This window comes from Nocardioides stalactiti, assembly GCF_014180715.1.
GTDB classification, from domain to species: Bacteria; Actinomycetota; Actinomycetes; order Propionibacteriales; family Nocardioidaceae; genus Nocardioides; species Nocardioides stalactiti.
In genome coordinates this window covers 1-54,889 of sequence record NZ_JACEFC010000013.1, presented here as the reverse complement: position 1 = coordinate 54,889, position 54,889 = coordinate 1, and the positions used below count along the sequence as shown (strand labels likewise).

The following is a 54,889-nucleotide window of genomic DNA, read 5'->3' as shown; positions in this document are numbered from 1 at the left end:
CCGCGGCGCCCGCCGCGCCCGCCACGGCGAACCGGCGGGACCACGGCCAGGGTGTCCGCAGGCGCGACACCTTCGGCAGGCTCGCTGTGCGCGTCGCTGGCGGAGCCACCGGGGCGGGGAACGCCGGTTGTCCGGCCCCGCCCAGTGCGCCGAGCCGTGCCGCCGCCTCGGCCGCAGCGGGGCGCTCGGCCGGGTCGGTCGCCGTCATCGCGTCGAGGAGTCGGACCCAGCCGCTGCCCAGCGAGACGGGGATGAGCGGGCGCCGGTGGAGCCGGGCCATCGCGGCCTCGACGGGCGTCCCGTCGTACGCGCGCCGACCGGTCAGGGCCTCGAGCAGCACCAGCCCGAGCGCATAGACGTCACTGGCTCCGGTGACGGTGCCGCCGGAGACCTGCTCGGGGGAGAGGTACAGCGCGGTGCCGATGGTGTGCCCGGTGCCCGTGAGCCCCGCGGCGTCACCGATGGCACGCGCGATGCCGAAGTCGGCCAGCTTCGGCTGACCGGTGCTCGTGAGCAGGATGTTGGCCGGCTTGACGTCGCGGTGGACGATGCCGCTCGCATGGACATGGGCGAGCGCCCCCGCGATGCCGGCCCCGATCAGGGCCACCTCGCCGGGCGCCATCGGGCCCCCGTCGAGTCGACCGGAGAGCGACGGCCCGTCCACCAGCTCCATCACGAGCCAGCGGACGCGCGCCGGGCTGCCCTCGCCGGTGCCGTCCGCCGGGGAGCGGTCGAGCCCCGCGTCGAGGAGGGTCACGAGGCCGGGGTGGTTGAGACCGGCGAGCAGCCGCATCTCCGAGGCGAAGCGCTGGTGGTCCACGTCGCTGCCGAGCGCGGGGTGCATGATCTTGATCGCGACGTCCCGGTCCAGCTGGCGGTCGTAGCCGCGGTGGACCTCAGCCATCCCGCCCCGGCCGATGAGACCGCGCAGCTCGTAGCGGCCGCCCAGGATCTGCGTGCTGATGGTGGTGCTCCTCGGTCCGGACCGGATCGTCCGGTCGCCCACGGGACGGTACCCCGTCGTCCGGGTCGCTAACCTGCCGCCATGAGTGACGACGCCCACGTGGCCGACCTGTTGGCCGACTACCCGGTGGTGGTGGAGATCCCGGTGGCCTGGGGTGACATGGACGCCATGGGTCACGTCAACAACACCGTGTACTTCCGGTACTTCGAGACCGCGCGGATCCGGTGCTTCGAGGCACTTTCGGACGGCGCGGCGGGAGACCCCTCCGCCGAGGGCTCCGGCGTCGGCCCGATCGTCCACACGGCGAGCTGTCGTTTCCGGATCCCGCTCACCTATCCCGACACCGTCACCGTCGGCGTCCGCATCGGCGAGATCTCCGAGGACCGCTACGTGATGCACTCCCGCGCCGTCAGCCACCGCCACGGCGCCGTCGCCGCCGAGGGCGAGACGCTCGTCGTCGCGTTCGACTACGCCACCGGCACCAAGACGCCCATCCCCGACGGGCTCCGCACGCAGCTCCTGGGGCTGCGCGGCGGTGTGTGAGGACGGGTCGCATGGGAGGGACCTCGCGACCGCTGACGCTGGTGACGGGCGGTACCCGCGGCATCGGTCGGGCGACGGCGATGCGGCTCGCGGCAGACGGTCACGACCTGGTGCTCGGCTACGCGCGTGACGCGGCGGCTGCAGCGGAGACCAGTGCGGCCGTCGCTGAGCGGGGTGTGCGGTGAGTGACGGTCCGGGCTGACGTCACCGATCCCGCCGAGGTCGAGTGAGCCCGGTCGGACGGAACGGGTCGGCCCGCTGGTGCCGATGGGTCGGGTCGGCGAGCCGGAGGAGGTCGCCGAGGCGATCGCCTGGGCGCTCAGCGAACAGGCGTCCTACGTCACCGGAACCACGATCCGGGTCGCCGGTGGCCGATGATCGGCGAACGCCGACTCAGAGGTCGAGGAGCGCCCGCTGCTGGTGGGGTGCGCCGAAGAGCCGGCCGAGCGCGTGGGCGCGCTTGAAGAGCAGGTGGGCGTCGTGCTCCCAGGTGATGGCGATGCCGCCGTGGAGCTGGATGCACTCGCCGGCGAGGTGGGCGGCCGCCTCCAGGCAGTACGACGACGCGGTGCGGACGAGCTGCTCGGCGTCGGCGCCGTCGGTGGCGAGCGCGTAGGACGCCGCCCAGGAGGCGGAGCGACCGATCTCGAGCTGCGCCAGCATGTCGGCCATGCGGTGCTTGAGGGCCTGGAACGAGCCGATCGGGCGGCCGAACTGGACCCGTTCCTTGCTGTAGTCGACGGTCATCTGCAGCGCGCGGGCGGAGAGCCCCACGGCGAGGGCAGCCACTGCGGCCGGCCCGACGAGCGCGACCCGCGCGCGGGCGGCGGCACCGTCACCGATCACGGTGGTCGAGGCGGACGTGCGGTCGAGGACGGCCAGCCGGATCGTCTGGTCCATCGACTCGGTCCAGGTCGCGCTCGCTCCGGTGACCTCCACGAGGGAGTCGCCGTCGATGGCGATCACGATCGCCGCGTGGTCGGCATCGAGCACCGGGCCGTCACCGTCGACGAGGGTCGCGACCTCACCGGCGGCGATCCGGGGGAGCAGGCGGGCCTTCGCGTCGTCGGTCCCGCCGGCCATCAGCGCCTCGGCGGCGAGGACCGAGGCGAGGAGGGGAGCAGGCGCCAGCGCGCGGCCGAGCTCCTCGAGGACGACGGCAGTCTCGAAGAAGGTTGCGCCGAAGCCGTCGTGCTCCTCGGGGATCGCGAGGGCGGCGACGCCGACCTGCTCGCAGAGGGTCGACCACAGGGCGGCGTCGTACCCGGTCTCGGACGAGCTGGCCGCGCGTACCGCCGCGGAGTCGGCCTGCTTGGCCAGCACTGCCCGGACGGTCGTGGCGAGCTCGGTCTGCTCCTCGCTGAGCGCGAACTCCATGTCAGGCCCCGACCAGCGACTGGAGGATCCGGGCCCGGTGGAAGGCAGGCGTGCCCCACGCGGTGACGAGCGCTCGGATCTTGGTGATCCAGATGCTGAGGTCGAACTCCTGGGTGTAGCCGATCGCGCCGTGGACCTGCAGCGCCGTGCGCGACGCGAGGTACGCCGCGTCGCCGGCCATGACCTTGGCTGCCGACACCGCGCGCGGGGTGGGCTCGACGGCTGCCCCCAGCACGAGGGGTCGCGCGAAGTCGAGGGCGATCCGGACGTCGGCCAGCTGGTGCTTGATCGCCTGGTAGGAGCCGATCTCGCGTCCGAACTGACGACGCTGCTTCGCATAGGTGACAGCCTCGGCGAGAACCCGCTCGCCTGCGCCGAGCAGCTGCGCGGCCGTCGCGAGCGCCGCGAGGTCGAACGCCTCCGCGGCCCGGTCGGCGGTGTCGTGGACGCCGCCGGCCTCGACGCGGAACAGGTGGCGTGCCAGGTCGACGGAGCCGACCTGCTCGCCGACCGTGGCGGTCCGGACCCCGTCGGACGCCGCGACGTACACCTGCGCGGCCACGTCGGCGTCGAGGGCGTACGGCGTGTGCGGCGGCACAGCGACCGTCGCGACCGCGCCCTCGGCGATCGCCTCACGAGCAGCGCCGGCGAGCTCGGTGGCGAGGTAGGCGGCGGTCTCGACCCACGGGCCCGGGACGGCGTGCCGGCCGAGGGCCTCGAACGCCACGACCAGCTCGACCGGGGTGGCGTCCATGCCGCCGGCCTCCTCGGGCACGAGCAGCGCGGTGACGCCCTGCTCGGCGAGGCGGCTCCAGAGCGCGAGACCGGGGCCGGTGTCGCCCTCGGCCCAGGCGCGGGCCACGGCGACCGTGTCGGCGGAGACGAGCAGCTTGTCGAGGGCGTCCCCGAACGCGCGCTGCTCGTCGGTGAGCTCGAAGTTCATCGCTGGGCTCCCTTGGGCTCGCGAGGCAGGCCGAGGATGCGCTCGGCGATGATGTTGCGCTGGATCTCGTTGGTGCCGGCGTAGATCGGGCCCGACAGGGCGAACGTGTAGCCGTCGAGCCAGCGCGACTCGACCTCGGCCTCGGGGCCGAGCAGGTCGAGGGCGGTCTCGTGGAGCGCGATGTCGAGCTCGCTCCACCAGACCTTGTTGACGGAGCCGGCCGCACCCATCTCGCCACCGTCGGCGAGCCGGGTCACGGTCCCCCAGGTGTAGAGGCGGTAGGCCTCGGCCTTGATCCACGCGTCGACGACGGCGTCGCCCATCCGGACGTCGGGGCGCTCGCGGTAGAGGTCGACGAGGCGGTCGGCGGCGGCGCAGAAGCGGCCGGGGGAGCGCAGCGAGAGTCCTCGCTCGTTGCCCGCGGTGCTCATCGCGACCCGCCAGCCGTCGCCGGGCGCACCGAGCACGTCGGAGTCGGGCACGAAGACGTCGTCGTAGAAGACCTCGGCGAATCCGGCCTCGCCGTCGAGCTGGGCGATCGGGCGGACCGTGATGCCCTCGGCGTCCATCGGGAACAGGAAGTAGGTCAGCCCGGCGTGCTTCTGGGCGCTGGGGTCGCTCCGGAAGAGCCCGAAGCCCCAGTGGGCGTAGGAGGCGCGGGAGCACCAGATCTTCTGGCCGTTGAGCACCCAGCCGCCGCGCTCGTCGTCGCGGCGCGCGGTGGACTTCAGCGACGCCAGGTCGGAGCCCGCCTCGGGCTCGGACCAGCACTGCGCCCAGATCTTCTCCCCGGAGGCCATCGTCGGCAGGAACCGGTCCTGCTGCTCCTGGGTGCCGTGGTCGAAGATGATCGGCGCGAGCAGGAAGATCCCGTTCTGGGAGACCCGGCCGGGGGCGCCGGCGCGGTAGTACTCCTCCTCGAAGATCACCCACTCGACGAGGGAGGCCTCGCGGCCGTGGTAGCTCTTCGGCCACGACACGACCGACCAGCGGTCGGCGGTGAGCCTGGCCTCCCACTCCTGGTGGAGGCGCCAGCCCTCCTCGGTGTCCATCGAGGGCAGCGGCTCGTTCGGGACGTTGGCGGCCAGCCAGGCGCGGGCCTCGGCCTGGAAGGCGAGCTCGCTCTCGGTCAGTTGCAGATCCACGGTTGACTCAGTTCCTCAGCTCGTTCTTCAGGACCTTGCCGGAGAGGTTCCGGGGGAGGACGTCGATGCGCTCGACCAGGCGCGGGGCCTTGAAGTTGGCCAGCCGCTCCTTGGCGAACGCGATGACGTCCTCGGCGGTGAGGTCGACGCCCTCGGCCAGGACCACGTAGGCCTTGCCGATCTCGCCCATCCGCTCGTCGGGCACGCCGACCACGGCGACGTCGTTGATGCCGTCCATCCGGAGCAGGGCCTGCTCGACCTCGGCGGGATAGACGTTGAAGCCGCCGGAGATGTACATGTCCTTGAGGCGGTCGGTGATCCGGAGGTTGCCGTGCTCGTCGAGGGTGCCGACGTCGCCAGTGTGCAGCCAGCCGTCCTCGTCGATCGCCTCGGCCGTGGCGGCCGGGTCGTCGAGGTAGCCCAGCATCACGTTGTCGCCCCTGACGAGCAGCTCGCCCTCCTCGCCGGCGGGTGCGTCGATCCGCGTCTCCATGCCGGGGACGGCGCGGCCGCAGGTGGTGGCGACGGTCTCGGCCGAGTCGTCCTCGCGGCACATCGTCACGACGACGGCCTCGGTCATGCCGAACGCGGTGACGACGTGCTCGATCGCCAGGCCCTCGGGGGCGGCGGCCCGCATCCGCTCGATGAGCACCACGGGTACGACGGCGGCCCCCGTCACGGCCAGCCGGACCGAGGAGAGGTCGTGGTCGCTGCGTCCGGGGGCGGCGAGCAGCGACTGGAAGATCGTGGGTGCACCGGGGAGCAGCGTGATCCGCTCGTTCTCGATGATCCGCATGGTCTCGTCGAGGTCGAACGTCGCGACGGGGTACAGGGTGGCGCCGGTGAGCAGGCCGACGATGATCCCGATCTTGTAGCCGAAGGAGTGGAAGAACGGGTTGATCACCAGGTAGCGGTCGTCCGCGGTGACGCCACCGAGGTCGGCCCAGGCCCGGGCGACGCCGATGCTCTGCCGATGGGCGCTCATCGCGCCCTTGGGCCGGCCGGTGGTGCCGGAGGTGAAGAGGATGTCGGCGACGTCGTCGGGGGAGACCGCGTCGGCGCGTGCCTCGACCTCCTCCGCCGTCGCCTCGCGGACGTGGCGCTCCTCGCCGCGGTGGTCCAGCGTGAGGTCCGCGAGGTTGCCGAGCACCCGGACCGACACGATCTCGCTGGCGGCGCGGAGCTCCTCGAACTGCTGCCGCCCGAGGAACCCGTCGGCGACCATCACGGTCGTGGCGCCGGTGCGGTCGACGAGCTCGGCGACCTCGTGGCCGGTGTAGCGGGAGTTGGCGGGGATCAGGGTCGCTCCGGCGTACGTCGTCGCGAGGGCGGCGAGCACCCACTCGATGCTGTTGGGGCCCCACACGACGACCCGCTCGCCAGCGGCCAGGCCGTGGCCGACGTAGCGGCGCGCCAGCTCGCGGACCTCGGTGAGCAGGCCGGCGTAGCTGAGGGTGCGCCCGTCCTGGACGTAGGCGGGGTGGTCGCCGTACCGCTCCGCGGCAGCGCGCAGGATCGCCGGAATCGTGTCCACGAGAACACCCTACCAAGCATTTGCTTGGTATGGTGACGTCATGGACCTGACCGAGAGCCCCGAGGACCTCGCCTTCCGCGAGGAGGTGCGCACCTGGCTGGGCGAGCACCTGGTCGGCGAGTGGCGCGACCTGCAGGGCCTGGGCGGCCCCGGCCGCGACCACGAGGCCTTCGAGGAGCGGCGCGCCTGGAACCAGCTGCTCGCCGAGCATCGCTGGACCTGCGTCGGCTGGCCCGAGGAGCACGGCGGCCGCGGCCTGTCGCTGTGGCAGCAGGTGATCTTCCACGAGGAGTACGCGCGCGCCGACGCGCCCCACGACATCAACCACCTCGGCGAGACGCTGCTCGGGCCCACCCTGATCGCGTTCGGCAGCGACGAGCAGAAGCAGCGCTTCCTGCCGCCGATCCGCGAGGTGACCGAGCTGTGGGCGCAGGGCTACTCCGAGCCCAACGCCGGCTCCGACCTGGCCAACGTCCAGACCAAGGCCCGCCTCGACGACTCGACCGGCGAGTGGGTCATCGACGGGCAGAAGGTGTGGACGTCCAACGCCCACCTGTCCGACTGGTGCTTCGTGATCGCGCGCACGGAGGCCGGATCGCAGCGCCACCACGGGCTCTCCTTCCTCCTCGTCCCGCTGGACCAGGAGGGAGTCGAGATCCGGCCCATCGAGCAGCTCACCAGCGGCTCGGAGTTCAACGAGGTCTTCTTCACCGGCGCCCGGACCGCCGGCGACCTGGTCGTCGGCGAGCCCGGCAAGGGCTGGGGGGTCGCGATGGGCCTCCTCGGCTTCGAGCGCGGCGTCTCCACGCTCGGCCAGACCGTCGGCTTCGCCCGCGAGCTCGACACGGTGATCGCCCGGGCCAAGGCCAACGGCTCGATCGACGACCCGGTGGTCCGCGACCGGCTCGCGCAGCTCAAGGTCGAGCTCAGCGCGACCCGCAGCTTCGCGCTGCGCGCGCTCGCGCTCGTCGAGGGCGGCCAGGACTCCGCCGCAGGAGGCGGAGCAGGCTCGATCTTCAAGCTGGCCTGGGCCAACTGGCACCGCAAGCTCGGCGAGGTGGCGATGGACGTCGCCGGTGCCGAGGGCCTGCTCACCCGAGGGACCAGCACCCCCTACGAGCTCGACGAGCACCAGCGACTCTTCCTCTTCTCCCGCTCCGACACGATCTACGGCGGCAGCGACGAGGTCCAGAAGAACATCCTCGCCGAGCGCGTGCTCGGCTTGCCGCGTGAACCCAAGGGAGCCTGAATGACCACGATGCGCGCTGAGCAGCCGACCCCCGACTACGTGCCGGGCCACGGCCTGCTCAAGGACAAGGTCGTCGTCGTGACCGCCGCGGCGGGCGCCGGCATCGGCGCCTCCGTCGTACGACGTGTGCTCGAGGAGGGCGCCAAGGCGGTCGTGTTCAGCGACACCCACGCACGCCGGCTCGCCGAGGCCGAGGAGGCGCTGGGTGCGGAGTTCGGCGCGGACCGGGTGCGGCAGCTGGTCTGTGACGTGACCGACGAAGCGCAGGTCGGCGCGCTGCTCGACGCCGCGGAGGAGTTCGGAGGCGTCGACGTCATGATCAACAACGCCGGTCTGGGTGGCACCGCCAGCATCCTCGACATGACCGACGAGGAGTGGTCCAAGGTCCTCGACATCAGCCTGACCGGCACGTTCCGCTGCGTGCGTGCCGCCGGCCAGCGGATGGTGGCCGCGGGGAAGAAGGGCGTCATCATCAACAACGCGTCGGTGCTCGGCTGGCGTGCCCAGGAGGGCCAGGCGCACTACGCCGCGGCCAAGGCCGGTGTGATGGCATTGACCCGCTGCTCCGCGATCGACCTCGCGCCCCACGGGATCCGGGTCAACGCCGTGGCCCCGAGCTTCGCGACCCACCCGTTCCTGGAGAAGGTGACCTCCCCCGAGCTCCTCGACGAGCTCAAGCAGCGAGAGGCGTTCGGTCGCGGAGCCGCGCCGTGGGAGGTTGCGAACGTGATGGTGTTCCTCGCGAGCGGCTACTCGTCGTACCTGACCGGTGAGGTGATCAGTGTCAGCAGCCAGCACGCCTGAGCCCAGCCGTCGCGACGAGCTGCTCGCGATCGCGGCCCGGCTGTTCGCCGAGAAGGGCTTCAAGAACACGACCGTCCGCGACATCGCGGACGCGGCCGGCATCCTGTCCGGCAGCCTCTATCACCACTTCGACTCCAAGGAGTCGATGGTCGACGAGATCCTCATCCCGTTCCAGGACCGTCTCTTCGGTCAGTACGACGAGATCCTGGCGAGCGACGACGACGCCCGGACGAAGCTCGAGCGGGCGGTCCGGGTGTCGTTCGAGGCGATCGAGCAGCACGGCCCCGAGGTCGCGATCTTCCAGAACGACGCCGACTACCTCGGCACGTTCGAGCGGTTCGGCTACCTCGCCGACCGCAACACCCAGTCCCGGCAGGTGTGGGTCACCCTGATCGAGGAGGGTGTGCGCACCGGCGTGCTCCGCCCGGACCTCGACGTGACCCTGACCTACCGCTTCATCCGCGACACCGTGTGGGTGGCCGTCCGCTGGTACCAGCCCGGCAAGGGCCACACGCACACCGAGGTCGCCGACCAGTACGTCCGCATTCTCCTCGATGGGATCTCCTCATGACCGAAGCATTCATCGTCGACGCCGTCCGCACCCCGGTCGGCAAGCGCCGCGGCTCGCTGGCCTCGATGCACTCCGCCGACCTCGGCGCGCACGTCCTCTCCGCGCTGATGGACCGCACGGGCGTCGACCCGGGCGCCGTCGACGACGTGATCATGGGCTGCTGCGACACCATCGGCTCGCAGGCCGGCGACGTCGCGCGCACCGCGTGGCTGGTGGCGGGTCTGCCCGACCACGTCCCCGGGGTCACCATCGACCGTCAGTGCGGCTCCTCGCAGCAGGCGGTGCACTTCGCCGCCCAGGGCGTCATGTCCGGCACCCAGGACCTCGTCGTCGCCGGCGGTCTGCAGAACATGTCGGCCATCCCGATCTCGGCGGCCATGCTCGTGGCCGACCAGTACGGCTTCACCACGCCGTTCGCCGAGTCGCCCGGATGGGTGAAGCGGTACGGCGACGTGGAGGTCTCGCAGTTCAACTCTGCGGAGATGATCGCGGAGAAGTGGGACATCAGCCGGGAGCGGATGGAGGAGTTCGCGCTGGCGTCCCACACCCGTGCCAAGGCGGCCATCGCCGAGGGTCGGTTCGACAACGAGATCGCCCCGGTGACCCTGGCCGACGGCACCGTCTTCACCACCGACGAGTGCCCGCGCGAGACCTCGCTGGAGAAGATGGCCGAGCTGCAGACGCTCGCTCCGGGTGGCCGGATCACCGCCGGTGTCGCCTCGCAGATCTGCGACGGCTCCTCGGCGATGCTGATCGCCTCGGAGGCGGCTGTGAAGACCCACGGGCTCACCCCACGTGCTCGGATCCACCACCTCTCGGTGCGCGGCGACGACCCGATCTGGATGCTGACGGGCCCGATCCGGGCCACCCGCCACGCGCTGGAGAAGACCGGAATGTCGGTCGACGACATCGACCTGTTCGAGTGCAACGAGGCGTTCGCGTCGGTCGTCCTCGCCTGGTCCGACGAGCTCGGCATCCCGCTGGACAAGGTGAACGTCAACGGCGGCGGTATCGCACTGGGCCACCCCATCGGTGCGACCGGCACCCGGATCATGGCGACGATGCTCAACGAGCTCGAGCGCACCGGTGGCCGTTACGCCCTGCAGACCATGTGCGAAGGCGGCGGCCAGGCCAACGTGACGATCATCGAGCGCCTCTGAGCCGCAGAATCACCGCGCCGACAGGCCGACGACGGAGATGTCGACGGACGCGGTGACCTTGCCGTAGGTGCCGTCCAACGATCGTCCGGGGGCGTTCAGCTTGCACTGCACGCCGACCACCTGGCGGCCGGCCGGGTAGACGTCGGACACCGCCGTCAACGTCGCGTTCTGCCCGGCGCCCTCGACGGCGTCGAAGAGCGGGGTGACCTCGCCCTCGTCGTCGTACTTGAAGACGGTCGTGGACGCGTCGATCGCCGCGCCGTTGACCTGCAGGCGGCACGACCCCTCGACGTACTGGACGAAGTAGGAGGTGTACGTGTTCACGGCAGCGATGATCAGCAGTCGCCCGGGCTTGACGAGGTCGATCGTCGTGGAGCCGCAGCCGAGGTAGAGGGGAGATTCCCCGCACGAGCTGGGACGGCCCGCCCGGCCGGTGCCGGCCTGGCCGGCCTCGGGGACGACGTCGAGGCTCGACTCGCTGACCTGGCCGGTGCCCAGGGCGTCCCTCGCCAGGTCGGCGGCCGCGACGGAGCGGACGTCCCGCCCGGTGAGGGAGCCGTCGGCCACGTCGGCGGAGCTGACCTGGCCGTCGACGATGTCGTCGCTGAAGACCGTGTCGACGCCGTCCAGGGCGTAGGCGCTGCCCGCGCTCAGGAGCAGGAAGAGGGTCAGGAAGGCCGCCCACTGGGTGCCGAGCAGGCGGCCGAGCCGCCGGAGGGTCGCTCTCATGTCACTGCCCCGAGAGGGTGACGGTGGAGATGCGGGCCAACGGATAGGTGGTCGCACCGGTCTGGTCGAAGCAGTCGATGGCGACCGCGCGGGTGCCGGCGGGCAGGACGTTGGTCACCGCGGTCATCGTGATGTGGTTCCGGCCCTCCTCGACGTCCTCCTCGTCCCAGTTCACGTAGGTGACGGAGGCGTCGATCACCGCAGTGCCGTCGTGCAGCCGGCAGCCGCCGTCACCCCACTCGTTCGCCGACTCCACCATCGCCGTCACCTGGCCGATGATCAGGACGCGTCCCGGCCGGTCCAGGGTCAGGACGACGGTCGAGCACCGCAGCCAGGTGGTCGACTCGGGGTTGCAGGCACCGTCATAGCCGTACCGGCCGGTGCCGCCCTGCGCCGCGAGCGGCACGGTGGACAGCGACGACTCGTTGACCCGGATGCCGGTGACCGAGTCGCTGGCGAAGTCCGCGCCGCTGAGGGAGCCGTTGAGGACGTCGATCCCGCGCAGGGCGCGGAAGGTGTCGTCGTCGGCGACGTCCGCGCTGCTGACCTGGCCGTCGACGATGTCGTCGCTGAAGACGGTGTTGGACTCGGCCAGCGCGTAGGCCGTGCCGCTGGTGAGGACGAGGAACAGGGCCAGGAGGCCCGCCCATTGCTGTGCCAAGGACCTGCCGAGATTCGTGAGCATCGTTTCCTCCGAGAGTGCTGGGGTCTTCGATCTGAGCCTCGGCCGGTCCGCAGCGCCCGGCCAGTCCACGATCGTGACCTCGCTGGTCCTGGTTCTGGACCGACGCCGAGGGCGTGGTGGCGATCATCGAAGGACTCTGACCCCATCGGACTACGCCGGATTGTCTGACAACAGGTTCTTTTCGCGCCCTCGCGTGCCGATAGTGGAAGGCACAGCCATCGTCGATCTCTCGACGACCGGAGAGGGGGCAGCCATGAGCAACCACGCCAACATCCACAAGGTCCACCGCGACCTTCCGATCGTGCTCGTCGGCAGCTTCGCCGTCGGTTACGTCGCCGGGAAGTCGTTCGCGGTCGTCTACCTCACCGGGCAGACGACCAAGAAGGGCGTCGAGCGGGTCGCGGACGGCGCCGCCGCCCTGGTCGCGCGCCGGATCCACTGGAGCCAGCCGGTCAAGCACGCGGCCTGACAGGATCGGGGCGTGCCCTGGTCCGTCACCGCCGATGTCGCTGAGCTGCTCGGTGCCGCGGGTGAGTTCCTGGGGTCCGAGCCGGTCCTGCACTCGCCCTTGCTGACCGAGGCCGACCACCTGTCGCGGCGGCCAGACCCGCCCGCGGACCAGGCCCACGGGTGGTGGACCGACGACGCCGGGGTCGTGCGGGGCGCGTTCGTGCGCGCACCTCGGCACCCGACGCTGCTGGCACCGATGCCGCCCGAGGCGGTCGAAACCCTCGTCGAGCTCCTCGGTCCCCTCGGGCCGGAGGTCGGGATCGGCTGCGACATCACCACCGCGGACGACGTGATCGGCGCCTTCGAGCGGACCGGCGTACTGCTGCGGCCGCGAGGTCGGTTCGTCCTCCACCGGCTCGACGCCGTACGACCCTCGGCGGTGCTGCCCGGCGTGGCCCGGGCCGCCGGACCGGACGACCACGCGCTGGTCGACGGGTGGTTCGACCTGCTCCTGGAAGCGCACCCGGGCGACCCGAGTGACCGGTCCTACGTCGTCGACGACCCGCTCGCCGACGGCCGGATCACGCTGTGGGAGGTCGACGGCGAACCGGTGGCGATGGCGGGCCGGACCCCGACGCTCGCGGGGATGACCCGGATCAGCGCGGTCTTCGCACCGTCCGGCGACGAGCGAGCCGAGGCCGCCGTCCTCGCCGCGGCGACCAACGCCGCTGCGGAGGTCGCCGACGACGTGGTCGTGCTGGCGGCGACGGGGGACCGCGACGGGATCGCCCGGTTGGCCGCGCTGGGCTACCGAGCGGTGCGCGAACGGGTGCTGCTCGCGCGCGCCACTAGCGGAGGATGACCCACCAGACGCCGAGCGCGACGGGGACCAGCCCGGTCAGCATCCACCAGGTGGGGATCGGCTTGCGGTTGATACCGCGGACGGCCGCGACGCCGACGACGTGGAACGCCGAGCCGAGCAGGATCAGCCCGAGCTGGGCACCGCGCTTGTCGTCGCTGATGGCGTCGGCCGCGAGGATCAGGCCGATGGTCAGGTGGATGAGCGTGGTGATGATGAGGACCGACACCACGCGGCGCTGCACGCGGTGGAGCCGCTCGAGGTCCTTCGGGTCGGCGACCTTGCGCGGCGCGTCGGGGTCCATCAGGTGCCGTCGACGGGGCGCGGAGGACTGCTGGCTCACGCTCGCCAGGCTAGTCCGCCGATAATCCGGTGGCGTCATCGTCGCGCGCCGTCGATGCTTGATCGTCATGGAGATCACACGCTTCGGCCCCGACGACGTGGCCGCGCTCAAGGAGTGGGTCGCGCTGACGGAGGCGGTCCAGTCCGAGGACTCGCCGTGGGAGTCCAGCCCGACGCTGGTCCGCACGGAGGCCCGCTTCCGGCACGGTTGGGACGGCGAGCCGTCCGTGCCCTACCTGGCCACGATCGACGGCGTCGTCGTCGGCGGCGGCACGATCGCCACCAGCGACTACGACAACCTCCACCTCGCGTGGATCTCCGTCGTCGTCCACCCCGACCACCGCCGGCAGGGCTACGGGTCCGCGATCCTGGCCTTCGTCGAGGACGAGGTACGGCGGATCGGGCGCACCAGCGTCGGGATCGATGCCTGGGAGGCCGACGCCGCCACCGCCTTCGCCGCCAAGCACGGCTTCGAGAAGAAGCACCAGGCGATCAACCGCCGGCAGTACCTCGCCGACGTCGACCGGACTGCACTCGACGAGCAGTTCGCCGCAGCGCTCGCGGCGGCCCCGGACTACGCCTTGGAGCGGCGGCTGCTGCCGACCCCGGACGAGGAGCTCGCCGACATCGCCGACATGGCCTCGGCCATCAACGACGCCCCCACCGACGACCTCGACATCGAGGACGAGGTGTTCAGCGCCGAGCGGATGAAGGCCTACGAGGACGCCTGTGCAGCCCGCCAGGAGCGGGCCTACCGCGTGGTCGCCCGGCACCTTCCGTCCGGTCGGCTCGCCGGCCAGACGGTGGTCGTGGTGGAGGGGGAGCGGCCGACGCTCGGCCACCAGCACGACACCTCCGTCGTCGGCGCGCACCGCGGGCACCGGCTCGGGCTGCTGCTCAAGACCGAGATGCTGCACTGGCTGGCCGAGGAGGAGCCCCAGCTCGAGCAGGTCGACACGTTCAACGCCGAGTCCAACGACCACATGATCGGCGTCAACGAGCTGATGGGCTACCGGATCATGGGCCGGGAGCTGGCGTACCAGAAGACGCTCTAAGGAGCCGTCGGCCCCGCCGGTTCCTCCGGTTCAGGCGCGGGCTGGTGGAACGGTCCGCGGACGTTGTCGCGCAGCTCGTTCTCGCCCAACGTGTTGGTGCGGGCCCCGGTCCCCGAGAAGGAGACGCCCCGGATCCCGCTGTGGGCGATGAGGTTCGCGTCGGCGGGGTCGTCGCTCCCGACGTGGTTGTCCTTGCTGTGCCGGACGAACACCCCGTGCCGGCCGTTGCCCGCAGGCCGGCCGGACTTCGTCACCCCGATCCGGTTGCGGACGATCCGGTTGCCGGAGGAGACCACGTCCGGGTTGGAGTCGTCCTCCGGCCCGAGCACCAGGATGCCGTCCTGGCCGTTGCCGGCGATCAGGTTCTCGGTGACCAGGTTGTTCTGGGTGTGGTTGACGAGCACGCCGCGCAGCTCGTTGCCGAGGGGACGCTCGCCGGTCGCGTCGAGGCCGATGATGTTGCCCTGGACCAGGTTGCTGTGGGCCTCGCCCACGCCGGTCCACGGGTAGCCCTCGCGGACCGAGCCGTCCAGGTTGATCCCGGCGCGGGAGCCCCCGGAGATGACGTTGCCGTCACCCGAGCCCGGTCCGCCGATGCGGGCGAAGGCCGCGTTGTAGATGAGGATCCCCGACCGACCGTTGGGGAGCGGGCTGTCACCGGCGGCGCTCACGCCGACGTAGTTGCCGACGATGACGGCACCGCGCGCGTCCGGCGCGATGATCTCCAGCCCGTAGAGGTTGTTCCCCGAGATCACGTTGCGCTCGGAGGAGGTGGGGCCGCCGATCCGCACGTTGGGCGAGCTGTGCACGACCAGGCCGTCGCGGTTGTTCGGCAACGGGTTGCTTCCGGTCACGTCGCAGCCGATCAAGTTGCCGATGATCACGGCGTCGGCTGACCCGATGCCGCCGATCTCGACCCCGTACCGGAGGTTGCCCGACACCAGGTTGCCGCTGCCGGGCCGGTCGCCGCCGATCACGGCCGCGTGCGACTCGTAGAGCTTGATGCCGCTACCGCGATTGGGCAAGGCCGCCAGGCCGTCAGGCGTCGTACCAAGACGACAGGCCTCGAGCCGGAGGTCGGCGCTCGTCTGGACGAGGATCCCGTGCTCGCCGTTGCCGGAGACGACGAGACCGATCAGTCGGGTGCGGTCGCTCTGGCGGACGAGGACCCCGTTCTCGGACCACCCGGTGACCACGAGATCGCGGATCGTCAGGTCGCCGCCGTGGACGTCGAGCCCGTGGCCCGATCCGGCGAGGACGCCGCTGAGCTCGGCTCCCCGTCCGTCGAGGATCCCGGCGAAGGTGAGCGGGGGAAGCGGTGACGTCGGTCGCAGCAGGACCTGATCGGTCGGCAGGTCGATCGAGATCGTGACCGGACCGTCATCGAGGTTGGCGCTGAGGATGGCCGCCCGCAGCGATCCGGGACCGTCGTCCTCCGGGTGGGTGACCGTGATGAGGTCGCCCGGGAGGAGCGGCTGGCCGTCGTCCGCGGCGGTCATCGGTTCGTCCTCTCCCGCTCGTCCCTCAAGCGCGTGGTTGGTGGAAGTCGCCGAGATCGTTGGCGCCCAGGTCATTGTCCGGACCCAGCACGTTGTCCCGCGCACCGGTCCCGGAGAACATCACGCCGCGGCCGCGGTTGTGGCGCACCACGTTGGCGTCCGCACCCGGACCGCCGACGATGTTGTCGCGGCCGTGACGGACGAAGACGCCGTGCCGGCCGTTGCCGCAGGCAGCGCCCGAGGTGGTGACGCCGATGAGGTTGCCGACGACGCGGTTGCCGGACGGCACGAGATGCCGGTCGGAGTCGTCCTCCGGGCCCAGGACGAGGACGCCGTCCTCGCCGTTGCCGCTGATGACGTTGCCGACGACGGTGTTGTCCTGCGCGTAGTTGATGAGGACGCCGCGCTGCCGGTTGCCCAGAGGCCGTTCCCCCGACGCGTCGACTCCGATGAGGTTGCCCTGCACGAGGTTGCCGCGCGCGTGTCCCTTGCCGGTGTAGTCGTAGCCATCGAGCACCGTCACCGAGCCATCGAGGTTGATGCCGCCGCGGGCGCCACCGGAGATCAGGTTGCCCTCGCCGGCGAGCGGGCCGCCGATCCGGGTGTCGGGTGCGTTGTAGACGACGATGCCGGACCGTCCGTTAGCCACGGAGACGGCGCCGGCGACGTCGGTGCCGACACGGTTGCCGACGACCACGGCCCCACGGGAGTCCGGGCCGCCGATCTCGATTCCGTACAGCCCGTTGCCGGAGATGACGTTGCCTTCGCCGACCCGTCCGATGTGCACCTGGCCGGCCTGCTCGACCTTGATCCCGCTCCTGGCGTTGGGGCGGGCGGTGGTCCCGTCGAGGTCGACACCGACGAAGCACTGGAGCGCCCGGAAGCCGGTGCACCCGTGCACGTGGATCCCGGCGCCGTCCCAGCCCACGATCGCGAGGCCACGAACGGTCAGGGCGTCCCCGACGATCTCGAGGCCCGCGGCGGTCCCGGCTGATGCGCCGCTCAGGACGACGGTGGGGAAACCTCCTGCGGAGAGCGGACCCTCGATCGAGCCCGAGAACGTGACCGGTGGCAGCGCGGTGGTGGGCTCGATCGACGCGGGTCCGCCGTCCAGCATGATCCGGACCGTGACGGGTCCGGTCGCGTCGTTCGCCCGCTCGATCGCGTCGCGGAGGGAGCCGGGACCGCTGTCAGCCGTCGTGGTGACCGTGATCTCCTGCACCGCTGTCCTTCATTTCCGCCGGCTGGTGGAACCTCCCCAGCGAGTTGTCGACGATCTCGTTGTGGGGGCTGAGCCTATTGGTGCGGGCGCCGAGACCGGTGAACATCACGCCGACGGATCCGTTGTGGGCGATCAGGTTCGCGTCGTCGGGATCATGGCTGCCGACAACGTTGTCGCGCCCGTTGAGGACCAAGATCCCCGCACGTGCGTTGCCCGCAGCCGCGCCCTTGCGGGTGATGCCGATCCGGTTGCGGACTATCCGGTTGCCGCGGGGGACCTCGTGAGGATTGGTGTCGTCGTCGGGACCGAGGACCCAGATGCCGTCCTGCCGGTTCCCGCTGATGACGTTGTCGGCGACCGTGGCGGCCTGCGCATAGTTGATGGTCACTCCTCGCATCCCGTTGCCGAGGGGACGCTCTCCGGACCGGTCGAGTCCGATCAGGTTCCCTCGGAGCTGCGTGCCCTGACAGTGGCCCTGGCCGACGTACGGGTACTCGCCCCGCTCGATGTCCATGCCGTCGACGGTGACTCCGGACCGACCGTTGCCCGAGATCACATTGCCGTCGCCGGGACCGGTGCCGCCCACGGTCGTCGACGGGACGTTGAACACCAGCACCCCGGTCCGTTGGTTGCCGACGGCCGACGTCCCCGCGGCATCGAGGCCGACATAGTTGCCGCGGACGACCGCGCCGCTCGCGAGCGGGCCGACGATCTCGACTCCGTAGAGCACGTTTCCCGACAGCACGTTGCGCTCGCCCGGAGAGTTCCCACCGATCACAGCGTCCTTGGCCTGGATCACCCGGATCCCGCTCTTCTGGTTGGGCGCGGCTGACGTGCCAGTCGGGTCGGTGCCGAGCCGACAGCCCTCGATCCGCGCATGGTCGGCCCCCTCGTCGATGAGGATCCCGTAGTCACCGTTGCCCGACGCCACGACACCGCGGATGGTGCAGTGCCGACCCGTCACCCGGATCCCCGACCCGGCCCAGCCCGTCACCTCGAGCCCACGAAGAGTGAGGTCGTCCGCTGCCGCCTCCAGGCCGCAGCCCGGTGCCGACCTCGTCCCGTCGAGGCGTCCAGGACCTTCGAGATGACCGGAGAACTGCAAGGCGGGGAGCGGCGTCGATGGACAGATGGTCATCGGTCCCGCCGGCGCGATCCTGATCCGGACCGGCCCCGCGGCCCTGTTGGCGCGTTCGATCGCGTCGCGGAGGGATCCGGGACCACGATCAGCGGCGACCGTGACGATGAGCTCCAGCACGTCCGCGCTCATCCACCGCTCTGGTGGAAGCGGCCCAGGGTGTTGTCGTCGATCTGCTCATGGGGGCTCAGCCGGTTGGTGCGAGCACCGAGTCCGTGGAACAGGACGCCCACCGATGCGTTGTGGGCGATCACGTTGGCCTCGGAGGGGTCGTCGCCCCCGACCCGATTGTCCCTGCCGTGGTAGATCAGGACTCCGCAGCGGCCATTGCCGGCGGCGGAACCGGTGGCGCTCACCCCGATCCTGTTGCGGACGATGACGTTGCCGGTCGGGACCAGGTGTGCGTCGTCGGCGTAGCCCGGCCCCAGCACCAGCACCCCGTCCTCTCCGTTTCCGCCGATGAGGTTGTCGCACACCGTGTTGCCCTGCGCGTAGTTGATGAGGACGCCGCGTTGGGCGTTCGCGAGAGGTCGCTCCCCGGTCCGGTCGAGACCGATCGTGTTGCCCTGCACCAGGTTGGAGTGGGCGTGCCCCTTGCCCTCGTAGTCCAACCCGTGCATGACGGACCCGTCGAGGTTGACCCCTGCGCGCGCTCCGCCGGAGATCAAGTTGCCCTCGGTCGGGTCGGCGCCGCCGATGACCGTCTCCATAGCGTTGAAGACCAAGATGCCCGAGCGGATGTTGGGGATCGACGTCGTGCCGGTGAGGTCGGTCCCGATGTGATTTCCAACGATGGCCGCGCCCCGTGATAGCGGCCCGGCGACCTGGATGCCGTAGAGACCGTTGCCCGCGATCACGTTGCGCTGGTTGGCAGTGGCGCCTCCGATCCGTGCTCGCGGTGCTTGGTAGACGGAAACTCCGGCGCCGCCGTTCGGTACCGCGCGGGCGCCCCCGTGGTCGGTGCCGATCCGATTGCCGGCCACCCTGACGTCAGCAGCCTCTTCCCCGATGACGGCGATGCCGGAGGTGAGGTTGCCCGAGATCAGGTTGCCTGCAGCCAGGTCGCCCGACCCGACCGGGGCTCCCGCCGCGTGGGCACCGTGGTCGCGGTTGTCCGTGCTTCCGACGAGCACCCGCGGTGCGGTGACGGTGACCCCCGTCGTGTTGGGGATCGAGCGGAGCCCGTCAGCATCCGTGCCGATGTGGCTGCCCGTCAGGACAGCGGCCTCGGAGCCGTCGTGGAGGACCACCCCGGGGCCGTTGTTGCCGGAGATGACGTTCAGGCCGCCAGGGTGCCCGATCATCACCCGCGGAGATCGTTCGACTCTCACCCCACCTCGACCGTTGCCGATTGCTCGGCGTCCGTCGGCGTCCGTCCCGATCCTCAGACCGTCGAGGCGCGCACCCGGAGAGTCCTGGATCCGGATCCCCCAGGCGCCGTTCCCGGAGCAGGCGACGAGTGGCTCGGCGGGACCACCGATGTGGATGCCCACGGAGCGGAGGACGTGGATGCCAGTGCCGCCGTTTCCCATTGCGCGGCCACACTGACGGACGCCGACGTGGGCCCCGAGGACGGTGACGTCCTCGGCGTCATGGATGAGGATCCCGTCGTCGGGCCAGTCGGTCACGGTGATGCCCCGGAGCTCGAGCGGGCCACCGACGATCTCCAACCCGATGCCGGCTTCGGCGGCCGTGCCGCAGACCTCGACTCCGGGGCTCTGGACCGCGTCCGGAGCCGTCCCGCCGTCGATCACGCCGACAAACCTCAGCGCGGGCAGCGGGGCCGACGGGCGAATCACCCGATCGAGACCGAGGTCGAACTCGATCAGCACCTCGCCGACGGTGGCGTTCGCCCGGTCGATGACGTCTCGGAAGGTTCCTGGTCCGCTGCTCCCGGTGGAGGTCACGGTGAGGACCGTCGTCGAGGTGCTCGGCACAGGCGACATCGTGATGGATCGGATTCTCGCCCGTGGGTGATTTCCTCGAATTGTCCCGACGCGGGTGGCGACGATTCGCCCGGTCTCTCAGAGGACGTACGACGACGCCCGACGCAGCTCGGCTGCCGCCTGGGTCACCACCCGGTCGATGAGCTCCTCGCAGGTGGGCAGGTCGTCGATGACGCCGACGACCTGTCCGCTCGCGAGCACGCCGGCCGACGGGTCGCCCTCGACCAGGCCGGCCTTGAGCATCATCGGGGTGTTCGCCGCGAGGATCATCTGGGTCCAGGTGCGGTCCTGGCCGTGCTTCATGGCCTGGCCGTCCTTGACGAGCTCGCGCCAGGACATGCCGCTCATCTTCTTGAAGGCGAGGGTGCGCTTCGTGGTCGGTCCGAGACGCTTGACGAAGCTCGACTCCTCGACGGACTCCACCAGGTCGGTGCGCAGCATCCGGTGCGGCATGCCGTCGACCTTCGCGCTGACGACGGTGCCGTTGAGGTCGGCCTCGAGGTAACGCTGCTTGACCGCGTCGGGGACCCGGCTGTCCTGCGTGAGCAGGAAGCGCGTGCCCATGCCGACACCGGCGGCGCCGTAGGACAGCGCGGCCGCCAGGCCGCGGCCGTCGAAGAAACCACCGGCCGCGATGACCGGGATGTCGACGGCGTCGAGGACCGTCGGCAGCAGCAGCGTCGTGGGGACGTTGCCGGTGTGGCCACCGCCCTCGCCGCCCTGGATCATCACCGCGTCGGCGCCCCAGGAAGCGACCTTCTTGGCGTGCTTGGGTGCCCCGATGCTCGGGATCACGACGATGTCGTGCTCCTTGAGCTTCGCGATCAGCTCCGGCTTGGGCGCCAGGGCGAAGGACGCGACCTTCACGCCGTGGTCGATGAGCAGCTGACAGCGGTCGGGTGCGTCGCCGGCGTCGGCGCGCAGGTTGACGCCGAACGGCTTGTCGGTGCGTCCCTTGGTCTCGACGATCGCCTCCTCCAGTTCGGCCAGCGTCATCGTCGCGGAGGCCAGGATCCCGAGGCCACCGGCGTTCGCCGTACCGGAGACCAGGCGGGGGCCGGCGACCCAGCCCATGCCGGTCTGGACGACCGGGTGCTGGACCCCGGTGAGCTCGGTCAGCGGGGTCTTGAGGAGCTGCGCGATCACTTGCTGGCTCCTGCGTCGGTGCTGGCCACGGGCGGGACCTCGCGGTCGCGGAGGTTCTTGGGGTCGAGCACGTTGCGGATGATCATCAGCTCCGACTCGGTGGGCTCACGCGTCACCGGCACGTCAGTCGGGATCTCGAGCGCGAAGCCGGTGTTCTCGACGACCTCGTCGACCGTCACGCCCGGGTGGACCGACAGCAGCCGCACCGTGTCGTCAGCGCCCTTGACGTCGAAGACGCCCAGGTTGGTGACGATCCGGTGGATGTCGTTGTACTTCGAGGCGCCCGGGCCGGCCGCCTTGGCACGGGCCGGTCCGACACCGGAGACGATGTCGACCTGCTCGACGAAGACGCGGGTGTTGTGCTTCGGGACCCAGTACGACGTGCGGTTGTTCACCGTGTTGCCCGGCGCGCCGCGCGAGCCCAGCAGCTGGCGCTTGGGCTGGGCGAAGTCGCCGATCGCGGAGATGTTCTGGTTGCCGTGCTTGTCGACCTGGGTCGCGCCCATCATCACGTGCCGCTTGCCGTAGGCGACCACGTCGAAGACGCGGCGGAACGGGATCCAGCCCTCGACGACGTCGGCCTTGGCGAACAGGGGCGGCACGCCGCCGAGGAACAGGGACTCGCCGTCGGAGATCACCAGGTCCGGGTTGGACGTCAGCTTGGCGAGCCGGACCCCCAGCATCGGCAGCATGCCCATCGGGCTGGCGAAGATCTCGCCGTCGTCCTTGAAGGCGTCGGCGATGGCGGCGGCGCAGACCTCTGCGCGGGAGAACTCGGTCACTTGGCGGCCTCCTCGGCTGCGAATGCGGCGACGGCGGACTGGTAGGCGGCCTCGTCGCCGGAGAGGAATCGCTCCTCGAACGCGGCCCAGTCCTCGTCCGACCCGCCGGCAGCGACGGCGTACGCCTTCTGGAACTTCTCGTCACGCTCGTAGTCGGGCGTGCAGGTGGTGAAGTGCGCGCCGTTCGGCGTCTCGACGACACCGGTGACGGCCATCCGGCTGATCAGCAGCCGCTGCACCGCGGTGTCGACCGTGAGGCCGGCGGTGTCGACGATCTGCTCGCAGGTCACGAACGCCTGGTCGGCGGCCTGCACGAACAGGTCGTCGAAGTACGGGTCCGGGCCGAGGTAGGTCGCGTTGCCGTGCGCGTCCGCGCGGTTCATGTGCACGAGTGCCACGTCCAGTGTGAGCGCCGGGACCGCGGTGAGCTCCTCGACGTCGCCGTTCTCGTCGGCGTACGGGCTGGTGACCGTCTTGATCCAGGTGTTGTTGACCAGGACGTCGGAGCCGAGCCCGGCCCGCATCGGGAGGAACGGCAGGCGCTGCGCTGCGGCGTACAGGCCCGTCTGGAACATGCCCTCGTCGAGCTCGACGACCTCGGGGATGGTGCCGTTCTGGCGGGCACGCTGGAAGTTCGGCTCGAGCGGGATCGAGTCGAGCGACACGAAGGCGTAGACGAGCTTCTTGATCTTGCCGGCGCGGGCGAGCAGGCCGACGTCGGCGCCGCCCCAGCTGACGATGGTCAGGTCCTTGAGGTCCGACCGGAGGATCGCGCGGACCAGGGCCATCGGCTTGCGCCGCGGGCCCCACCCGCCGATCCCGATGGTCATCCCGTCGGAGAGCTGGGCGACGACCTCGTCGATCGTCATGACCTTGGTGCGGGGCTTGCTCACGCCTTCTTACCTGCCTTGTCGGTACCCGCGAAGTCGTCGCGGAGCTCGTCACTGACACCGGCGAGGTTGAGCTCGAAGGTGAACCCCTGCTCGAACCGGTAGCTCTTGTTCACGTCGACGGGCTCGATCCCGTTGAGCGCCTCCTTGGCGGCGCGGATGACGCGGGTGTCCTTGTCGGCGATGTTCGCCGCGACCTCGAGGGCGACGTCCAGCAGCTGGTCGCGCGGGGCGAGCCGAAAGACCGAGCCGAAGCGGTGCAGGTCGGTCGCGGGGATCGTCGCGGCGGTGAAGTAGAGCGCGCGCATCATCTGCTGGGGGACCAGCCGGGCCATGTGGGTCGCGGCGCCGAGCGCGCCCTGCTTGACCTCGGGCACGCCGAAGTAGGCGTCCTCGCTGGCCACCACGATGTCGGCGTTGCCGACCAGGCCGACTCCGCCGCCGACGCAGAAGCCGTTGACCGCCGCGATCACCGGTACCGCGCACTCGTAGACGGCCTTGAAGGCGGCGTAGCAGCCCTTGTTCGCGCCGATGAGGGCGTCGAACCCGGTGGTGTTCTGCATCTCCTTGATGTCGACGCCGGCGTTGTAGCCCTTGCCCTCGGCGCGCAGGATGACGACCTTCGTGCTCAGGTCGGCGCTCGCCTCGTCGAGGGCGGCGGCCACGTCGTACCAGCCCTGGACCGTGAGCGCGTTGACCGGGGGAGCGTTCATCGTGATGACGCGGATGCCGTCGTCGCGCAGCTCACTGGTGACTGTCATGGAATGCACCCTACCAAGCATTTGCTTGGTAGGGTGTGCCCATGGCGTTGAACATCGACCTGACCGGCCGGGTCGCCCTCGTGACCGGCGGGGCGAGGGGCATCGGCCGCGGCATCTCCGAGGTCCTCCTCGAGGCGGGCGCGACCGTGGTGACCTGCGGTCGCTCCGAGGCCGAGCCGCCGGCCGGCGCGACGCACCGCCTCTGCGACGTGCGCGACGCCGAGTCCGTGGACGCGTTGGTCGCCGTGATCGTGGCCGACCACGGCCGCCTCGACCTGGTGGTCAACAACGCCGGGGGAGCGCCGTACGCGATGGCCGCCGACGCCTCACCGCGCTTCCACGACAAGATCATCGGCCTCAACCTGACGGCGAGCCTGCTCGTGAGCCAGGCGGCCCACCGGGTCATGCGGGACCAGGAGGGCGGCGGCTCGATCGTCAACATCTCCTCGGTGTCCGCCAACCGGCCCTCGCCCGGCACCGCGGCGTACGGCGCCGCGAAGGCCGGCCTCGACGCCCTGACGACCTCGCTCGCCCAGGAGTGGGGACCGCAGGTCCGGGTCAACGCGATCGACGTCGGGCTGGTCCGGACCCCCGACTCCGCCGACCACTACGGCGGTGACGCGACGGTCGCAGAGATCGAGCGCACCATCCCGCTCGGCCGGATGGCCGACGTCCGGGAGATCGGCCAGGTGGCCGCGTTCCTGGCGAGCGACCTCGCCTCCTACGTCTCCGGTGCGACCGTCGCCTGCCACGGCGGCGGCGAGCAGCCGGTGTTCCTCTACGTCGCGCAGAACCACCCCAAGGGAGAGACCAAGTGAGCAAGCTGTTGGAGGGTCGCATCGCGATCGTGACCGGTGCCGGACGAGGGATCGGCCGCGCGCACGCGCTGGAGCTCGCCCGCCACGGCGCCAAGGTCGTCGTCAACGACTTCGGCGTCTCGAACAACGGGGAGAAGACCGACTCGCCGGCGCACGAGGTCGTCGCCGAGATCGAGGCGATGGGCGGTGCGGCGGTCGTCAACGGCGCCGACGTCGCCGACTTCGAGCAGGCCGCCGCGATGGTCCAGCAGGCGATCGACACGTTCGGCGGGCTCGACATCCTCGTCAACAACGCCGGGTTCGTCCGCGACCGGATGCTCGTCAACGCCTCCGAGGAGGAGTTCGACGCCGTCATGCGGGTCCACCTCAAGGGCCACTTCGCTCCGTTGCGGCACGCGGCCGCCTACTGGCGAGCGGAGTCGAAGGAGGGTCGGCAGCGGGTCGCCCGGGTCATCAACACGACGTCCGGTGCAGGGCTCCAGGGCTCCATCGGCCAGGTCGTCTACTCGGCCGCCAAGGGCGGCATCGCCACGATGACCCTGGTGGCCGCGGCCGAGCTCGGTCGGGTCGGCGTGACCGTCAACGCGATCGCGCCGGTGGCGAAGACCCGGATGACCGAGGGTGCCTTCGACACCTCGGAGATGGCCCTGCCCGAGGACAACTCGCCGCTCGTCGCCTGGCTCGCCTCCGAGGAGGCCGGCGACGTCACCGGCCGCGTCATCGAGGTCGACGGCTCGCTGATGACGCTCGAGAACGCCTGGTCCCACGGCCCTGCAGCCAAGGCCGACGGACGCTGGGTCGCCGGCGACGTGGGCGCCGCCCTCCGCGGGCTGATCGCGGGGGCTCCCGCTCCGGAGCCGGTCTACGGCGCCTGACGCGAGACAGTTTCACCGTCCGGACGGTGAAACTGTTGCTGGGACGACGCTATTGCGTCGTCCCAGCAACAGATTCGTCGTCCAACATCCAGTTGCGGGTCGATCAGGCAGCCCGTTCGAAGACGCGGACGATGCGGCGCGCCGTCGCCTCGGGTACGTCGAGGTCGGCCCAGACAAGGCGGATCATGAGCCATCCCGTGAGCTCCCGCAGGAGGTCCTCGCGGGCTTTCTCCCTGAGCACCGTTTGCTCGATGGTCTCGCTAGGGCGGCGAAGGCGGAGGTACTTCTGCCGGCCGTCGAACTCCAGCATCGTTCGTCGTTCGGGCCACGCGAAGTCGACCCGGCCCGCAAGGCGGCCGGAAGGGTGGAAGATCTCGAACTGAGGAGTCGGCGCAGGCAGCCCCATGTCGAGGCACAGAAGGCGGGTCCGTGTCTCCCCGACGGACTCGGCAATCCCGTCCGACAGCTGAAGGACTCGGAGCAGTCCCAGGGTGTCCGGCCACCACTTCATGGCGCTGAAGACCCGCTCCAGCTCTTCTCTGGTGGTGAGCCCGCGTTGCTGGAAGTAGTCCAGGACGGCGATGCCCGGGTCGCGAGCAGAGATGCTGGCCGTGTCCATCGCCGTTCGCGCGGGCGCGGTCATCCAGTGCCCGTCGCTTCTGGTGATGTCTTTGACTCGGCAGACGCCCCGATGGTGGACCAACTTGGCGCTCGTGCGATCGCCGGTCGCGTTTAGGTGGGTCAGGTGGACGGCCTCGAGATCGAGACCCCACGACGGCCCGCCCTGCTCGATGCTGGCGCTGGTGTGGGAGAGCGCAACGGGGGACGCAGGGTCGTCGTACAGCCGGAGGACTGCTGCGACGAGGGTGCGATACCTACCGAGCCGGTCGAGGGATTCCCACACTCCCCGCAGCACGTAGGCGCCCTGCCGCACCCTGACCAGCCGGCCCTGCAGAACGGCTCGTCGCAAGGCGCCGTCGTCGACGCCGCACGCGACGGCGTCGCGGCGCAGCACGATGCCGTTGGCGTCTGCGAGCAGCTCGAGCATGTGCAGCACCCTGCCCGCGGATCGGTGCGCATGCATGCCGCCGGAACACGAACTGTGGATAACCGCATCGACCGAGTCATGCCCGAGGGGGCTGGGACGATGGAACTGTTCCTTGGACGCTGCAATTGCGTCGTCCAAGCACCAGTTTCACCGTCCGGACGGTGAAACTGGTGCCGACGTCAGATGCGCTCGATGACCGTTCCGGTCGCCATCGCGCCGCCCGCGCACATGGAGATGAGAGCGGTGGAGGCGTCGCGGCGCTCGAGCTCGTGCAGAGCGGTCGTGATGAGCCGTACGCCGGTGGCGCCGACGGGGTGACCGAGGGCGATCGCGCCACCGTTCACGTTCACCTTGTCCATGTCGACCTTGTGCACGCCGGCCCAGGAGAGGACGACCGAGGCGAACGCCTCGTTGACCTCGAACAGGTCGAAGTCGCTGATCGACATCCGCGTCTTCTCCAGGACCCGGTGGGTCGCGTTGATCGGGCCGTCGAGGTGGTAGTAGGGGTTCGAGCCGACGAGGCAGTGGTACTTGATGCGGGCGCGCGGCTTGAGGCCGAGCTCGCGGGCGCGGTCCTCGTCCATGATGAGCAGCGACGCGGCGCCGTCGGTGATCTGCGAGGAGGTGCCGGCGGTGTGGAACCCGTCGGGCATCACGGTCCTGAGGTTGGCGAGGCCCTCGAGGGTGGTCTCGCGCAGGCCCTGGTCGGTGTCGACGACACGGGTCTCGCCGGTCGGCTTGCCCTCCTCGTCGAGGACGGGAGCGGTGATCGGGGCGATCTCGCGCTTGAAGCGTCCCTCGTCGACGGCGACGCGGGCCTTCTGCTGGGACGCGAGGCCGAACGCCTCGAGGTCGGCGCGGGTGATGCCGTGGTCCTTCGCGATCCGGTCGGCTCCCTCGAACTGGTTGGGCATGTCGATCGCCCAGTCATCGGGGCGCGGGTCGCCGAGCCCGGGCGGCACGTTGCCGCCGAGCGGGATCCGCGACATCGCCTCGACGCCGCACGCGATGCCGGCGTCGATGCTGCCTGCGGCGACCATGTCGTTGACGAGGTGCGCGGCCTGCTGGCCGGACCCGCACTGCGCGTCGATGATGGTGCCGCCCGTGTGCTGGGCGAGGCCCTGGTAGAGCCAGGCGCGGCGGACCATGTCGTTCGACTGCTCACCGGCCTGGGTGACGCAGCCGCCGACGACCTGCTCGATCACCTCGGGGTCGACGCCGGCCCGACGGAGCACCTCCTCCTGCACGAAACCCAGCATCTGCGCGGGGTGCAGGCCGGCGAGCCAGCCCTTGCGCTTGCCGAGGGGAGTGCGGACGGCGTCGATGATCACGGGGTTGCCCATGGGGACATGATAGCGCGAAACTAGAACACGTTCTTGTTGAGTTCCACGGTTCGCAGAATCGCCGATACGAAACCCTTTCGTATTTGGCCGATGGTCTGTAGTGTCTCGCTAGAACGTGTTCCAGCTGGGCTGCCCCATGCGCCCGAGCGACTGAAAGGTTCCACTGACGTGACCGCTGTCGACATCCCCGCCGGCTTCGACGCCACCAATCCGGACATTAACGCCGTCGGGCTGCCCCACGACGAGTGGAAGGCGATGCGCGCCACCTCGCCCGTCCACTGGGTCGAGCAGCCGCCGGAGGCCCGCGCGGGCTTCCTCGACACGGGCTACTGGGCCGCGACCCGCCACGCCGAGGTGCGCGAGGTCTCCAAGAACAACGAGAACTGGTCCACCCACGAGAACGGCGTCATCATCCGGTTCGCCGAGGACATGACCCGCGACCAGGTCGAGATCCAGCGCGCGATGCTGATCCACAACGACCCGCCGACGCACACCAAGATGCGCGGCATCGTGTCCCGCGGTTTCACCCCGCGCGTGATCGCCTCGCTCAAGGACGGACTGAAGGAGCGCGCGTACGCGATCGTCGAGGAGAACGCGGCCAAGGGGTCCGGCGACTTCGTCGAGGACCTCGCCGCCGAGCTGCCGCTCCAGGCGATCGCCGAGCTCCTCGGGGTGCCGCAGGAGGACCGCAAGAAGATCTTCGAGTGGTCGAACCAGATGATGGCGTACGACGACCCCGACTTCGATGTCGACCCGGCCGTCGCGTCGATGGAGATCCTCGGCTACTTCGACGCGCTGGCGACCGACCGTCGCGAGAACCCCCGTGACGACATCGTCTCCAAGCTGGTCCACGCCGGCGACGACGGCCACGGCGCGCTGACGAACGACGAATTCGGCTTCTTCGTCATCCTGCTGGCGGTCGCCGGCAACGAGACGACCCGCAACGCCACGAGCCACGGCATGCACGCCTACTTCCAGAACCCCGACCAGTGGAACCTCTGGAAGTCGGACCGCCCGGACACCGCCGTCGACGAGATCGTCCGGTGGGCGACGCCGGTGACCGTGTTCCAGCGCACTGCCCTCAGGGACAACGTCCTGGGCGGGCAGGCGATCGCGAAGGGCGACCGCGTCGGCATCTTCTACGCGTCGGCGAACTTCGACGAGACCGTCTTCGACGACCCGTTCACCTTCAACATCCTGCGGGACCCCAACCCGCACGTCGGGTTCGGCGGCCACGGTGCGCACTACTGCCTCGGTGCGAACCTGGCCCGTCTGCAGATCAACCTGATCTTCAACGCGCTGGCCGACATCGCTCCTAACATCAGCCTGGCCGGCGATCCCAAGCGGCTCCGCTCCGGATGGCTCAACGGCATCAAGGAGATGCAGGTCAACTACAAGTGATCGTGGAGGAAGCGCGTGACCGCTGACCAGTCAACGACCTGGCAGTTCGACTTCACCGACCCGGACATCAACTGGTCGGCGGTTCCGCACGACCAGTTCCGCGAGCTCAGGGGACGCAGCGAGGTCACCTGGGTGCAGCAGCAGCCCGGCTCGTACGACGGGTTCTCCCCCGAGTCCGGCACCGGCTACTGGGCGCTGACCCGGCATGCCGACGTCGCTGCGGTCTCCAAGGACAGCAAGCGCTTCTCGTCGGCCGAGAACGGCGCCATCATCCGGTTCCCCGCCGGGATGGACCGGGCGTCGGTCGAGATGCAGCGGGTGATGATCCTCAACCAGGACGCCCCCGAGCACTCGACGATGCGGCACATCGTGTCCCGCGCCTTCACGCCGCGTTCGATCGCGCAGCTCGAGCAGATCATGCGCGACCGCTCGCAGAAGATCGTGCGCGACGCCGTCGCCCGCGGTACGGGGGAGTTCGTCGAGGAGGTCGCGGCCGAGCTCCCGCTCCAGGCGATCGCCGACCTCATCGGCGTACCGCAGGAGGACCGGAAGAAGCTCTTCCACTGGTCGAACCAGATGCTGGCCGGCGACGACCCGGACTACCAGGACGTCGACGGGGCAGAGGCTGCGGCCGAGGTGCTGATGTACGCGATGGCGATGGCCGCCGACCGCAAGGCCGCACCGCGGGACGACATCGTCACCAAGCTGCTCGAGGCCGACAAGGAGGGTCGCGGGCTCACCGACGACGAGTTCGGCTACTTCGTCATCATCCTCACCGTCGCAGGCAACGAGACGACCCGCAACGCGATCACGCACGGGATGAACGCGTTCTTCGACAACCCCGACCAGTGGGAGCTGTGGAAGCGCGAACGTCCCGAGACGATGGTCGACGAGGTCGTCCGATGGGCGACGCCCGTGACCGTCTTCCAGCGCACCGCCCTCACCGATGTCGAGGTCGGGGGAGTCGAGGTGAAGAAGGGGCAGCGTGTGGGCCTCTTCTACGCGTCGGCCAACTTCGACGAGGACGTCTTCGAGGACCCGTTCCGCTTCGACATCACCCGCGACCCCAATCCGCACGTGGGTTTCGGCGGTCACGGGGCGCACTACTGCCTGGGCGCCAACCTGGCCCGGCAGGAGATCAGCATGATGTTCAACGCGCTGGCCGACATCGCTCCCGACATCTCCAGGGCCGCCGAGGCACGACGTCTGCGCCACGGCTGGATCAACGGCATCAAGGAGCTCCAGGTCCGCTACCGTTGAGACCATGCAGAACGCCGACCTCAACACGGAGCACTTCGCCGGGTTCTCGGAGAACCACTACCAGCACGGCATGCACACCCTAGCCTGGATCTCCCTCTGGCTGATCGTCGGGATCGGCGTCGCCTTCGGGTTGTACGGCTTCTTCGTCGGCCTGTAGCCGACGCCTCCCGACGGGCTCCTGCGCCGTGGGAGCTCAGCGGTGCGGCTCGGTGATCCAGGTCGCCAGCACGTCGGCCACCCTGTCCCAGCCGTCGTCGAGCATCAGGTCGTGCCCGACGCCCTCGAGCACGCCCGGCTCGGTGCTCCACGCGGCAGCGGTCGCCGCGACGTCGTCGCGGGTGAAGATCGCGTCGTCGCCGGCGCCGAGGACGAGCAGCGGGACGTCGACCGGGCGCGGCCTCGGGCGGTCGAGCAGGAGCATGTCGAGGAACGCGCGGTAGGACTCGGCCTGCACCCGCGCGGTTGCGTCGGCGACGATCGCAGCGGGGGTGGCCTCCCGGAAGAACAGTGCGCGCACCTGCTCCGGCGTACGGACGAGCAGGCCGAGGTCCCGCCGCGCGTTCATCCGCAGGAACTGCAGCGGTGCGTGGCGCGCGACGTCGAGCGTGACGCCGACGCACCCGCGCGGGGGCAACGACGCGAGCAGCGCCGCTCCCGAGATCGGTGGTCGTCCGTCGAGCGCGAGGAGGCCCTGGACGACCCCGCCGCCCATCGAGTGCCCGACGACGTACGGCGCATCCAGCGACCCGACGACGTCAGCGACCGCTGCGACGTAGTCCCGGATCCGGAGTCGGTTGAGCCGGTGCCCGGCCGCTGACCCGGCGTGCCCAGGCAGGCTCGGCGCCACGCTCGAGATCCCGTGGTCCGCGAGCCGCTGGGCGAACCCGTCCTGCCAGCACCACGCGCCGTGCCACGCGCCGTGGACGAGCACGACCGTCGCGCGTGGGTCCGCGGCGTCGACGCTGATGATCTCGGCAGGCCGCACGATCGTGGAGCGTAGTCCCGGTTCGTCCTTGACGGGCGAGACCGGCGACGGCCCGCCGCTCGAGGGGCCACCTCAGGCGTCGAGCGAATCCGCCGGCAGCCAGTCGGCACCGAGGAGTCGAGCGACGTCGCCGAGGCCGGTGGTGTCGCTGCCGACGGTGTCGGACGCGGCCGCGATTCGCTCCACCATCACCTTGCCGACCTGCTCCTCGACGGTTCGCTCGGCGTAGGCGATGTGCCACGGAGAGACCTGGTGGTCGCGGTGCGTGCGCCCGGTCACCTGGCGCCCGGCGATGCCCGAGAAGCGAGCCTGGTGGAAGACGCCGACCCGCGGCTCGGTGCTCGCCGAGCGGCCGTCGGCGAGGGTCTCGCCGGCGTGCAAGCTGATCGAGGCGACCGTGGTGAAGACACAGACCTTCGCCTGGCCGGTCTGGAACCGGAGCCGTTCTGCCTCGACGTCGAACCGGTCGCGGCCGTAGATCGTGGCGACCTCGATCCCGGAGTCACGCAGCCGGTCGGCGATGGGATCGGCGGCCGTCGCGACGAACTCGACCGAGCACGCGACCTGACGGTCGGCCTCGACCTGCTGAGCGATCCAGGCGACGGTCGAGTCGACGCGGATCAACCCGGCCTTCTGGCGGAAGCGGAGCAGAGCGGCGCGCCCCTTCGCGACGTTGCGACCGCGCCGCGCGACGTCCATCTCGCGACAGAACTCGCCCCACTCCGCCTCGTACGCGGCGCGCTCCGCCGGCGTCAGCGCCACCGGCATGCCCGAGATCGGTACCGGACCCCACGGCGCCGCCCGGTGCAGCATCGCCGCGGGCCGTACCTCGTCGAGCCAGCCGCGGACGAGCTTGAGGTCCGCGGCGCGGCGCGCCGGATCGGCTGTCCAGGTCGCCCCGTAACGGCCCCGCTCCACGCCGACGCCGTGCCGTTCGAGTGCCGTGGCGAAGTCGGCCCCGGCCTGGGTCGCCGAGGTCCACTCCTGCATCGGCTCGCCGAGCGCCTGCGCATAGGCGGGAGCGAGGTAGGGCAGCTCCAGCGGCGTGTGACCGGGCGTCGCCGTCGTCGCGATGACGAACGGTGCCTTGTCGTGCGGCTTCGCGTGCCCCGAGACCCGTGCCCAGAGCTTCCACCGTTTCGTCGTCGTACGACGCAGCGCGTGGGCCTCGTCGGCGATGATCACGTCCCACGGGTGGTCCTTGACCTTCTCCAGCCGGTCCCAGGTGATCACGACCCACTCGAGGCCCTCGTCGCCCAGTGCCGTGATCGTGCGACACCAGTGGCCGATCGTGATCGCGGCGGGTCGATCGGCGACGACGAGCACCCGGCGGGCGCCACGGAGATCGGCCACCGCGGACGCACCGAGGACCGCCGAGATCGTCTTGCCCACGCCGGGTTCGTCGGCCAGCAGGAACAACCGTCCACCTGCCGCGGCGCGCTCCGCGATCGCGTCGGCCGCCTCGAACTGGATCCGGCGTGGTTCGAGCGGGTCGGTCGGCTCGGGGGCGGGTGCCGGGTCACCGGGGTTGAGGGTGTTCTCGATGAACCGACCGAGGGTGTGCGGCCCCGGCGCGTAGGGCACGAGGAGTGCGGGCAGGGACCGTCCGACGTACAGGTGGGTCTTGACCGCCGGGTGCCAGGAGGCGCCGTCGACCTGCGTCCCGTAGGGCACGTCGAGCACCCACACCCGCTCGCCGGGACCGGCGGCCGGCAACGGCCGCGGCGACGCCGTCCGCCGCCGAGCCCCGGTTCGTCGACGGCTGGTCACCCGCGGACGCTTCAGTCCCGCGCGGTGAGGACGATCGGGTCGCCGTCGGTGATCGCGACGGTGTGCTCGACGTGGGCGCCGCGGGAGCCGTCGGCGCTGCGGATCGTCCAGCCGTCGGGGTCGAAGCGGATCTCGTCGGTGGTGTGGAGGAACCACGGCTCGATCGCGATGACCAGGCCCGGGCGGAGCTTGAGGCCGCGGCCGGCCTGACCGTCGTTGGGGACGTGCGGGTCGCCGTGCATGGTGCGGCCGACGCCGTGGCCGCCGAACTGGAGGTTGACCTTGAGGCCGGCCTCGTGGGCGACCGAGCCGATGGCGAACGAGATGTCGCCGAGCCGGTTGCCGGAGCGGGCCGCGGCGATACCGGCGTCGAGTGCCTTCTGCGCAACGCCGATCAGGCGCAGGTCCTCGTCCCTCGGGGTGCCGACGACCACCGAGAGCGCCGAGTCGGAGACCCAGCCGTCGACGGAGGCGGCGAAGTCGACCGAGAGGAGGTCGCCGTCCTGGAGCACGTAGTCGAACGGCAGCCCGTGCAGGACCGCGTCGTTGACCGAGGTGCAGAGCACCTTGCCGAACGGCATCGCGCCGAACGACGGGTGGTAGTCGATGTAGCAGGAGGTGGCGCCGGCGTCCTTGATCATCCGGTGCGCGAGCTCGTCGAGCTCGAGCAGGTTGACCCCGACCGCAGCCTTCTCCGACAACGCCTTGATGACCGAGGCGACGAACCGCCCCGCAGGACGCATCTGCTCGATCTGGGTCGGGGTGCGGAGCTCGATCACGCGCCCAGCCTACGTCCGGGACGGCTCAGTCGAGGAACCGCGGGGAGCGCTTCTCCTTGCGCGCCACGATCGCCTCCTCGAAGTTCTTCGTGAGGAGACGCACGAGCAGCTGACCCACGCCCTCGGCGTGCATGTGCTGCTCGAGGCTGGCGGCGTCGAGGCTGTCCTGGAGGGTGCGCTTCGTGAGCTCGACACCGGGCCGGCTCCACCGGGTGATGGACGCGGCGGTCTCGAGTGCGGAGTCCAGGAGCTGGTCATCCGGTACGACGCGCGAGACCAAGCCGATCGTCGCGGCCTCGGTGGCGTGGAGGTCGCGGCCGGTCAGCATGATCTCCGCGGCCCGGGACGAGCCGATCGCGCGGGGGAGCAGGTAGCTCAGGCCCAGCTCGCTCGCCGTCAGGCCGTTGTTGATGCCGGCCGCCCGGAAGAACGCCGACTCCGCCGCGACCCGGATGTCGCAGGCCAGCGCCAGGCACAGCCCGCCGCCGATCGCCGGCCCGTTGACGGCGGCGATCACCGGCTGGTGGAGCTTGCGCAGGGTGACGATGATCTCGTCGAGCAGCTCCATGGCCCGCAGGGCGATGGTGACGCCGGTCAGACCCGTCGTGTTGGGCATCCCGCCACGCTCGCCGCTCTGGTCGGCGCCGGAGCAGAAGCCGCGGCCGGCGCCGGTCAGGATGACGACGCGCACCTCGTTGTCGTCACCGAGGCGACGCAGCTCGTCGCGGAACGGCACCATGACGTCGAACGCCATGGAGTTCATCCGCTCGGGGCGGTTGAGGGTGACGATCGCGACGTCGCCGCGGCGCTCGACCTCGACGAAGCTCATCAGCGGCCCATCAGTTCGTCGGCTTCTCGGAGCCGACGACCCACATGGCGAAGAACTGCGCCCCGCCGCCGTAGGCGTGGCCGAGGGCTCGCCGCGCACCGTCGACCTGGTGCTCGCCGGCCGCACCGCGGACCTGGAGGGCGGCCTCGCCGAAGCGGAGCATGCCGGAGGCGCCGATCGGGTTGGACGAGAGCACGCCGCCGCTCATGTTGATGGGGAGCTTGCCGCCGATCGCGGTCTCGCCGGACTCGGTGAGCTTCCAGCCGTCGCCCTCTGCCGTGAAGCCCAGGTTCTCGATCCACATCGGCTCGAACCACGAGAACGGCACGTAGATCTCCGCGCAGTCGATCTCCTCGAGCGGGTTGGTGATGCCGGCCTGCTTCCACAGGGCGGCGGCCGCGTCCCGGCCGGCCTGCGGGTTGACCTGGTCGCGCTCGGCAGCCGTGGTGGCCTCCGACCGCATCACCGTGCCGTGGATCCAGGCCGGGTTCGGCGAGGACTTGGCGGTGTCCTCGTCGACGATGACCAGGGCGCACGCGCCGTCGCTGGAGGGGCAGGTCTCGTCGTACCGGATCGGGTCCCACAGCATCTGGGACGCGAGCACCGACTCGACCGTCGTGCCCTCGTTGTGGAGGTGCGCGTAGGGGTTCTTCAACGCGTTGTTGCGGTCCTTCGCAGCCACGATGGCGCCGATGTGCGTCGGCGCCTGCGAGCGACGGATGTAGGACCGGACGTGCGGCGCGAAGTAGCCGCCGGCGCCGGCGTGGACCGGCATGTTGAACGGCAGCGGTACCGAGAGCGCCCACATGGCGTTGGACTCGGACTGCTTCTCGTAGGCGACGGTCAGCACCCGCTTGTGGACGCCGGCCTGGACCAGCGACGACGCGACGATGGCGGTCGAGCCGCCGACGGAGCCGGCCGTGTGGACGCGCAGCAGCGGCTTGCCGGCCGCGCCGAGCGCCTCGGCGAGGAAGAGCTCGGGCATCATCACGCCCTCGAACAGGTCGGGCGCCTTGCCGACGACGATCGCGTCGATGTCGTCGAGCGTCAGGTTCGCGTCGAGGAGCGCGCGGTCGATCGCCTCCCGGCACAGGCCGGCCATCGAGACGTCCTTGCGCTGGGCGCGGTGGTGCGTCTGGCCGACGCCGATGATCGCTGCAGGCTGCTTGCCCATCAGTTGTTCTTCCCTTCCAGGGTGCAGACGAGGTTCTGCTGCAGGGCGGGGCCGCTGGTGGCGTGGGCGAGGGTCTTGTCCGCCTCGCCCGACCAGATCTTCTTGGCCGCCTCGCCGACGCGGATCCCTCCGCCGGAGAACATCGGGTTGCTGGTGAGCGCGCCGCCCGACGGGTTGATCGCGACGTCGGCACCCAGGCCGAGCTCCTTGCGGAGGATCAGCTCCTGGTGGCTGAAGGGGGCGTGCAGCTCGGCGACCTCGACGCCGCCGAGGTCGAGCGCAGCGCCCGCGCGCTGGGCCGACGGCGACCGGGTCAGGTCGCGGACGCCCATGCCCATCGGGTCGATGGAGTGGGAGATGCCGGTCAGCCAGGCGGGACGCTCGCGGACCTCGCGGGCCTTGTCGCCGGCCGCGAGGACGAGCGCTGCCACGCCGTCGGTGACGGGGGAGCAGTCGTGCTTGCGCAGCGGGTCGGCGTACATCGGGCGCGCGAGCAGCTCCTCGACCGAGGAACCGCCCTTGCGGATCGAGTACTCGTTCTTCTCCGCATCGGTGAGCGACCGGTTGGCGACCTCGGCCATCGCGCGCTCGTCCCAGGCCCCGGCGTCGATGCCGGCGCGGGCCTGGAGGCCGGCGAGCGACACGGTGTCGGGCCACAGCGGCGTCATCGTGTACGGCTCCAGCTGGAGTGCGAGGGTACGGCGCAGGACGCCGGCCGAGCTCTTTCCGAAGGCGTAGACGAGGGCGGTGTCGACCTCGCCGGTCTGGATCTTGATCCAGGCCTCGTACATGGCCCACGCCAGGTCCATCTCGACGTGCGACTCGTTGACCGGCGGGATGACGCCGATGGCGTCGACTGCCTGGACGAAGGAGAACGACCGGCCGGCGAGGTAGTCCGACGAGCCGGAGCACCAGAACCCGACGTCCTTGCGGGTCCAGCCGGTCTGCTCGTAGAGCTCCTTGAACGCGGGCACGAGGAGCTCAACACAGGTCGGGGACCCGTCGAACTCGGGCATCTGTCGCTGGGCGAACCCGACGACGGCGACGTCACGCATCTGTCTCTCGTCTCCCTCTCAGAGGTGCTGCTTGTAGGTGTCGAAGTCGGCGTCGGGGTCGCCGGTGGGAGCGAAGTGGTCGATGTTCTCCAGGGAGTACGCCCACTCGTCCTCGGGCTTCCAGACGGCCTTGACCCGCATGCCCATCCGGACCTCGTCGGCGGGGACGCCGAGGATGAGGTGCAGCACGGCGATGTCGGCACCGTCCAGGAGGACGTAGGCCGAGACGTACGGCGGGGTGATCTTCTGACCGAGGAACGGCACGTTCACGATGCAGAACGTCGTGATGGTGCCGGTCTGGGAGAGCTCGACCTCCTCAGCGGTCGGTGTGCCGTCGGCGGGGCAGGCGCTCCGCGGCGGGACGTAGACCTTCTGGCAGGTGGGGCAGCGCTGGCCCATGATCCGGCCCTCGTTGAGGCCCCGGTAGAACAGCGACTCCTCGGGCGAGGCCGCGTAGTCGTAGTCCAGCGAGACGGTGGTGATGACTCCCTCGACGGCTTCGTCGGACGCGGCGGCCGGCGCCGTCGCAGCGGCCTCGCCGGGTGCGAGCGGCTCGAAGCAGAGGATGTCGTTGATGTGGCCGACCCGCTCGGCGGCCCAGCGGACGCGGACCCGCATGCCGGTGCTGACCTCGGCGGGCGAGGAGACGTCGAGGGCGTGCAGGAGCGGCACGTCGGCGCCGTCCAGCGTGACGAGCGCGAACGCGAACGGCCGGTCGAACGGCTGGTGCTTCACCGGCTCGGGCACCCAGGTCCAGGACGTGACCGTGCCGACGGAGGAGACCTCGACGAACTCGGTCGTCGCCTCGTGGGTGACGGGGTCGAACTCCAGCGGGGGTACGACGACCTGGCCGGTCGAGGTGCGCCCGCCGACGACGATGCCGTCGCGGAGACCGGTGAGGAAGCGGCCGACGACGGGGCCGGTAGAACGCGTGTAGTCGAAGGCGACCGTCACCGGCGCTTGCAAGGTGCGACTCATGGGCGAAAGTGAAACACGTTCTAGTTTCGGCATCAAGTAGTGGCATGCTGTGTCTCATGAAGCTTGGACTGCAGCTGGGGTACTGGGGCGCGCAGCCCCCGCAGGGTGTCGGCGAGGTCGTCGCCGCGGCGGAAGAGGCCGGATTCGACGCGATCTTCACCGCCGAGGCGTGGGGGAGTGACGCGTTCACCCCCCTCGCGTGGTGGGGCAAGGACACCTCGCGGGTCCGCCTCGGGACGTCGATCGTCCAGATGTCGGGTCGGGCGCCGACGTCGATCGCCATGCACGCGCTCACGCTCGACCACCTCACCGGCGGTCGCCTCATCCTCGGCATGGGCGTCAGCGGACCGCAGGTCGTCGAGGGCTGGTACGGCCAGCCGTTCGCCAAGCCGCTCGCGCGGACCCGCGAGGTCGTCGACATCATCCGCAAGGTCCTCGCCCGCGAGGCGCCGGTCACCAACGACGGCCCGCACTACCCGCTTCCGTTCAACGGCCCGGGCTCCGTCGGCCTCGGGAAGCCGCTCAAGCCGATCGTCCACCCGCTCCGCGCCGACATCCCGATCTGGCTCGGCGCCGAGGGGCCCAAGAACGTCGCGCAGACCGCCGAGATCGCCGACGGCTGGATCCCGATCTTCTACACGCCCAAGAGCGCCGGCATGTACCAGCCGTGGCTCGACGAGGGCTTCGCCCGGCCGGGCGCCCGTCGTACGCGGGAGACCTTCGAGATCGCCGCGACCTGCCACCTCCAGGTGACGACCAGCGAGGAGGAGCGGCGAGCCGTCATCAACGGCATGAAGCCCGTCATCGCGCTCTACATGGGCGGCATGGGCGCCAAGGACCAGAACTTCCACAAGAACGTCTTCGAGCGGATGGGCTACGCCGCCATCACCGACCAGGTCCAGGAGCTGTTCCTCGCGCAGAAGCGGGAGGAGGCGACCGCGCTGATCCCCGACGACCTGGTCGAGGAGATGCACATCGTCGGCGACGCGTCCTACGTCAAGGAGCGGGTGGCGGCCTGGGAGGAGACCGGCGTGACCACGCTGCTCCTCAGCTGCCGCAGCGCCGACGAGGTGCGCAGCGTCGCGGAGCTCCTCGCCTAGGAGTCCAGACCCTCGGGGTGGTGGAGCAGCCCGTCCGGATCGAGCCGCGGCGGCACGTGGGCGAGGGCGGTCTGCACCAGCAGCGTGCGCGCCTTGACCAGCACGGCGCGCCGTACCCGGCCGAGGTCGTCGCCGACCTGGTCCTCGACGACCCGGCGCACCTGGTCGGCCGTGTACGACGGCCGGGTGCCGGCTGCGACCTCGACGTCCGGCAGGGCGACGAGGACGGGCAGGACCTGGCTCCCCAGGCCGTCCAGGAGCTGGAAGCGCTGGTAGCGGGTCAGCTCCTCCCAGGCGGCGTCCGGGTCGAGCCGGCGCTTGCGCGCGGCCTTGCCGTTCGCGTGCACGGACTTGGCCACGCCGGTGAGAGCCGCGGTCAGCTCGTGCTCGGTGAATCGCATGTCGTCAGCATGACGTGTCGGCTAGCGTGCGGGCATGTTGCGGTCCCCGCACGAGAACGTGGCCACCGTCCTGGTGGACCCGCGCCTGCTGGAGGACCTCGAGCTCGAGCTGATGGAGCTCGACCTCCGGCTCTGGCCCGTCGCGACCGCGCCGATCTGCGTCGACGGCCCCCGGCACGCGTTCCAGGTGCGGCGCACACTCCTGATGAGGCAGCGGGGTGCGTGGGACGTGGCAGCCGCCTGGACGCCGGTGTGGATCAGCTTCGGCGACTCGTGGCGCAACGGCGCCGAGCCGTTGCCCTGGGCGGCGCACCAGACCCTGTGGCGGACTCTCGAGGCCCATGGCGACCAGGTTCGCTACCACCGTCGGCTCGGGGGCGTCGCACCGCTGGCCGTTCCGTTGGAGGAAGCCGGGTAGTGGTTGCCCCGCACTAGAACACGTTCTAGTCTTGCGCCCATGACGGACGACTCCCTGCGACTCGGTGCACACAACGGCCACCTGATGGTGGCTGCCCTCAAGCGACACAAGGACCGCCCGGTGATCCACCTGGGCGACGTGACGCTGACGGGCGGACAGGTCGCGGAGCGGATCAGCCAGTACGTGCAGGCCTTCGAGTCGCTCGGCGCCGGCACCGGCGCGCCGGGCGCGCTGCTCGCGCTCAACCGGCCCGAGGTGCTGTTCATCCTCGGTGCGGGCCAGACCCAGGGCTACCAGCGCACGTCGCTGCACCCGCTCGGGTCGGCCGACGACCACGCCTACGTCATCAACGACGCCGGCATCACCACCCTGATCATCGACCCGTACTTCGAGGCGCGCGCCCTCGAGCTGCTCGACAAGTGCCCCGGCCTCAAGCAGGTCCTCACCATCGGCCCGGTCCCGGAGTCCCTCGCGGCGGTCGGCTCGGACCTGACCGCGGTCGCCGCGACCTTCGACCCGGTGCCGCTCGAGGCCCGCCTGCTGGCCCCCGACCACATCGTGTCCCTCGTCTACACCGGCGGTACGACGGGCAAGCCCAAGGGCGTCATCGGCACCGTCGGTGCGATGAACACCATGAGCCAGGTCCAGCTCGCCGAGTGGGAGTGGCCGGACAACCCGCGCTTCCTGATGTGCACCCCGCTGTCCCACGCGGGTGCCGCGTTCTTCGTGCCCAACGTCCTCAAGGGCGGCACCCTCTTCGTCTCCGCGCGGTTCGACCCGGCCGAGGTGCTGGCGACCATCGAGGAGAAGAAGATCAACTCGCTCATGGTCGTCCCGACGATGCTGTACGCGCTCATGGACCACCCGGACTCGCACACCCGTGACCTGTCCTCGCTCGAGACCGTCTACTACGGCGCGTCGGCGATCAACCCGGTCCGCCTCAAGGAGGCGATCGAGCGGTTCGGCCCGATCTTCGCGCAGTACTACGGCCAGTCCGAGGCGCCGATGGCGATCACCTACTTCGCGAAGGGCGACCACGTCGACGCCGACGGCAAGCCGATCGAGAAGCGGCTCACGTCCTGCGGTCGCCCCGCTGCCTTCATCCGGACGGCGCTGCTCGGCGAGGACGGCCAGCCTGTCCCGCAGGGCGAGCCGGGGGAGATCTGCGTCGCCGGTCCGCTGCTCACCGGCGGCTACTGGCAGCTGCCCGACCAGACCGCGGAGACGTTCCGGGACGGCTGGATGCACACCGGTGACGTGGCGCGTGAGGACGAGGACGGCTTCTGGTACATCGTGGACCGCACCAAGGACATGATCGTCACCGGCGGCTTCAACATCTTCCCGCGTGAGGTCGAGGACGTCGTCGCCGAGCACCCCTTGGTCGCCCAGGTCGGCGTCATCGGCACGCCGCACGAGAAGTTCGGCGAGGCGGTCACCGCGATCGTCGTGCTGCGCCCCGATGCCCCGACCGACGAGGCCTCGATCGCGACCATGACCGAGGAGATCAAGGCGGCGGTCAAGGAGCGCAAGGGCTCCGTGCACGTGCCGAAGGACGTCATCGTCTCCGACGCGCTGCCGCTGACCGCGCTGGGCAAGCCGGACAAGAAGGCGCTGCGGGCGCAGTACTGGACGGGCGAGCGCTCCGTCGGCTGACGCGTCGCGGACGGCCGTCAGCGGGGCTGGTCGCCGACCTCGCGGCCGACCACGCCCGCGAGAGCGTCGAGCAGCGCCACGATCTCCTCGGGTTCCTGCACCCAGCCGCGGAGGCGGGCGCTCTCTCCCACCAACAGGATCGCGCCGGACTCGGTGAGGAAGGTCAGGGTCGACGAGGCCCGCAGCAGGTCGATGAGCGGCCGCTGGAGCCGCTCGGCAACGAGGGGGTCGCTGCTGACGATCACGAAGTTCGGGTCGGCGGACGGCACGGCGTGCAGGCCCTCGGCGGGAGGTCGCTTCGGCTTGAAGGGGTTGAAGACCTCGAAGTGGATCCGGATCGTCGGGAGGTCGTGCGCGATCGGGCCGATCATCGCGACCGCGTAGGCCCAGGATCCCTCGCCACTGCCTTCGTCGAAGCCGAACAAGCGAACGTCGCGGCCCCGGTGGACCCACGAGACCACGTCGTACGTCCAGCCCGACCGGCCGCCGAAGGGCGGCGAGGAGAGCCGTGCTCGGAGCTCCTTGTCCTTCTTGGCGTAGCTCCACCCGCGCTCCGCGACGCGCTCCCGGAGGGCGCGGCGCTCCCTCGCAGCGTCGACCGACGGCTTCACCAGGCCGAAGTAGGCCCAGAGTGAGATGGCCAGGATCACCAGCAGGCTCGGGACGTCCCAGATCGTGTTCATGCCGATCGCCCGATCACCGGGGAGGCTCCTGGAGCAGCCGTGCCCGGACGTGCTCGGGGACGCGGTCGAGCACCGCGTCCATGAAGTGGAGCTTGGCCTCGACCTCCTGGGGTGAGTGCTGGCCCTCGCGGATCACGAGCATCGCGCCGCCCTCGAAGCGCCAGGCCAGCTCCGGGTGGTGGAGCGCGACCTGGACGACGTCGGGACCCAGCAGGTCCCGGGCGAAGTCGGCGGACGGGGAGGAGACGGTGAAGGTCTGGTCGAAGAGCAGGTCGCCGACCTCGACGTCACGACCGGTGACGGCGTTGACCAACCAGCCGAACGTGGTCGTCGGGACGACCGAGAGGCCCGGGGTCGGCAGGCCGAGGGTGAGCACGACGACCGAGTAGAAGTGGTGCTTCGTGCTCCTGCTCTTGCCGCTGCCGGAGGTCGTGGTGAACTCGTGGTCGAACGCGAGGAACTCCCGGCCCTCGTGCCGGCCACGGAACACGTTGTTGGCGGCCTGGCCCTGGCCGCGCCCGAACGGCGGGCCAGCGAACCGGCCGACGAGGGTCGGGTCGCTCGGGACGAAGCCCCACTCGCGCTGCACGGCGTACCCCGACATCGCGGTCATCCGCTCCGCGGCCCGCTTCCGGGCCCGCGCCGTGGACACGCCGGCCCAGACGAAGACGCCCCCGATCAGCCCGACGGCGAACAGGACTCCTAGGACGTCGTCGGGCTGCATCCTCGGAAATTAGCGGGGGTCAGCGCCCCTTGAACTCGGGTTGGCGCTTTTCGAGGAACGCACGCGGGCCCTCCTTGGCGTCGTCGGAGGAGAAGACCGCAGCGCCGACGCGGGCGTCGTCCTTCCAGCAGTCCTCCTCGTGCTTGCCCTCGGAGTCGCGCATCGTCTTGAGGATCGCCTGGACGGCGAGCGGACCGTTGGCGGCGATCTTGTCGGCGATCTCGTCCGCCTTCGCCAGCGCATCGCCGTCCGGCACGACGTGGCCGATGAGGCCCAGTTCCTTGGCCTCCGGCGCCCCGAGGGTGCGGCCGGTGAGGAGCAGCTCGGCGGCGACGGTGTAGGGGATCTGGCGGGGGAGCCGGACCGCGGAGCCGCCCATCGGGTAGAGGCTCCAGCGGGCCTCGGCCACGCCGAACTTCGCCGACTCGCCGGCCACCCGGATGTCGGTGCCCTGAAGGATCTCGGTGCCGCCCGCGATGGCCGGGCCCTCGACGGCCGCGATCAGCGGCTTGGTGAGGCGGAAGCCCTTGAGCAGGCCCTTGATGACGGTCGGGTCGTACTCGCCGGACTCGAAGCTCTCGGACGGGGGCTTCTCGTTGGCGGCCTTGAGGTCCATGCCTGCGCAGAAGTAGCCGCCGGCGCCGGTGAGGATGCACACGCGGATCTCGGGGTCCTCGTTGACCCGGTCCCAGGCGGACTCCATGATCCGCAGCATCTCCGAGGACAGCGCGTTGCGTCGCTCGGGCCGGTTCATGGTGACGATCAGCTTGTGACCGTCCTGCTCGACGAGGCAGTCGGGAGTGGTGCGGGGCTGCGCTTCCTGGGAGGCGTCCGTGGTCGTCATACGAACCACGCTAGCGAAAAAGTGAAACGTGTTCTAGTCTCGGAGACGTGGCCTTGAACATCGCTGACCTCTTCGAGCACGCCGTCGACGTAGCCCCCGAGAAGCCCGCCGTCCAGGTCGGGGACCGGAAGATCACGTACGCCGAGCTCGAGTCCGAGTCCAACAAGCTCGCCCACTTCCTGGCCGCCGAAGGCATCGGCGCCGGCGACCACGTGGGCCTCTACGCCAAGAACAGCATCGAGCACGTCATCGCCCTGATGGCGGTCCTGAAGATCCGCGCCGTCGGGGTCAACGTCAACTACCGGTACGTCGCCGGCGAGCTCGACTACATCTTCGACAACGCCGACCTCAAGGGTCTCGTCTTCGACCGGGTCTACGCCGACCTGGTGGCCGAGGTGTCCCCGAAGCACCAGCAGCTGACGACGTTCGTCGGGCTCCCGGACCCCATCGACGTCGACGACGACTCCGACGTCACCCGCTTCGGCGGCGTGATGCTGGCCGAGGCCGTCGCCGGTCAGAGCGACGCCCGTGACTTCGGTGAGCGCAGCCCCGACGACCTCCACATCATCTACACGGGCGGCACCACCGGTTACCCGAAGGGCGTCATGTGGCGTCATGAGGACTTCTGGCGCGTGCTCGGCGGTGGCATCGACTTCATGACCGGTGAGCCGCTCGAGGAGTATGACCAGTCCAAGAAGGCACTCCAGGACAGCCTGGTCACCTTCCCCCTCAGCCCGCTCATGCACGGTGGGGCCCAGGCGTCGCTGCTCATGCACCTGTTCGCCGGCCAGAACACGATCCTCGAGCCGAAGTTCGACCCGGTGCGGACCTGGGAGGTCGTGGACCGGGAGGGCGTCCAGATGCTCTTCATGACCGGCGACGCGATGGCCCGCCCGCTCATCGAGGCCTACGAGGCCGGCAACTACAGCGGGCAGACGCTGTTCGCGATCTCCTCGAGCGCCGCGATCTTCTCCAAGGCGATCAAGGAGCGGTGGATGGCGAAGTTCCCCAACGCCGTCTTCACCGACTCGGTCGGCTCCTCGGAGACCGGCTTCCAGGGCACCGGCCTCCAGGACGCCAGCGCGCTGTCGACCGATGGTCCGGTCGTGGGGATCCCCGCGACGACCGTCATCCTCGACGACGACAACAACCTGCTCGACCCGGTGAAGGATGTCGGGAAGGTCGGCCGCACCGCCCGCTCGGGCAACGTCCCGGTGGGCTACTACAAGGACCCCGAGAAGTCGGCCAAGACGTTCATCGAGATCGACGGCGTCCGGTACTCGATCCCGGGCGACCTCGCCCGGATCGAGGAGGGCAACCGGATCACGTTGCTCGGCCGCGGCTCCAACTGCGTGAACACCGGGGGCGAGAAGGTCTTCCCCGAAGAGGTCGAGATGGCGATCAAGGGCCACCCGTCCGTCTACGACGTGCTGGTGGTGGGCCTCCCCGACGAGAAGTACGGCCAGACCGTCGCCGCGGTCGTCCAGCCCCGCGAGGGCCAGAAGGTGGAGCTCGAGGAGCTGCGCACCTTCCTGCGCGCTCACCTGTCCGGCTACAAGCTGCCCCGCGTGCTGACGATCGTGGACGAGATCCCGCGCAACGCCACCGGCAAGGCGCAGTACCCCGCGGCCAAGGACCTGGCGCTGAGCGCCCAGCAGGCCGGCACCGCCCAGTCCCTCGACAGCACGACCACGACCGACGGAGCCCACGCCTGATGCGCACCAACCTCTGCGACGCCTTCGGCATCGAGTACCCGATCTTCGCCTTCACCCCGTCCGAGCACGTCGCGGCCGCCGTGTCGCGCGCCGGTGGGCTCGGTGTGCTCGGCTGCGTCCGCTTCAACGACGCCGAGGAGCTCGACAAGGTCCTCGACTGGATGGACGACAACACCGACGGCAAGCCGTACGGCGTCGACGTCGTGATGCCGATGAAGATCCCGACCGAGGGCACCTCGACCGACCTGTCGACGTACATCCCGGACGACCACAAGAAGTGGGTCGACGAGACGCTCCTCAAGCTCGGTGTCCCGCCGCTCCCCGAGGGCGAGGGTCGCGAGGGCGTCCTCGGCTGGCTGCACTCGATGGCCCGCTCGCACGTGGACGTGGCGCTCCAGCACCGGCCGGTGCTCATCGCCAACGCGCTCGGAACCCCGCCGAACGACGTCGTGGAGCAGTGCCAGGCGGCCGGGCTCAAGGTCGCCGCGCTCGCCGGTGCCCCGAAGCACGCCGTCAGCCACGTCGCCAACGGCGTCGACATCATCATCGCCCAGGGCTACGAGGCGGGCGGCCACACCGGCGAGATCGCCTCGATGGTGCTCACGCCCGACATCGTCGACGCGGTCGGCCCCGACGTGCCGGTCCTCGGTGCGGGCGGCATCGGCTCGGGTCGGCAGATCGCTGCCTCGCTCGGGCTCGGCGCCCAGGGCGTGTGGACCGGGTCGATCTGGCTGGGCACCGAGGAGTACCGCAACCTCGCGAGCAACCAGGGCTGGGAGACGGCGTTCCTGCGGGCGACGTCCTCCGACACGGTCCGGACCCGGGTCTACACCGGCAAGCCGGCCCGTCTCCTCAAGACGAAGTGGACGGAGGCCTGGAACGAGGAGGGCGCACCGGCGCCGCTGCCGATGCCGCTCCAGAACCTGCTGGTCTCCGACGCCCACAACCGGATCAACGCCTCGGGTGACCCCGACGTGATCTCGATGCCGGTCGGCCAGATCGTCGGCCGGATGAACGAGGTCCGACCGGTCGCCGAGGTGATGGCGGACCTGGTCTCGGAGTTCGAGGCCACCGTGAAGAAGCTCAACGGGATCGCCGGACTCTGACGTGAGGACGTCCCCGGCCGCCGGGTGGCGCCAGCTGACCGTCGCCTGCCTCGCGGCCGGTGCGGTCGTCGCCGGCGGGGTCGTCGCCGCGGTCGGCGGCGAGGAGGCCCTGGCGCCCGCCGTCCCCGTGACGGCGTGCGCGCCCGGCTCGTTGCCGGAGACCGACCTCCAGGGCCGGGTGCCCGCCGCCGACCACGCGTCGGGCCGGGCCGCCCAGGGCTACACCTGCAACACCGCACCGGTCGGTCAGCACGGCAAGACCGGTGGCTTCAAGACCTTGCGTTACACCGACGCACGGGGCCGCACCTGCGCGTTCTACGACTCGACGCGGATGTTCCCCACCGACGTGGTGACCAACCTGCTCAACGGCAACGGGCTGGGCGTCGTCGTCCTCGACATGACCAACCCGGCGAAGCCTCTCAAGACCGCCAACCTGATCACCCCGGCGATGCTGAGCCCCCACGAGTCGCTCCTGGTCAACGAGAAGCGCGGCCTGCTCGTCGCGGTGATGGGCAACGTCCTCACCGCCCCCGGCATCCTCGACATCTACGACATCAAGAACGACTGCCGGAGGCCCCGGCTGCTGTCGTCGACCCCGTCGGCGCTGTTCGGCCACGAGAGCGGGTTGTCCCCGGACGGCCGAACGTTCTGGTCGACCGGCTCGGTCGGCTTCAACCTGACCGCGGTGGACATCACCGAGCCGCGGCTGCCCCGCCCGATCTTCACCAAGACCGGCGTGATCTACCACGGCATCCGGCTCGCCGACGACGGCAACACGATGTACGTCGCCAACATGGGCACGTTCAACCAGAACGCTGTCCTGGACGCGCCGAGCCTGCGGGTCTACGACGTGTCCGACGTGCAGGCCAGGCGACCGAGCCCGGCGATCAGGCTCCTCGGCGAGACCACCTGGGCCGAGGCGTCCATCCCGCAGGTCGCCGAGCCGTTCACCCGCGGCGGCCGCAAGTACGTGCTCGAGGTCGACGAGTTCAGCGACCTCTTCGGCGACGGCTTCACCTTCCGCACCGACGGCCCGGTCGGCGCGGCCCGGATCATCGACGTGACCGACCCGACGTCGCCGTACGTCGTCTCCGGCCTGCGGCTGCAGGTGCACCAGCCCGAGAACCGCACCGAGGAGCTGTTCGCCGACCCCGGTGCCAGCAGTCCGCTCGGCGGCTACTCCGCCCATTACTGCTCGGTGCCGACCCGCGACAACCCGCGGATCGTGGCCTGCTCGATGATCGGGTCCGGGCTCCGGCTGTTCGACATCCGGGACCTCGAGAACCCGCGCGAGATCGGCTACTTCAACAAGCCGGGCACCGGTGGCAGCAACGCGTTGTCGCAGCCGGCGTGGGACGTCGCCCGGTCGATGGTGTGGTTCACCGACGCCAGCAGCGGCTTCTACGCGGTGCGCCTCAACGGCGCGGCTCGGGCGCTGCTGCCCCGTTGACCCGCCGCAGGGTCAGGGCGATCAGCGCGCGCGTCTCGGCGGGATCGACGACATCGTCGATCTCGTGGAGGCGGGCGGCGTTGAGCGCCTTGGCCTGGTCGCGATAGCTCGCGGTGAGCTCGGCGACGGTGCGCTCGCGCTCGTCCTCCGGCATCGCCGCCAGCTCCTTGGCCAGGGCCAGCCGGACGGCGCCCTCGAGCCCCATCGCGCCGAGGTGGGCGCCCGGCCAGGCGAGCGTCAGCAGGGGCTGGTGGGTGCTGCCGCCGAGCATCGCCTGGGCGCCGAGCCCGTAGCCCCGGCGCAGCACGACCCCCACGAGCGGGACGGTCAGCCGGGCGCCGGCGGTGACCATCCGCGACGCGTGCCGGACCAGGCCGGTCCGCTCGGCATCGGGGCCAACCATGAACCCGGGCGTGTCGACGAGCGAGACGACCGGGACGCGCCAGCGCTCGCAGAGCTCGAGGAAGTCCGCGCCCTTCACCGACGCGTCGCTGGTGATCGCCCCGGCCAGGTGGGTCGACTGGTTGGCGACCACGCCGACCGGGATCCCCTCGATCCGCACCAGAGCGGTGACGAGCTCGGGGGCGAACTCCTCACGCAGCCACAGCACGCTGTCCTCGTCGGCGAGCCCCTCGACGACCGGGCGGACGTCGAAGCCCTCCCGGTCGTTCTCGGGGAGCAGGTCCCGCAGGGCCGTGCCGTCGGGCGCCGGCCCGGGCGCACCCGGTCCGCGGAGGTAGCCGAGGAGCTGGCGGACGACGGCCACCGCCTCCGCCTCGTCCGCCACGACGACATCGAGGACGCCGTTGGCACTCTGCTCCGCGACGGGGCCGATCTCCTCCGGGGCGAACTCGCCGAGCCCGCCGCCGGAGATCATCGCCGGCCCGGCCATGCCGAGGTTGGCGTCCGGCGTCGCGATCCGGAGGTCGGCGCAACCGGCGATGACGGCGTTGCCGGCGAAGCAACGACCGGACACGACGGCGATCTTGGGCACGTCGAGCGCGCCCCACAGCGCGAAGAGGTCGAGGTCGAGCGCGGACACCAGGGGGATGTCGACGTCGCCCGGACGCCCGCCACCGCCCTCGGTGAAGAAGACGGCGGGCAGCCGCATCCGTCGTGCCGTGTCGACCAGACGGTCGGTCTTGCGGTGCCCGCGCATGCCCTGGGTCCCGGCGAGCACGAGGTAGTCGTACGACATCACGGTGCACGGCTGGCCGTCGACGTCCGCCGTCCCGCCGACGATCCCGTCGGCCGGCGTGTTGACGACGAGGTCGGCGAGGTCGCGCCGCTGCTCCTGGGCCGCCGTGACGAAGCGGCCGTACTCGACGAACGTCCCGGGGTCGACGAGGTCGGCCAGGTTCTCCCGCGCCGTTCGACGGCCGCGTGCGTGCCAGCGCTCGACCTTCTCGGGACGTGCGGCGTCGGTAGTGAGGAACCGGCGGGCGAGCAGCTCGGTGAGGCCGTCGGCCGCGGGTTCGAGGGTCTCGTCAGGTGCGGTCACCCGGCCAAGACTGCCGTGTTCCCTCGCTGACCGGCTGGTTGACACGCGCCCTTCACCTGTGGTCGCGTGAGCGCGTGCAGGGGAGGGAGGACCGGCCGCGCCCGTGGCGCCGCCTGGTCGTGACGGCGTTCGCCGTGGGAGCGGTGGCAGCCGGGACCATCGTGGCGGAGGCGATCGAGGACGAGCCGCACGTCGCTCGTCCCGTGCCGGAGGCCGACTGCGGCCCGGGGTCGCGACCCGAGACCGGGCTCCAGGGCCGCGTGCCCAAGGCCGACTACGAGTCGGGGCGCGCGGAGCGGGGCTACTTGTGCAACACCCGGACGGTCGGGCACTCCGGCAAGTCGGGCGGTTTCAAGACCCTGCGCTACGTCGACGACAGCGGCCGGGTCTGTGCCTACTACGACTCCAACCCGATCGCGCCCCGCGACATCCTCGGCGGGATGCTCGAGGACGGGCTCGGGGTGGTCGCACTCGACATGAGCGACCCGAGGAAGCCCCGCCGGACCGCCAACCTGATCACGCCGGCGATGCTCGCCCCGCACGAGTCGCTGCTGGTCCACCAGGGGCGCGGCCTGCTGATGGCCGGGATGGGCACGGCGGCGACCGCGCCCGGTTTCGTCGACATCTACGACGTCTCGCAGGACTGCCGCCATCCGCGCCTGCTGTCGACGACCCCGTCCGCGCTGTTCGGTCATGAGAGCGGCCTGTCCCCGGACGGTCGGACGTTCTGGGTGGCCGGCGCGGCCGGCGGCAACCTGGTCGCCCTCGACATCGCCGACCCGCGACGTCCGCGCATCGTGTTCAGCAAGTTCGGGGTGATCTACCACGGGCTGCGGTTCTCCCCCGACGGCGACACGATGTACGTCGCCAACATCGGATCGCCGGGGGCGGGCGGGATCCTGGACGGCGGCGGCCTGCGGATCTACGACGTCTCCGAGGTCCACGCGCGGACGCCCGACCCCGAGGTGCGACTGCTGTCGGAGCTCACCTGGCCCGAGGTGTCGATCCCGCAGTCGGCCGAGCCGTTCTCGGTCGGCGGCCGCGACTACGTGCTCGAGACGGACGAGTTCATCGACCTCGCCAGCTTCGAGTCGATCGGCCGGTTCCGCACCGCTCCGGTCGGGGCCGCCCGGATCATCGACGTGACCAACCCCCGGCGCCCGGAGATCGTCTCCGACATCCGGCTGCAGGTGCACGAGCCCCGCAACCGGACCGACGCGCTCTTCCGTGACCCGGGCAACGTGTCCCCGGCCCAGGGTTACGCCGCCCACTACTGCTCGGTCCCGACCCGCAAGAACCCCGGCCTGGTGGCCTGCTCGATGATCCTGTCGGGCCTGCGGGTGTTCGATGTCCGCGACCCCGAGCGCCCGCGCGAGGTCGCCTACTTCAACCGGCCGACGCCACCCCGGGTCGGGGTCGTGCCCGAGGCCGGCTCCTACGCGATGTCGCGCCCGGCGTGGGACGTGCGGAACCAACAGATCTGGTACACCGACGTGCACACCGGTTTCTGGGTGGTCAAGCTCACCAACGGTGTCGGTCGGCTGCTCGGCCGCTAGGCCTGCCGGGTGACCGTCACCTCCACGAACATGCGTGACGTCCCGGCGCCGGTGTAGACGCCGCTGAGCGGCCGGACGTCCCCGTAGTCGCGGCCGGTGGCGACGGAGACGTGGCGCTCCCCGGGCGGCTGGTCGTTGGTGGGGTCGAAGGCGTGCCAGCCCTGGTCCCACCACTCGACCCACGCGTGCGACTCGCCGTGGGTCTCCTCGCCGACCACCGGGTCGTGGCGGGGGAGGAGGTAGCCGGACACGTAGCGGCTGGGAATCCCGGCACTGCGGAGCGCGCCGGTGGCCAGGTGGGCGAAGTCCTGGCACACGCCGCTGCGCTGCTGCCAGGCCGTCGCTGCCCGGGCGTGCACGTCCGTCGCGCCCCTGCGGTACTCGACCTCGTCGTGGATCGTGCGGCACACCTCACGCGCGACCTCGGCCGGGGTGCCGCTGTCGGCGGCCAGCCGGTGCACCCGCTCGGCGAGGTCGGCGGGTGGGCGGACCCGGTCGTCGGCGACGAGGAACTCGGCGAGGTCGTCGGTCACCCGGGGGTCGCGCAGCTCCTCCCAGGAGTCGCTGGTCCGCCGGGGGCTCGTCTCGTGCGTGCGGACGGTCGAGGTGGCGGTGACCGTCAGCTCGCGGTGCGGGTCGAGCACCTCGAACGCGGTGACCATGGTGCCCCAGTAGTCGCGGTAGGTCTGGGCCCACGGGTGCGGCTGCACGTCGACCCGGGAGTGCAGGACCGACTGGGACGCGTCGTTCTGGGGCGTCATCCGTGCTTCGTTGTACGACGCGCTGACGAGCCCGCCGTACTCGAAGCCGGTGACGTGGACGATCCTGAGCTGCACGCTGCCTCCTACTCCCGTGTCCCGTGCCAGGCGAGGGCCTCGGAGCCCGCGAAGAAGCGCCGGGTGATCGCCTGGGTCGTGTCCCCGCACGCGCGCTGGAAGTGGTCCATCGCGCCCGGCAGGTCTGCCACCAGGTCGGTGATCGATCGGTACTCGAGCTCGGCGCGGGCACGCCCCAGCAACCGTTGCGCGTCGCTCTCGAACCCGGTGCGGAGCGCCTGGGACTCGAGGTTGGACAGGCACTGCTCCGCCCGGTTGAGCGCGAAGAGGACGGAGCCGGGGAAGAGCCGGTCGAGGAGCAGGAACTCCACGACCTCGCGATCGATCTCCATCCCGCGTCGCGCTCGGAGGAAGGCCTCGTGGGCGCCGCAGGCTCGCAGGGTGGTCGTCCAGGCGTGTCCGGGTGAGAGCGCGGCGCTGGCGAGCAACCGTGCGGTCATGTCGGCCCGCTCCAGGTTGCGACCCAGGACGAGGAACTGCCAGCCCTCGTCGCGGGTCATCGTCGCGTCGGCGGTGCCGTTGATGAGCGCTGCCTGGTCGCGCACCCAGCGCAGGCCGCGCTCGGGCCGCATCGCGCGGAACGATCCCGCACCGATCGCTCGGTAGGTCGTGTTGATGGAGACCCAGAGCGGCTCCGACAGGGTCTCGCGGGCGCGGCGGGCGCTCTCCCGGGCAGCCTGGAGCGAGGAGGCGATCGACTCCGGCGTCGTGAGGTCGTAGGCGAGCAGCTCGACGAGCCGGGTGGTGTCGAGCTCGACTCCTGCTGGGGCCTGAGCCCCCATGATGGAGAGCACGGCCCGGCACGTCGTCGGGACCACCACACCAGGGTCCTCGAGCATGAGCTGGGTCTGGACGTCGAGGATGCGGGCTGTGTCGTCAGCGCGCTCGATGTAGCGGCCGATCCAGAAGAGCGACTCGGCGATCCGGCTCAGCATGAGCGCCCCTGCTGCTGCTGGTCCTGCTGGAGCGTGAGGTCGCGGAGCGCGGGTCCGGCCACCTGGGGCGAGGGTGAGTCGGGAGCCGCGGCGGGCATCGGTAGCGGCGGCGGCTCGGTGACTCGACCGGGACGAGCCAGCACCCAGGTGTCCTTCGAGCCACCGCCCCGCGAGGAGTTGACGATCAGCTCTCCCTCGGGAAGCGCGACCCGGGTCAGACCGCCGGGCAGCACCCACACCCGGTCGCCGTCGTTCACCGCGAACGGGCGCAGGTCGACGTGCCGTGGGCGCATCGCGCCGTCGGCGAAGGTCGGCACTGTCGACAGCGCCACCACGGGCTGGGCGATCCAGGCGCGAGGACGTTCCAGGATGGCCGCGCGCAGCTGGTGGAGCTCGGTCGACGACGCGGCGGGGCCGATGACGATCCCCTTCCCGCCTGACCCGTCGACCGGCTTGAGGACGAGCTCGTCGAGCCGGTCCAGCACCTCCTCGCGGGCGTCGGGATCGTCGAGCCGCCAGGTGTCGACGTTGGGCAGCACCGGCTCCTCGGCCAGGTAGTACCGGATCAGGTCGGGAACATAGGTGTAGAGGAGCTTGTCGTCGGCGATCCCGTTGCCGATCGCGTTGGCGAGGGTGACGTTGCCCGCGCGGGACGCGTTGACCAGTCCGGGGCAGCCGAGCATCGAGTCGGCGCGGAACTGCACCGGGTCCAGGAACTCGTCGTCGACGCGACGATAGATGACGTGGACCGGCTCGAGCCCGTGCGTGGTGCGCATCAGGACGCGTCCGCGTCGGCACTCCAGGTCGCGCCCCTCGACGAGCTCGACGCCCATCGTGCGTGCGAGGAGCGCGTGCTCGAAGTAGGCGCTGTTGAAGACGCCCGGGGTGAGGACGACCACAGTGGGGTCGGACACGCCGGCCGGAGCCGCTGCGCGCAACGCGGCCAACAGCCGTTGGGGGTAGTTGGCGACGGGCCGGATCCGGTGTTCCGACATCGCCTCCGGCAGCGCGGAGCCGATCGCCCGGCGGTTCGTCATGACGTAGGACACCCCGGACGGGACCCGGACGTTGTCCTCCAGGACGCGGAACCGACCCTCGTCGTCGCGCACGAGGTCGATGCCTGCGACGTGGCAGCGCACGCCGTTGGCGGGGAGGACCCCGGCTGCTTCGCGGTGGTAGGCGCCCGAGGAGACCACCACCTCCTTGGGGACCACGCCGTCGGTGAACACCTGTCCGGCGTCGTAGGCGTCGGACAGGAAGGCTTCGAGGGCGCGCACCCGTTGCTGCACGCCGGCGTCCACCTCCGCCCACACATCGGCGGTGATCACCCGCGGGACGATGTCGATCGGGAAGGCCCGCTCCTCACCCCCGATGTCGAAGGTGACGCCCTGGTCCAGGTAGGACATCGCGAGCGCGTCGATCCGGGCCCGTAGGTCGGCACCGTCGAGCGCGTCCAGCGACTTGCGCAGCGTGTGGTACTCCGGCCGTACGAGCGCACCGTCGTGCATCTCGTCGTACGTGCCGGTGCCGGCCCGATGTGCCCACTCCACCGCCGATTCCATGGCGGAAGGATAGGACGTCCGTGTCACGCGACGGTTTCGTCGGGGTGACAGGGGCGAACGATCGACTCAGACGGCGGCGAAGCTCCTGCCGATCGCGAGAGCCTGGTCGGTCGCGCCGCCGAAGAGGAACTCGAAGCGCTTCGCCGTCGTGAAGTAGCGGTGCGCCTCGCCGTCGAGGTCGATGCCGACGCCGCCGTGCACGTGGACCGTCGTGTGCGCCAGCTTGTGACCGGTGTCGGCGGCCCAGAGCTTGGCGACGGCGACCTCGGTCGCCGCCGGCAGGCCCTCCTCGAGCC

56 protein-coding genes are annotated in these 54,889 nt (G+C 70.6%); 22 read left to right on the top strand and 34 right to left on the bottom strand.

Translation table 11 applies throughout. The features are described 5' to 3' along the window. On the bottom strand, window positions 1-1,006 hold a 1,006-nt coding region (locus H0487_RS04535; protein ID WP_183093040.1), incomplete at its 3' end, for a serine/threonine-protein kinase. A gap of 39 nt (window positions 1,007-1,045) precedes the next feature. Between H0487_RS04535 and H0487_RS04530 the strand changes: the two genes are divergently transcribed. The 3 genes from H0487_RS04530 to H0487_RS23190 all read left to right on the top strand — a co-directional run bounded on the left by H0487_RS04530 (window position 1,046) and on the right by H0487_RS23190 (window position 1,885). Then, window positions 1,046-1,507, top strand: coding sequence for an acyl-CoA thioesterase (locus tag H0487_RS04530; RefSeq protein ID WP_183093039.1), 462 nt, complete (start codon window positions 1,046-1,048; stop codon window positions 1,505-1,507). An 11-nt stretch (window positions 1,508-1,518) separates the two neighbouring features. Further along, on the top strand, window positions 1,519-1,692 hold the full coding sequence (locus H0487_RS23195; RefSeq protein WP_246382962.1) for an SDR family NAD(P)-dependent oxidoreductase: 174 nt from the start codon (window positions 1,519-1,521) through the stop codon (window positions 1,690-1,692). Window positions 1,693-1,774: 82 nt separating this feature from the next. Then, on the top strand, window positions 1,775-1,885 hold the full coding sequence (locus H0487_RS23190; protein WP_246382961.1) for an SDR family oxidoreductase: 111 nt from the start codon (window positions 1,775-1,777) through the stop codon (window positions 1,883-1,885). A gap of 15 nt (window positions 1,886-1,900) precedes the next feature. On the opposite strand, the gene H0487_RS04520 is transcribed toward H0487_RS23190, so the two are convergent. From H0487_RS04520 to H0487_RS04505, 4 genes are read right to left on the bottom strand one after another with little or no spacing between them, the layout of a single operon-like run. After that, window positions 1,901-2,884: an acyl-CoA dehydrogenase family protein gene (locus H0487_RS04520; RefSeq protein WP_183093038.1), complete on the bottom strand. Its 984-nt coding sequence runs from the start codon at window positions 2,882-2,884 to the stop codon at window positions 1,901-1,903. Window position 2,885: 1 nt separating this feature from the next. Beyond that, window positions 2,886-3,827 (bottom strand): acyl-CoA dehydrogenase family protein, encoded by a 942-nt coding sequence (locus tag H0487_RS04515; protein WP_183093037.1) that lies wholly within the window; start codon window positions 3,825-3,827, stop codon window positions 2,886-2,888. Beyond that, on the bottom strand, window positions 3,824-4,972 hold the full coding sequence (locus H0487_RS04510; RefSeq protein WP_183093036.1) for an acyl-CoA dehydrogenase family protein: 1,149 nt from the start codon (window positions 4,970-4,972) through the stop codon (window positions 3,824-3,826). Before H0487_RS04510 ends, H0487_RS04515 begins: the two co-directional genes overlap by 4 nt. Window positions 4,973-4,979: 7 nt before the next feature. Beyond that, complete coding sequence (locus tag H0487_RS04505) at window positions 4,980-6,506, bottom strand: FadD3 family acyl-CoA ligase (RefSeq protein ID WP_183093035.1); 1,527 nt, start codon at window positions 6,504-6,506, stop codon at window positions 4,980-4,982. Window positions 6,507-6,546: 40 nt separating this feature from the next. Between H0487_RS04505 and H0487_RS04500 the strand changes: the two genes are divergently transcribed. From H0487_RS04500 to H0487_RS04485, 4 genes are read left to right on the top strand one after another with little or no spacing between them, the layout of a single operon-like run. Next, window positions 6,547-7,755, top strand: a complete 1,209-nt coding sequence (locus H0487_RS04500) for an acyl-CoA dehydrogenase family protein (protein WP_183093034.1) — start codon at window positions 6,547-6,549, stop codon at window positions 7,753-7,755. Further along, complete coding sequence (locus H0487_RS04495; protein ID WP_246382960.1) at window positions 7,756-8,559, top strand: SDR family oxidoreductase; 804 nt, start codon at window positions 7,756-7,758, stop codon at window positions 8,557-8,559. Beyond that, on the top strand, window positions 8,537-9,130 hold the full coding sequence (locus H0487_RS04490) for a TetR/AcrR family transcriptional regulator (RefSeq protein ID WP_183093033.1): 594 nt from the start codon (window positions 8,537-8,539) through the stop codon (window positions 9,128-9,130). Before H0487_RS04495 ends, H0487_RS04490 begins: the two co-directional genes overlap by 23 nt. Next, on the top strand, window positions 9,127-10,290 hold the full coding sequence (locus tag H0487_RS04485) for an acetyl-CoA C-acetyltransferase (RefSeq protein ID WP_183093032.1): 1,164 nt from the start codon (window positions 9,127-9,129) through the stop codon (window positions 10,288-10,290). The genes H0487_RS04490 and H0487_RS04485 overlap by 4 nt, the downstream gene beginning before the upstream one ends. 9 nt (window positions 10,291-10,299) lie before the next feature. Here H0487_RS04485 and H0487_RS04480 read toward each other — a convergent pair whose 3' ends face one another. Together H0487_RS04480 and H0487_RS04475 are read right to left on the bottom strand one after the other, a co-directional pair. Beyond that, window positions 10,300-11,019: a hypothetical protein gene (locus H0487_RS04480; protein ID WP_183093031.1), complete on the bottom strand. Its 720-nt coding sequence runs from the start codon at window positions 11,017-11,019 to the stop codon at window positions 10,300-10,302. A 1-nt stretch (window position 11,020) separates the two neighbouring features. After that, window positions 11,021-11,704 carry a hypothetical protein gene (locus tag H0487_RS04475; protein ID WP_183093030.1) on the bottom strand — a complete coding sequence of 228 codons (684 nt, stop codon included), beginning with the start codon at window positions 11,702-11,704 and terminating at the stop codon, window positions 11,021-11,023. Between the two features lie 253 nt (window positions 11,705-11,957). Between H0487_RS04475 and H0487_RS04470 the strand changes: the two genes are divergently transcribed. Then, window positions 11,958-12,173, top strand: a complete 216-nt coding sequence (locus H0487_RS04470; protein ID WP_183093029.1) for a hypothetical protein — start codon at window positions 11,958-11,960, stop codon at window positions 12,171-12,173. A 12-nt stretch (window positions 12,174-12,185) separates the two neighbouring features. Then, entirely contained in the window at window positions 12,186-13,016 is an 831-nt protein-coding gene (locus tag H0487_RS04465) for a hypothetical protein (protein ID WP_183093028.1), read from the top strand. Here the strand turns inward: H0487_RS04465 and H0487_RS04460 are convergent. After that, complete coding sequence (locus tag H0487_RS04460; RefSeq protein WP_183093027.1) at window positions 13,003-13,356, bottom strand: hypothetical protein; 354 nt, start codon at window positions 13,354-13,356, stop codon at window positions 13,003-13,005. The two genes, H0487_RS04465 and H0487_RS04460, sit on opposite strands and share 14 nt — an antisense overlap. Window positions 13,357-13,423: 67 nt before the next feature. On the opposite strand from H0487_RS04460, the gene H0487_RS04455 reads away from it, so the two are divergent. Continuing rightward, complete coding sequence (locus tag H0487_RS04455) at window positions 13,424-14,410, top strand: GNAT family N-acetyltransferase (protein WP_183093026.1); 987 nt, start codon at window positions 13,424-13,426, stop codon at window positions 14,408-14,410. Here H0487_RS04455 and H0487_RS04450 read toward each other — a convergent pair. The 8 genes from H0487_RS04450 to H0487_RS04415 form a co-directional block, all read right to left on the bottom strand. Further along, window positions 14,407-15,909 carry a right-handed parallel beta-helix repeat-containing protein gene (locus H0487_RS04450; protein ID WP_183093025.1) on the bottom strand — a complete coding sequence of 501 codons (1,503 nt, stop codon included), beginning with the start codon at window positions 15,907-15,909 and terminating at the stop codon, window positions 14,407-14,409. The genes H0487_RS04455 and H0487_RS04450 overlap by 4 nt on opposite strands. 25 nt (window positions 15,910-15,934) lie before the next feature. Continuing rightward, window positions 15,935-17,131: a right-handed parallel beta-helix repeat-containing protein gene (locus H0487_RS04445; protein ID WP_183093024.1), complete on the bottom strand. Its 1,197-nt coding sequence runs from the start codon at window positions 17,129-17,131 to the stop codon at window positions 15,935-15,937. Continuing rightward, entirely contained in the window at window positions 17,100-18,401 is a 1,302-nt protein-coding gene (locus H0487_RS04440; protein ID WP_183093023.1) for a right-handed parallel beta-helix repeat-containing protein, read from the bottom strand. The genes H0487_RS04445 and H0487_RS04440 overlap by 32 nt, the downstream gene beginning before the upstream one ends. Continuing rightward, the gene (locus H0487_RS04435) at window positions 18,398-20,206 is read right to left on the bottom strand and encodes a right-handed parallel beta-helix repeat-containing protein (RefSeq protein ID WP_183093022.1); all 1,809 of its coding nucleotides are present in this window, start codon (window positions 20,204-20,206) and stop codon (window positions 18,398-18,400) included. The genes H0487_RS04440 and H0487_RS04435 overlap by 4 nt, the downstream gene beginning before the upstream one ends. Window positions 20,207-20,293: 87 nt before the next feature. Further along, on the bottom strand, window positions 20,294-21,361 hold the full coding sequence (locus tag H0487_RS04430; RefSeq protein WP_183093021.1) for an NAD(P)H-dependent flavin oxidoreductase: 1,068 nt from the start codon (window positions 21,359-21,361) through the stop codon (window positions 20,294-20,296). Then, window positions 21,358-22,143 (bottom strand): CoA-transferase subunit beta, encoded by a 786-nt coding sequence (locus H0487_RS24185; protein WP_183093020.1) that lies wholly within the window; start codon window positions 22,141-22,143, stop codon window positions 21,358-21,360. The genes H0487_RS04430 and H0487_RS24185 overlap by 4 nt, the downstream gene beginning before the upstream one ends. Continuing rightward, window positions 22,140-23,036 (bottom strand): CoA transferase subunit A, encoded by an 897-nt coding sequence (locus tag H0487_RS04420; RefSeq protein WP_312855819.1) that lies wholly within the window; start codon window positions 23,034-23,036, stop codon window positions 22,140-22,142. Before H0487_RS04420 ends, H0487_RS24185 begins: the two co-directional genes overlap by 4 nt. Continuing rightward, on the bottom strand, window positions 23,033-23,794 hold the full coding sequence (locus H0487_RS04415) for an enoyl-CoA hydratase family protein (RefSeq protein WP_183093019.1): 762 nt from the start codon (window positions 23,792-23,794) through the stop codon (window positions 23,033-23,035). The genes H0487_RS04420 and H0487_RS04415 overlap by 4 nt, the downstream gene beginning before the upstream one ends. Before the next feature lie 41 nt (window positions 23,795-23,835). On the opposite strand from H0487_RS04415, the gene H0487_RS04410 reads away from it, so the two are divergent. Together H0487_RS04410 and H0487_RS04405 are read left to right on the top strand one after the other, a co-directional pair. After that, the gene (locus H0487_RS04410) at window positions 23,836-24,612 is read left to right on the top strand and encodes an SDR family oxidoreductase (protein WP_183093018.1); all 777 of its coding nucleotides are present in this window, start codon (window positions 23,836-23,838) and stop codon (window positions 24,610-24,612) included. Continuing rightward, complete coding sequence (locus H0487_RS04405) at window positions 24,609-25,487, top strand: SDR family oxidoreductase (RefSeq protein WP_183093017.1); 879 nt, start codon at window positions 24,609-24,611, stop codon at window positions 25,485-25,487. The genes H0487_RS04410 and H0487_RS04405 overlap by 4 nt, the downstream gene beginning before the upstream one ends. Window positions 25,488-25,590: 103 nt before the next feature. On the opposite strand, the gene H0487_RS04400 is transcribed toward H0487_RS04405, so the two are convergent. Next, window positions 25,591-26,535: a type IV toxin-antitoxin system AbiEi family antitoxin domain-containing protein gene (locus H0487_RS04400; protein WP_183093016.1), complete on the bottom strand. Its 945-nt coding sequence runs from the start codon at window positions 26,533-26,535 to the stop codon at window positions 25,591-25,593. A 179-nt stretch (window positions 26,536-26,714) separates the two neighbouring features. After that, window positions 26,715-27,878, bottom strand: a complete 1,164-nt coding sequence (locus H0487_RS04395) for a steroid 3-ketoacyl-CoA thiolase (RefSeq protein ID WP_183093015.1) — start codon at window positions 27,876-27,878, stop codon at window positions 26,715-26,717. 168 nt (window positions 27,879-28,046) lie between these two features. On the opposite strand from H0487_RS04395, the gene H0487_RS04390 reads away from it, so the two are divergent. From H0487_RS04390 to H0487_RS04380, 3 genes are read left to right on the top strand one after another with little or no spacing between them, the layout of a single operon-like run. After that, window positions 28,047-29,279: a cytochrome P450 gene (locus tag H0487_RS04390; protein WP_183093014.1), complete on the top strand. Its 1,233-nt coding sequence runs from the start codon at window positions 28,047-28,049 to the stop codon at window positions 29,277-29,279. Window positions 29,280-29,294: 15 nt separating this feature from the next. Continuing rightward, a complete protein-coding gene (locus tag H0487_RS24180) occupies window positions 29,295-30,539 on the top strand; it encodes a cytochrome P450 (RefSeq protein ID WP_183093013.1) in 1,245 nt (414 codons plus the stop codon). 4 nt (window positions 30,540-30,543) lie between these two features. Further along, complete coding sequence (locus tag H0487_RS04380; protein WP_183093012.1) at window positions 30,544-30,696, top strand: hypothetical protein; 153 nt, start codon at window positions 30,544-30,546, stop codon at window positions 30,694-30,696. A 36-nt stretch (window positions 30,697-30,732) separates the two neighbouring features. Here H0487_RS04380 and H0487_RS04375 read toward each other — a convergent pair whose 3' ends face one another. The 7 genes from H0487_RS04375 to H0487_RS04345 form a co-directional block, all read right to left on the bottom strand. Next, a complete protein-coding gene (locus H0487_RS04375; RefSeq protein WP_183093011.1) occupies window positions 30,733-31,524 on the bottom strand; it encodes an alpha/beta hydrolase in 792 nt (263 codons plus the stop codon). Window positions 31,525-31,596: 72 nt separating this feature from the next. Next, the gene (locus tag H0487_RS04370) at window positions 31,597-33,294 is read right to left on the bottom strand and encodes a DEAD/DEAH box helicase (protein ID WP_312855818.1); all 1,698 of its coding nucleotides are present in this window, start codon (window positions 33,292-33,294) and stop codon (window positions 31,597-31,599) included. A gap of 11 nt (window positions 33,295-33,305) precedes the next feature. Then, entirely contained in the window at window positions 33,306-34,073 is a 768-nt protein-coding gene (gene map, locus H0487_RS04365; RefSeq protein WP_183093010.1) for a type I methionyl aminopeptidase, read from the bottom strand. Between the two features lie 25 nt (window positions 34,074-34,098). After that, complete coding sequence (locus tag H0487_RS04360) at window positions 34,099-34,902, bottom strand: enoyl-CoA hydratase (RefSeq protein WP_183093009.1); 804 nt, start codon at window positions 34,900-34,902, stop codon at window positions 34,099-34,101. A 10-nt stretch (window positions 34,903-34,912) separates the two neighbouring features. Then, window positions 34,913-36,076, bottom strand: coding sequence for a thiolase family protein (locus tag H0487_RS04355; RefSeq protein WP_183093008.1), 1,164 nt, complete (start codon window positions 36,074-36,076; stop codon window positions 34,913-34,915). Beyond that, on the bottom strand, window positions 36,076-37,131 hold the full coding sequence (locus H0487_RS04350; protein ID WP_183093007.1) for a thiolase family protein: 1,056 nt from the start codon (window positions 37,129-37,131) through the stop codon (window positions 36,076-36,078). Before H0487_RS04350 ends, H0487_RS04355 begins: the two co-directional genes overlap by 1 nt. Window positions 37,132-37,149: 18 nt before the next feature. Further along, complete coding sequence (locus tag H0487_RS04345; protein ID WP_183093006.1) at window positions 37,150-38,109, bottom strand: Zn-ribbon domain-containing OB-fold protein; 960 nt, start codon at window positions 38,107-38,109, stop codon at window positions 37,150-37,152. 56 nt (window positions 38,110-38,165) lie between these two features. On the opposite strand from H0487_RS04345, the gene H0487_RS04340 reads away from it, so the two are divergent. After that, window positions 38,166-39,209 (top strand): LLM class F420-dependent oxidoreductase, encoded by a 1,044-nt coding sequence (locus tag H0487_RS04340; protein WP_183093005.1) that lies wholly within the window; start codon window positions 38,166-38,168, stop codon window positions 39,207-39,209. On the opposite strand, the gene H0487_RS04335 is transcribed toward H0487_RS04340, so the two are convergent. After that, window positions 39,206-39,610 (bottom strand): hypothetical protein, encoded by a 405-nt coding sequence (locus H0487_RS04335; protein WP_183093004.1) that lies wholly within the window; start codon window positions 39,608-39,610, stop codon window positions 39,206-39,208. The genes H0487_RS04340 and H0487_RS04335 overlap by 4 nt on opposite strands. A 34-nt stretch (window positions 39,611-39,644) precedes the next feature. Here H0487_RS04335 and H0487_RS04330 point away from each other — a divergent pair, with 34 nt between their 5' ends. Further along, complete coding sequence (locus H0487_RS04330; protein WP_183093003.1) at window positions 39,645-40,028, top strand: hypothetical protein; 384 nt, start codon at window positions 39,645-39,647, stop codon at window positions 40,026-40,028. Window positions 40,029-40,067: 39 nt separating this feature from the next. Continuing rightward, window positions 40,068-41,681 carry a fatty-acid--CoA ligase FadD8 gene (gene fadD8, locus H0487_RS04325; RefSeq protein ID WP_183093002.1) on the top strand — a complete coding sequence of 538 codons (1,614 nt, stop codon included), beginning with the start codon at window positions 40,068-40,070 and terminating at the stop codon, window positions 41,679-41,681. A 17-nt stretch (window positions 41,682-41,698) separates the two neighbouring features. Here fadD8 and H0487_RS04320 read toward each other — a convergent pair whose 3' ends face one another. From H0487_RS04320 to H0487_RS04310, 3 genes are read right to left on the bottom strand one after another with little or no spacing between them, the layout of a single operon-like run. Beyond that, window positions 41,699-42,364: a type III secretion system chaperone family protein gene (locus H0487_RS04320; protein ID WP_183093001.1), complete on the bottom strand. Its 666-nt coding sequence runs from the start codon at window positions 42,362-42,364 to the stop codon at window positions 41,699-41,701. A gap of 13 nt (window positions 42,365-42,377) precedes the next feature. Then, complete coding sequence (locus tag H0487_RS04315) at window positions 42,378-43,088, bottom strand: type III secretion system chaperone family protein (RefSeq protein WP_183093000.1); 711 nt, start codon at window positions 43,086-43,088, stop codon at window positions 42,378-42,380. A 19-nt stretch (window positions 43,089-43,107) separates the two neighbouring features. Further along, the gene (locus tag H0487_RS04310) at window positions 43,108-43,932 is read right to left on the bottom strand and encodes a crotonase/enoyl-CoA hydratase family protein (protein WP_183092999.1); all 825 of its coding nucleotides are present in this window, start codon (window positions 43,930-43,932) and stop codon (window positions 43,108-43,110) included. Window positions 43,933-43,979: 47 nt separating this feature from the next. On the opposite strand from H0487_RS04310, the gene H0487_RS04305 reads away from it, so the two are divergent. The 3 genes from H0487_RS04305 to H0487_RS04295 are packed head-to-tail and all read left to right on the top strand — an operon-like array spanning window position 43,980 to window position 48,203. Further along, the gene (locus H0487_RS04305) at window positions 43,980-45,647 is read left to right on the top strand and encodes an acyl-CoA synthetase (RefSeq protein ID WP_183092998.1); all 1,668 of its coding nucleotides are present in this window, start codon (window positions 43,980-43,982) and stop codon (window positions 45,645-45,647) included. Further along, window positions 45,647-46,753 carry an NAD(P)H-dependent flavin oxidoreductase gene (locus H0487_RS04300; protein ID WP_183092997.1) on the top strand — a complete coding sequence of 369 codons (1,107 nt, stop codon included), beginning with the start codon at window positions 45,647-45,649 and terminating at the stop codon, window positions 46,751-46,753. The genes H0487_RS04305 and H0487_RS04300 overlap by 1 nt, the downstream gene beginning before the upstream one ends. 1 nt (window position 46,754) lies before the next feature. Further along, on the top strand, window positions 46,755-48,203 hold the full coding sequence (locus H0487_RS04295) for an LVIVD repeat-containing protein (RefSeq protein ID WP_183092996.1): 1,449 nt from the start codon (window positions 46,755-46,757) through the stop codon (window positions 48,201-48,203). Here the strand turns inward: H0487_RS04295 and H0487_RS04290 are convergent. Then, window positions 48,169-49,704 (bottom strand): acyl-CoA carboxylase subunit beta, encoded by a 1,536-nt coding sequence (locus H0487_RS04290; protein WP_312855817.1) that lies wholly within the window; start codon window positions 49,702-49,704, stop codon window positions 48,169-48,171. The two genes, H0487_RS04295 and H0487_RS04290, sit on opposite strands and share 35 nt — an antisense overlap. Before the next feature lie 74 nt (window positions 49,705-49,778). Here H0487_RS04290 and H0487_RS04285 point away from each other — a divergent pair, with 74 nt between their 5' ends. Continuing rightward, window positions 49,779-51,260 carry an LVIVD repeat-containing protein gene (locus H0487_RS04285; RefSeq protein WP_183092995.1) on the top strand — a complete coding sequence of 494 codons (1,482 nt, stop codon included), beginning with the start codon at window positions 49,779-49,781 and terminating at the stop codon, window positions 51,258-51,260. On the opposite strand, the gene H0487_RS04280 is transcribed toward H0487_RS04285, so the two are convergent. The 4 genes from H0487_RS04280 to H0487_RS04265 all read right to left on the bottom strand — a co-directional run. Next, the gene (locus H0487_RS04280) at window positions 51,257-52,096 is read right to left on the bottom strand and encodes a transglutaminase family protein (RefSeq protein WP_183092994.1); all 840 of its coding nucleotides are present in this window, start codon (window positions 52,094-52,096) and stop codon (window positions 51,257-51,259) included. The two genes, H0487_RS04285 and H0487_RS04280, sit on opposite strands and share 4 nt — an antisense overlap. 8 nt (window positions 52,097-52,104) lie before the next feature. Further along, window positions 52,105-53,031 (bottom strand): alpha-E domain-containing protein, encoded by a 927-nt coding sequence (locus H0487_RS04275; protein WP_183092993.1) that lies wholly within the window; start codon window positions 53,029-53,031, stop codon window positions 52,105-52,107. Next, entirely contained in the window at window positions 53,025-54,593 is a 1,569-nt protein-coding gene (locus H0487_RS04270; RefSeq protein ID WP_183092992.1) for a circularly permuted type 2 ATP-grasp protein, read from the bottom strand. The genes H0487_RS04275 and H0487_RS04270 overlap by 7 nt, the downstream gene beginning before the upstream one ends. A 66-nt stretch (window positions 54,594-54,659) precedes the next feature. Next, on the bottom strand, window positions 54,660-54,889 hold a 230-nt coding region (locus H0487_RS04265), incomplete at its 5' end, for an acyl-CoA dehydrogenase family protein (protein WP_281370601.1).

What these genes read in the sequence shown, in the direction of transcription:
- H0487_RS04500 (WP_183093034.1), top strand. Translation starts at nt 6,547, where the DNA reads ATGGACCTGACCGAGAGCCCCGAGGACCTCGCCTTCCGCGAGGAGGTG.
- H0487_RS04335 (WP_183093004.1), bottom strand. Translation starts at nt 39,610, where the DNA reads ATGCGATTCACCGAGCACGAGCTGACCGCGGCTCTCACCGGCGTGGCC.
- H0487_RS04480 (WP_183093031.1), bottom strand. Translation starts at nt 11,019, where the DNA reads ATGAGAGCGACCCTCCGGCGGCTCGGCCGCCTGCTCGGCACCCAGTGG.
- H0487_RS04270 (WP_183092992.1), bottom strand. Translation starts at nt 54,593, where the DNA reads ATGGAATCGGCGGTGGAGTGGGCACATCGGGCCGGCACCGGCACGTAC.
- H0487_RS23190 (WP_246382961.1), top strand. Translation starts at nt 1,775, where the DNA reads ATGGGTCGGGTCGGCGAGCCGGAGGAGGTCGCCGAGGCGATCGCCTGG.
- H0487_RS04320 (WP_183093001.1), bottom strand. Translation starts at nt 42,364, where the DNA reads ATGAACACGATCTGGGACGTCCCGAGCCTGCTGGTGATCCTGGCCATC.
- H0487_RS04440 (WP_183093023.1), bottom strand. Translation starts at nt 18,401, where the DNA reads ATGAGCGCGGACGTGCTGGAGCTCATCGTCACGGTCGCCGCTGATCGT.
- H0487_RS04485 (WP_183093032.1), top strand. Translation starts at nt 9,127, where the DNA reads ATGACCGAAGCATTCATCGTCGACGCCGTCCGCACCCCGGTCGGCAAG.
- H0487_RS04520 (WP_183093038.1), bottom strand. Translation starts at nt 2,884, where the DNA reads ATGGAGTTCGCGCTCAGCGAGGAGCAGACCGAGCTCGCCACGACCGTC.
- H0487_RS04310 (WP_183092999.1), bottom strand. Translation starts at nt 43,932, where the DNA reads ATGACGACCACGGACGCCTCCCAGGAAGCGCAGCCCCGCACCACTCCC.
- H0487_RS04475 (WP_183093030.1), bottom strand. Translation starts at nt 11,704, where the DNA reads ATGCTCACGAATCTCGGCAGGTCCTTGGCACAGCAATGGGCGGGCCTC.
- H0487_RS04275 (WP_183092993.1), bottom strand. Translation starts at nt 53,031, where the DNA reads ATGCTGAGCCGGATCGCCGAGTCGCTCTTCTGGATCGGCCGCTACATC.
- H0487_RS04455 (WP_183093026.1), top strand. Translation starts at nt 13,424, where the DNA reads ATGGAGATCACACGCTTCGGCCCCGACGACGTGGCCGCGCTCAAGGAG.
- H0487_RS23195 (WP_246382962.1), top strand. Translation starts at nt 1,519, where the DNA reads ATGGGAGGGACCTCGCGACCGCTGACGCTGGTGACGGGCGGTACCCGC.
- H0487_RS04410 (WP_183093018.1), top strand. Translation starts at nt 23,836, where the DNA reads ATGGCGTTGAACATCGACCTGACCGGCCGGGTCGCCCTCGTGACCGGC.
- H0487_RS04515 (WP_183093037.1), bottom strand. Translation starts at nt 3,827, where the DNA reads ATGAACTTCGAGCTCACCGACGAGCAGCGCGCGTTCGGGGACGCCCTC.
- H0487_RS04400 (WP_183093016.1), bottom strand. Translation starts at nt 26,535, where the DNA reads ATGCTCGAGCTGCTCGCAGACGCCAACGGCATCGTGCTGCGCCGCGAC.
- H0487_RS04360 (WP_183093009.1), bottom strand. Translation starts at nt 34,902, where the DNA reads ATGAGCTTCGTCGAGGTCGAGCGCCGCGGCGACGTCGCGATCGTCACC.
- H0487_RS04415 (WP_183093019.1), bottom strand. Translation starts at nt 23,794, where the DNA reads ATGACAGTCACCAGTGAGCTGCGCGACGACGGCATCCGCGTCATCACG.
- H0487_RS04530 (WP_183093039.1), top strand. Translation starts at nt 1,046, where the DNA reads ATGAGTGACGACGCCCACGTGGCCGACCTGTTGGCCGACTACCCGGTG.
- H0487_RS04395 (WP_183093015.1), bottom strand. Translation starts at nt 27,878, where the DNA reads ATGGGCAACCCCGTGATCATCGACGCCGTCCGCACTCCCCTCGGCAAG.
- H0487_RS04350 (WP_183093007.1), bottom strand. Translation starts at nt 37,131, where the DNA reads ATGCGTGACGTCGCCGTCGTCGGGTTCGCCCAGCGACAGATGCCCGAG.
- H0487_RS04330 (WP_183093003.1), top strand. Translation starts at nt 39,645, where the DNA reads ATGTTGCGGTCCCCGCACGAGAACGTGGCCACCGTCCTGGTGGACCCG.
- H0487_RS04380 (WP_183093012.1), top strand. Translation starts at nt 30,544, where the DNA reads ATGCAGAACGCCGACCTCAACACGGAGCACTTCGCCGGGTTCTCGGAG.
- H0487_RS04340 (WP_183093005.1), top strand. Translation starts at nt 38,166, where the DNA reads ATGAAGCTTGGACTGCAGCTGGGGTACTGGGGCGCGCAGCCCCCGCAG.
- H0487_RS04300 (WP_183092997.1), top strand. Translation starts at nt 45,647, where the DNA reads ATGCGCACCAACCTCTGCGACGCCTTCGGCATCGAGTACCCGATCTTC.
- H0487_RS04355 (WP_183093008.1), bottom strand. Translation starts at nt 36,076, where the DNA reads ATGGGCAAGCAGCCTGCAGCGATCATCGGCGTCGGCCAGACGCACCAC.
- H0487_RS04345 (WP_183093006.1), bottom strand. Translation starts at nt 38,109, where the DNA reads ATGAGTCGCACCTTGCAAGCGCCGGTGACGGTCGCCTTCGACTACACG.
- H0487_RS04450 (WP_183093025.1), bottom strand. Translation starts at nt 15,909, where the DNA reads ATGACCGCCGCGGACGACGGCCAGCCGCTCCTCCCGGGCGACCTCATC.
- H0487_RS04495 (WP_246382960.1), top strand. Translation starts at nt 7,756, where the DNA reads ATGACCACGATGCGCGCTGAGCAGCCGACCCCCGACTACGTGCCGGGC.
- fadD8 (WP_183093002.1), top strand. Translation starts at nt 40,068, where the DNA reads ATGACGGACGACTCCCTGCGACTCGGTGCACACAACGGCCACCTGATG.
- H0487_RS04315 (WP_183093000.1), bottom strand. Translation starts at nt 43,088, where the DNA reads ATGCAGCCCGACGACGTCCTAGGAGTCCTGTTCGCCGTCGGGCTGATC.
- H0487_RS04470 (WP_183093029.1), top strand. Translation starts at nt 11,958, where the DNA reads ATGAGCAACCACGCCAACATCCACAAGGTCCACCGCGACCTTCCGATC.